This is a genomic window from Mesorhizobium sp. BR1-1-16 (assembly GCF_020165495.1).
Taxonomy (GTDB): domain Bacteria; phylum Pseudomonadota; class Alphaproteobacteria; order Rhizobiales; family Kaistiaceae; genus Kaistia.
Window position 1 is genome coordinate 396264 of record NZ_JAIUIE010000003.1, and the last position, 51188, is coordinate 447451.

A 51188-nucleotide genomic window follows, 5' to 3' on the forward strand; every position below is an offset into this window, starting at 1 on the left:
CTGCTGGATCAGATAGGGCTCGACGATCTCCTCGATCGCATCCCTCGGCTCGGCGAGTGCTGCGGCGATCGTCTCGATGCCAACAGGGCCGCCGCCGAACGACATCGCGATCGTCGTCAGATAGCGCCGGTCGAGTTGATCGAGCCCCATCGCGTCGACCTCGAGCCGCAGCAGCGCCTTGTCGGCGATCGCCCGGTCGATGACGCCCGACCCCTCGACGAGCGCAAAGTCACGCACCCGCCGGAGCAACCGGCTGGCGATGCGCGGCGTCCCGCGCGAGCGTCGCGCGATCTCGCTGGCGCCATCCTCGCTCATGGCGACACCCATCAGCCGCGCGCCGCGCGAGACGATGTGTTCAAGCTCGGGCACCGTATAGAACTGCAGGCGCACGGGGATGCCGAAGCGATCCCGCAGCGGCGTCGTCAGGAGGCCCAGCCGCGTCGTCGCGCCGACCAGCGTGAATTTTGCGAGTTCGATGCGCACCGAGCGAGCCGCGGGGCCCTCGCCGATGATCAGATCGAGCTGATAATCCTCCATCGCCGGATAGAGGATCTCCTCGACGGCCGGCGACAGCCGGTGGATCTCGTCGATGAAGAGGACGTCGCGCTCCTCGAGATTGGTCAGAAGTGCCGCGAGATCGCCGGCCTTGGCGATGACGGGACCCGAAGTCGCGCGAAAATTGACGCCGAGCTCGCGCGCGACGATCTGCGCCAGCGTCGTCTTGCCAAGACCGGGCGGGCCGACGAACAGCACATGATCGAGCGCATCCTTGCGTCCGCGCGCCGCCTCGATGAACACCGAAAGATTGGCGCGTGCCTGCGCCTGGCCGACGAAATCGGCCAGCACCTTCGGCCGCAGCGTGCGGTCGTCATCTTCCTGCTGCTCGGCGCCGCCAAGCAATCGGCTGTCGCTCATCGTCCCTCCGGCGGCGGCAAGGCCGCGCTCATCGGCAACGTCCCTAGCAGAGAGATGCTGCAGCAGCCATTGCTCATCGCGTCCATCCCGCGGCAGCGGGCGCCAGCGACGCGACACGCCAGCAGATGAGCGTCGCGATGAGACTGCCGAGCACGACCCAACCGGCGAAGAGCGCGATCCGCGTCGCGCCGAGGAACGGGTGGCCATAGCCGACAACGGCGATATCGGCGATGAGCCCGACGGCGATCCCTGTCGCGGCAGCGAATCGCCAACCGACCGTACCGAACAGAATCTGGCGAACCGCGATCGCAGCGCCGGCCATCGCGGAGGGCAACAACAGCGCGCCATAGATCATCAGCCAGCCGACACGCAGCAGCACCAGCATCAGTCCGGTCGCGACCACCATCGACGTCGTTGGATCGAAGCGGCGGCCGATGGTCAGCGCATCGATCGCATCACCGGCAAAGGTCGTCAGGATGACGCCGAGGAACAGCACCGCGCCCAAGACCAATGGCGCGACCAGCACGAACAACGCCACGCCAACCGTGATCTGGAACAGTTCGCGCCCGCCTGATGGACGCGGCGCGATCTCGGGCTGATGGCCGCTCACCGCGCAAGCTCCTTGAGGCCGAGGCGGATCAATTGCTCTGTCGTCGCACCTTCGCCGGCATTGCGGGCGGCAGCCGCAACGGCTGTTCCGGCCTGGACCTGCGGATAGCCGAGATTGACGAGCGCCGAGACCGCATCGGCGATCGGCTGTGGCGCCCGCTTCTCGGAAAGCTCGGTCTGCAAGGCAATCGCGGCGGGATCGGCCGTCGAATAGGCCGGTGCCTTGTCCTTCAGTTCGGCCACGACGCGCGCCGCCACCTTCGGCCCGACGCCCGGCGCCCGCGCGATCTGCGCCTTGTCGGCCATGGCGATGGCGGTCGCGAGATCGCCCGGCTTCAGCACACCGAGGATCGCCAGCGCCACCTTGGCGCCGATACCCTGCACGGTCATCAGGAGGCGAAACCACTCACGCTCGACATCGGCGGCAAAGCCATAGAGGCGGATCATGTCCTCGCGAACATAGGTCTCGATCGCGAGTTGCGCCGCCTCGCCCGGCGCCGGCAGCCCCTGCAGCGTGCGCGAGGAACAATGCACCTGATAGCCGACGCCGCCGACATCGAGGATGACCCAGTCTTCCCCGAAGGAATCGACGATGCCCTTGAGCTTGCCGATCATATGCTGATGTCCCCGATGGCACTGTAGCGAATCGTAGGTGTCGTGACGGCCTGCGACCGGCGCCGATCCGGCAGCCGCGTCCCGGATGCGCCACGAATGAAAACAGGCGGAATCATCTCACAAGCCTGCCTCAACCCACCAGCGCCTTCATCCGCGCCAGCGAGACGCGGTGATGGGCGTGGCAGATGGCAACCGCCAGCGCGTCGGCCGCGTCGTCCGAATCGAAATCGGCCTTCGGCAGCAGCACGCCGACCATCATGCGGATCTGCGCCTTCTCGGCATGACCGGCGCCGACAACGGTTTTCTTGACCGAGTTGGGCGAGTACTCGGCAACGGAAATACCCGCCAGCGCCGGCACCAGCAACGCGATGCCGCGCGCCTGGCCGAGCTTCAGCGTGCCGGCGGGATCCTTGTTGACGAAAGTCTGCTCGACGGCCGCCTCGTCGGGCTGAAAAGCCGCGACGATCTTGGTCAGCCCCTCATGCAGCGCCACGAGCCGATGCGCCATTTCGCCGTCGAGCGTCGCGCGGACGGTTCCGGCCGCGACATAGGATAGCGTATTGCCGCGGCACTCGATGAGGCCCCAGCCTGTCCGTCGCAAACCTGGGTCGATGCCCAATATCCGAATCACTGCCACCATCCTCCAGCACTAGACGAAGATGGCGCGGCAAAGAAGAACGTTCGGTGAACGCCCGCCTAAAGCGGCGGGACGCCGTCCTTCTCCGCCTGGATCGCGCGCGCCGTCAGCGCGCCATCGCCCTGCGGATTGACCATCACGGCGACGAGCGCGCCCGGCTTCACCAGCGCCATGTCGCCGGGGATGATAGCGACGATGCGCGTATCAGGATCCACCTCGATCGACTGCGCGCCACCGGGGTAGGTCAGCTGCAACGTCGAGCCGGCCGGATCCGCGGTCACGGTGGCGACCGTCGCATTGGTCATGGTCTGGTTGGGTCCGGCCATCGGATGGTGGCCCTCGCCAACGCCGCGCATGGCCGCCGAGAAGATGTGCACCTCCTGCGCATGCAGCTTGCCGTCCGCTCCGGCGACGGCAGCGGAGCCGACATAATCGCCGGCCTTGATGTCGGAGAGCTTGCTGTTCGCGAGCGCCGTGACCGAAAGATGCGGCGGCAGATGGATGGTCTTCTCGGTCCCATCCGCCTGCTTGACGGTCAAAAGGTCGCCGGTCAGCGTCTCGACCGTGCCGCGGACGCGGGTTGGCGGAGAGGCGGCAAAGGCAGAGGTCGCAGCAACGAGTGCGACGCCGACAAACAGGCGATTGAAGAGAGTATGCGCGCGCATGATCCGGTTCCGATGGAGGCCCCGGTGGACAGTCTAGCCCAAACGGACGCCCCAAAGGACAGCACGCGAAAATGTGTTGGCGACGTGAGCGGGCGTCCCGATCAGGCGGCCGTCAGCTTCTGCAACACCTCGTCCGAAACTTCGAAATTGGTGTAGACGGCCTGGACGTCGTCATCGTCGTCGAGCTGGTCGATCAGCTTCAGCAGCGAAGCTGCCTTCTCTTCGTCGACGGGGACGAGATTCTGCGGCTTCCAGACGGGCTTCACCGACTCGGCCTCGCCAATCTTTTCTTCGAGCGCCTTGGCGACGTCGCCCATCGCCTCGAAAGCGGCGATCACGACATGGCCTTCCTCGGTGCTCTCGACATCATCGGCGCCGGCTTCGATCGCCGCCTCCATGATGGCGTCGGGCGTGCCCGCCTCGGGCTTGTAGGTGATCTGCCCGACATGATCGAACATGAACGAGACGGCGCCGGTCTCGCCGAGCGCGCCACCGGCGCGGGTGAAATAAGAGCGGACCGCGCTCGCCGTACGGTTGCGATTGTCGGTCAGCGCCTCGACCACGACGGCGACGCCGCCGGGCCCGTAACCCTCGTAGCGGATCTCGTCATAGTTCTCGCCGTCATTGCCGAGCGCCTTCTTGATGGCGCGATCGACATTGTCCTTCGGCATGTTTTCGGCGCGCGCATTCTGGATCGCGAGACGCAGCCGCGCATTCATCTTCGGATCAGGCAGGCCGAGCTTGGCGGCCACGGTGATCTCGCGGGCCAGCTTGGCGAACAGCTTGGAGCGCTTGGCGTCGGCTGCGCCCTTGCGGTGCATGATGTTCTTGAATTGTGAATGGCCGGCCATCGTCCGTCGTCCTGTCAGCTGCGGCGCGGCAGACCCGCGCTCGTCGTTCGATGGCCGCTTATAGGGGCTGGGCCGCCCGAAATAAAGCCGGCGAGGCTCAACCCGGCGGCGGTTTCGCCACCTCGACCGGCGGTTTGAGCCCTGGCGGGGGCAGTTCATCGGCCGGAGCCGGGCCAGTCATGACAGGCTTTGGCGCCTGGCCATCATGCTTCAGCGATTGCGCAGCGACCGGCGAAGCCACGCTGCCCGGCGGCCAGTGCGCCGCCTCATCGGTCGCCTTCTTGCGATCGGCATCCGAAAGACGGCCGATGAAATCCTGGAGCCAGTCGTCCTTGGCACCCGCCTTCGCGGCGATCAGATGCCACTTCGCCGCCTCGACCCGGTCCTGCGGCACGCCGGCGCCGATCGCCAGCATCCGCGCATAGCGATTCTGGCCGATCGGGTTGCCGGCCTCTGCCGCGCGCTTGAACCATGTCGCAGCAGCAGCTTCGTCCTTGGCGATTCCCACGCCATTGAACAGGCGAATGCCGTATTCGACTTCGGCGTCCGCATGGCCAGCCGCTGCAGCCTTGCCGAGCCACATCGTGGCGATCGTATCGTCGAGAATGACGCCGTCGCCCGCCGCATAAAGTTCGCCCAGCGCGTATTGCGCGTCGGCGCTGCCCTGCGCCGCGGCCCTGCCGAACAGATCGGCAGCCTTCAGCGGATCGCGCGGCCGCACCTCGCCTTCGAGATAAAGAAGGCCGAGATTGTAGAGCGCGGCGCGGTCGTTCCAGGCCGCCGCCTGCTCGAAGGCGTCGGCCGCCTTGGCCTTGTCCTTCTTGACGCCGCGTCCGTCCAGATAAAGCAGCCCAAGCGCCAGCTGGGCCGCCGGGTCGCCGCCGAGCGCTGCCTGCTGATACCAGGCCGCGGCGGCGCGGTCGCTCTGCTTGACGCCGAGACCATCCTGATAGATCCGCCCGACAAGCGTCTGCGCCGCAGGGTCGCCGACCTTCGCCCGCTCGAGCGCCAGCTTGAAGGCGGTGAGGTAAAGGCCGCGCTGGAATGCGCCAAAGGCGGGATCGCCGACATCGACATCGAGACCGCGCCCAGAGCGCAGATATTGATCGGCAGAGGGCAGAACGCCGGCATCCGGCGGCGGCACGCCGAGCATGGGATCGGGGGGCGGCTGGAACAATTCGGCCTTGCCATCGGGCTCGCCCGCCGGCCCTGCTGCGGGCGCCGGGGTCGTCGTGGCGGCATTTCCCGCCGGCTTCGGCTCGGGCTTCGGCGGCGCGGCACCGGCTGCCACCGGAACGACGATGCCGAGTGCCAGGACAGAGGCCAGGACGACAAGCCTCATGTCGCCGCCTCGGGCTGCGCCGCTAGGACAAGGCTGGCTGCGGCTTCGACAGCTGCGGCCGGGCCATCCGGATGCTCCCAGATCGCAGCACGAAGTGCGACGAATTCGATGCGCGCGGCCACCGCCTCGGCAATGCAGTCGAGGCTCGTACCACCCATGACGATGGCCGGAATCTCGAACAGTGCCGACCACCAGGCAGCGAGATCGAGTGTCTTGTCGTGGATCGCGGCGCCGTCATCGCCGTCGAAGCGACCGAAGAACAGATAATCGCATTCAGTTTCGGCAAGCAGCATCGCCTCGTGGCGGCTGTGGATGTCGCCGGCACCGACGATGCGGTCGGGCCGCCACTGGTCAACGCCGCGGCGCAGATCCGCGATGCCGCCGGCAACATGCAGCCCGTCGGCGCCCGCCCGCACCAAGAGGTCACTGTCGGTGAGGATCGCGGCGGCGCCATTCGCCTGCGCGATCGGCACCAGCTTCTCGGCAGCGGCAAGGCGAAGGTCCGGCGCCAGCCCCTCCGTTGCGATGATCAGCGAAGCCACCGCGCCTGATGCGAGCGCCGCGTCGAGAAGCGGCGCGAAGGTTGCCGCATCGAACACGGGCGGCGTGATCAGGCAGAGCCGCGCGAAGGGCGGATCGAGCGCCGCACCCTTCTTCTTCTTCGACGATTGCTGCGGATTGCTGCCGGTCTTTGTGGATTTGGCCATGCTTCGGCTTCTTGAAAAACCGCCGGACTCCGGCACAGCCTTGTGGCGAAAACGGGACGCGGCGCCAAGGCGCCTACAGTGCCGCCGTCAGGACCGTGCGAGCGTCGCCAGCAGCTTGCGGTGAATGGTTTCGTTGCCGGCGCAGACATCGCCGCTCTGCATCATCGTGTCGCCGCCATTGAGATCGCTGGCGAAGCCGCCGGCCTCGCGGATCATCAGCAAGCCAGCAGCGATATCCCAAGGCTTCAGGCCATCTTCCCAGAAGCCGTCAAACCGGCCGGAGGCGACCCAGGCGAGATCGAGCGCCGCCGCGCCATTGCGGCGCACGCCCGAGGTCTCCATCATCACGCGACCGAGCGTCTGGAGATAAGGCGCGTGGCCGGGCTTGCCGAGATGCGGGATGCCGGTCGCGATCACGCAATCCGGGAGCGCCGTGCGCTTGGCGACCCGCATGCGGCGGTCGTTGACGAAAGCCCCGCCGCCGCGCTCGGCGACATAGAGCTCGTCCATCACTGGATTGAAGATGACGCCGGCGACGATCTGGCCCTCGCGCTCCAGCGCGATCGAAATGGCGAAGATCGGGATGCCGTGCAGGAAATTGGTGGTGCCATCGAGCGGATCGATGATCCAGCGATGGGCACGGTCGGTGCCCTCGATCTCGGCGGATTCCTCGGCGAGAAAGCCATAGCCGGGCCGCGCCTTCGAAAGCTCTTCGACGAGGGTCCGCTCAGCCTTCTTGTCGGCGGCCGACACGAAGTCTCCCGGTCCCTTCAGCGAAACCTGCAGGTTTTCGACCTCGCCGAAATCGCGCGCGAGGGTCCGGCCGGCCTTCATCGCGGCGGCGACCATGACATTCAAGAGGGCCGAACGGGCCATGACGGAACTCCTGTTGCGCCGTGCCGAGGGAGCGGTCGCTCCCGTCGAGGCCGGGCGAAGACGAATGACGGGTGGGCGCTTCTCCGATCACGGAATGACGCTGCCCGTCAACCCCAGAACCAATTCAGGCCCAGAACGGTGGCAGCCGCTGTTCGAGCACGCCGCCGATGGCGAGCGGCGCCACGGCCTTGGCAAGACCGGTCGCCTCGTCGATCTCGACGGCGATACCGCAGAGCGTCCCCTCCCCGCTGGCTGGCGAAAACCGGCCTGACGGGATCTTGGTCAGGAAGCGGCGCACCGGCTCCTCCTTCTCCATCCCGAGCACGGAATCATAGTCGCCGCACATGCCGGCATCCGACTGATAGGCAGTGCCGCCCGGCAGGATGCGATGGTCGGCTGTCGGCACATGGGTATGCGTACCGACGACGAGGCTGACGCGACCGTCGAGATGATGCGCCGCCGCCTGCTTCTCGCTTGTCGCTTCGGCGTGGAAATCGATGACGATCGCGTCGGCCTGCTCGCCGAGCGGACAGGCGGCGACCTCGCGGTCGAGCGCCGCGAACGGATCGTCGAGCGCGTCCATGAACACGCGGCCCATGACATTAACGACGAGCACACGGGCGCCATTGCGGGCAACGAAGAGATTGGCGCCCCGACCGGGCGTGCCGGCGGGGAAGTTCACCGGGCGCAGGAAGCGCGGCTGCCTCTCGGCAAAGACCAGCGCCTCGCGCTGGTCGAAGGCGTGGTTACCGGTGGTGATGACATCGGCCCCGGCATCGAGCACGTCCTGCACGATCTCTTCGGTAATACCGAAACCACCGGCGGCGTTTTCACCATTGATGATGACGAAATCGAGCCGGTGACGGTCGACGAGGCCGGGAAGCAGATTGGCGACGACAGCCCGTCCGGGCCGCCCGACGATGTCACCGAGGAAAAGCAGACGCACGGTCGATCCCCAAAAAGGTCGGCGCCATCAGGCGCCCGCCGCCGCGATCAGCTCTTCCTCCGTGACGATGAAATCGAGGGGAATATCATGCGGCTCGAAAGGAACCTTTTCGACTTCCTGAACCGCGAAGGCAAGGCCGATCAGCAGCGGCCGGTGTCCAAGAGCCCGCAGCCCATCGATCGCGCGGTCATAATGGCCCTTGCCATAGCCGATCCGGTGCAGCCGCCGGTCGAAGGCGGCGAGCGGCACCACGAGGATGTCCGGGACCACGGCCGGCGCGGCCGGCGATGGGCCCGACGTGCCAAACCCGGCGGGAACCAGCGGCTCGCCATGGTGCCACCGGCGAAACACGAGGCCGGACGGCGTGGTGATCGGCAGGGCGAGCTCGGCACCCCGCGCCGCCGCCACCGTCATCAGCGGCCCTGGATCGGCCTCACTGCGGATCGGGAAATAGGCGGAGAGGATGCGGCCGCGCAGCTCAACCAATACCGGCTTGGCGCGCTCGGCAGCTGCGGCCGCATGGGCCACCCGCGCCTCCGGCGAAATCGCATCGCGCCGGGCGAGCGCAACGGCTCGAAGCTCGGATTTCTCGGACAAGACGAAACCGGCTCTCGGATGATCAGAGCGGAAAGGAAGGTGGCGACCCACGATGGGCCGATGGATTGATCGATCCCGGGAACCTACAGCGTAGGTGGGCTCCGTGTATCCAAGCCCAGGGGCCAGGACAGGGACAGCTCCCTTTTGGATCGATAAGGCCCCGGGGAATTAGACATCCTGTCGGGCCGCGCAGCATCGCCATCGCCAATATAGGCGACCACTGCCCCGCCTCCTAGGAAAAATCCACCGTGCCGTGCTCGCCGTCCCCATCCGGCTTCTCATCCGTCCACATGGCCTTGGCATAGCCATAGAGGCTGACCATGGCCGAAGACGGCGCGTCCCAATATTCGGCCTCCTCGATATCGACGCGGATCAGCGCGAGATAGGGATCATCGGGACCGCCCGGAAACCACGGCCGCGCCGCTTCCGACCACAGCGCGCGCACCTTGCCGGGCTCGCGCGAAATCGAGGCCATACCGGAAATGGAAACATAGCGGCCCGCCGCTTCGTCGGAATAAGCGAGCAGGACCGTCGGCTCCTGCTCCAGCTCCTCGATCTTGCCGGAGCGGGCATCGGTCAGGAACCACAGGGCGCCATCGAGCGGCTCTTTGCCGGTCGCCATCGGCCGCGCATGCCAGCGGCCATGTTCGCCGAGATTGGCCATCATCGCGATATGCGCGTCCGCCACCAGCGCGAACACTTTCGCGCGGGCCTCAGGACCCGTTTTCACGGAAAGACCGGTTTCGGCCATCGGTGCCTCCTCGAAATGGCAATTCGAGAGGAAACGGCCTTATGGCGCCCGGAGTTCCCGGGCCTCAGCCGTGGCGGCGCTGCGCGACCAGGCGGTCAGCAAAGCCCTCGATGCGGAGAGCCACCTGGTCGATGGCCCGCGCAAAGCCCGCTTCAGCCTCTTCATACCGCGCGATGACGGCGGACTTGTTCTCGTTGATGCCGGCGAGCTCTGCTTCGAGGCGGCGGATGCGCCGGTGCGCCTCGGTGAGTTCGTCGCCCATGGTGAGCGCCGCCATCACCGTGAGCCGCTGGTCGCCGATCTCGCCAAAGCTCCCGCGCAGCCGATCGATGACGACGTTGAGGCGATCCGCAAGGCCCTCGAGATGGGCCTCCTGGCCGTCATCGCAGGCCATGCGGTAGATCTTGCCGTTGATGGTGACGTTGACCTGCGGCATGGGCTTACGCTCCGTTGCGATCGAGGACGGACCTGATCGTCTCCATCGCTGCGACGAGGCGTCGCGACACGTCCTGATTCGCGTCTTCCACCCGGTCGGAGCGCGCCTCAGCGACGTCGAGCGATTGTGCCAGACGCGACCGGTCGAGACTGATGCGCTGCAATTCGGCCTCGAGTTCCTCCAGCCGGTGACCGGAATCCAGCCGCCCGTCGACGGCGCCTTCCAGCGCATCGAGCGCAGCTGTCAGCCGCCTTAGCGCATTCTCGATCGGAGACGCCCCTTGCATATCTGCCTCGCCCCCCTGCCCCGGTGTCGAAGCATGTTTGCCCCGGCATCGAAACCCAGTCGCTTGATTCTAGGCAGGGCCGGAAGCGAGCGTCAATGGCGCGTCGCCGGCAAAGGAAAACGCCATGAAGACAGCCGATTCGAAGCCGCCACCCGGTCGCCGCCCGCGATTGACTCGACTCCCTGACCTGTTATTTGTCGCAACGACCTTTCCGGACGGTCGCTGCGGCCGGGTATCGATCCGAACGACAACGAGGCCGGGCGCGGCATTGCGATCAGCTCCGCCCCCATTCGAAGCGAAGAGCAAATCATGATTGATCCCCAACTCGAAACGCGCATGGCCAACGCCATCCGCGCGCTCGCCATGGATTCCGTCGAGAAAGCCAAGTCGGGCCATCCCGGCATGCCGATGGGCATGGCGGATGTCGCGACCGTGCTGTTCACCCGCTTCCTGAAATTTGACGTCGCTCAGCCGCATTGGCCGGATCGCGACCGTTTCATCCTGTCGGCTGGCCACGGCTCGATGCTGCTCTATTCGATCCTCGAGCTGCTCGGCTCCAGCGTCGTGACGATGGACGAGTTGAAGCAATTCCGTCAGCTTCATTCGAAGACGCCCGGCCATCCCGAGAACTTCCACACGACCGGCATCGAGACGACGACCGGCCCGCTCGGCCAGGGTCTCGCCATGTCCGTCGGCTTCGCGCTGGCAGAGCGCATGCTCGCCGCCGAATTCGGCGAGGATATCGTCGACCACCACACTTACGTCATCGCCGGTGACGGCTGCCTGATGGAAGGCGTCAGCCACGAGGCGATCGATCTTGCCGGCCATCTGAAGCTCAACAAGCTGATCGTCCTCTGGGACGACAACCGCATCACCATCGACGGCCACACCGACCTCGCCACCTCGATCGACCAGGTCGCCCGCTTCAAGGCGTCGGGCTGGAATGCCGAGCATGTTGACGGTTTCGACCGCGAAGCTGTCGCCGCCGCCATCGAGCGCGCCAAGGCCTCCGACAAGCCGTCGATGATCGCCTGCAAGACCATCATCGGCTACGGCGCCCCGACCAAGGCCGACAGCCACGCCTCGCACGGCTCGGCCCTCGGCGCGACCGAGATCGCCGGCGCCCGCGAGGCGCTGCACTGGCCCTACCCCGCTTTCGAGATCCCGGACGACGTCTCCACCGCCTGGCACGAGACTGCCAAGCGCTGGGTCGCCGATCGCGAGGCCTGGGAAGCGCGCTTCGCCGCCCGCGAGCACGACGTGAAGTCGGAATTCAAGCGCCGCTTCGCCAATGTGCTGCCCGGCAATTTCGAGGCGGCAATCGAAGCCTACAAGCGCAGCCTTTCCGACACGAAGCCGAAGGTCGCCACTCGCAAATCCTCGGAAATGGCGCTCGACATGCTGACCGCCATCGTCCCGGAGATGGTCGGTGGCTCGGCTGACTTGACCGGCTCGAACCTGACGCGCGGCAAGCCGCAGCGTCCGCTGACGCCCGACGATTATTCGGGCCGCTACATTCATTACGGCATCCGCGAATTTGGCATGTCGGCGGCGATGAACGGCATCGCGCAGCATGGCGGCTTCGCGCCCTATGGCGGCACGTTCCTCGTCTTCTCCGATTACGCCCGCCCGGCGATCCGCCTTTCGGCGCTCACCGGCGCGCCGGTCATCTATGTGATGACGCATGACTCGATCGGCCTCGGCGAGGACGGCCCGACCCACCAGCCGGTCGAGCATCTCGCCGCCTTACGCGCCATCCCGCAGCTCAACGTCTTCCGTCCCGCCGACGCCGTCGAAGTGGCCGAAGTCTGGCAGATCGCGCTCGAAAGCCGGCACAATCCGTCGCTGCTCGCTCTCTCGCGCCAGAACCTGCCAGTGCTGCGCGTCCAGCATTCGTCCGAGAACAAGTCGGCCCGCGGCGCCTATCTCATCGACGGTCCCGAGACCGCCGACGTGACGCTGTTCGCCACCGGCTCGGAAGTTGAGATCGCTGTCAACGCCAAGGCGAAGATCGAGGCCGCCGGCCGCACGGCCCGCGTCGTCTCCGTCCCCTGCTTCGAGCTGTTCTTCAAGCAGGACGAGGCCTACCGCGCCGCCACGATTGGCAATTCGAAGGTCAAGGTCGCCGTCGAAGCCGCCATTCGCCAGGGCTGGGACGCCTTCATCGGCAATGACGGCATCTTCATCGGCATGAGCACCTTTGGCGCCAGCGCGCCGATCGAAGCGCTCTACCCCTATTTCGGGATCACCGCCGAGGCCGCTGCGGATGCAGCGCTGAAGCGGCTCGACTCGAACACGTAATTGACGGAGCGGCCGGGCGTGTGTCCCGGCCGACCATGACAACGACGGCGCAGGGCGCCTCTTCAGGAGACCAGATATGGCGGTGCGGGTTGCTATCAACGGGTTTGGCCGGATCGGACGCAACATCCTGCGCGCGATCGTTGAATCGGGCCGCACGGACATCGAGGTCGTATCGGTCAATGATCTCGGCCCGGTCGAGACCAATGCGCACCTTCTCCGCTTCGATTCGGTCCATGGCCGCTTTCCGAAGGAAGTTAAGGTCGAAGGCGACAGCATCGTCGTCGACGGCAAGCCGATCCGCGTCACCGCGATCAAGGATCCGGCGACGCTGCCGCATGGCGAGATGAACATCGACATCGCCCTCGAATGCACCGGCATCTTCACGTCCCGCGACAAGGCCGCGGCGCATCTCACCGCCGGCGCCAAGCGCGTCATCGTCTCGGCCCCGGCCGACCATGCCGACTTCACGGCCGTTTATGGCGTCAACCACCATGGCCTGACGAAGGATCACCTCGTCATCTCCAACGGCTCCTGCACGACCAACTGCCTCGCTCCGGTCGCCAAGGTGCTTCAGGAAGCGGTCGGGATCGAGCACGGCTTCATGACGACGATCCATTCCTACACCGGCGACCAGCCGACGCTCGACACGATGCACAAGGACCTCTACCGCGGCCGTGCGGCAGCGCTGTCCTCGATCCCGACCTCGACCGGCGCAGCCAAGGCGATCGGCCTGGTGATCCCGGAACTCAAGGGCAAGCTCGACGGCAGCTCGATCCGCGTGCCGACGCCGAATGTCTCGCTCATCGACTTCAAGCTCGTCACCAAGCGCGCTACGACGATCGACGAGATCAACGAGGCGATGAAGGCAGCCGCCGCCGGCCCGCTGAAGGGCGTCCTCGCCATCACCGACCAGCCGAACGTTTCGCACGACTTCAACCACGACCCGCATTCGGCCACCTTCCATCTCGACCAGACTAAGGTGATCGACGGCAATTTCGTCCGCGTCCTCGCCTGGTACGACAATGAATGGGGCTTCTCGAACCGCATGGCCGACATGTCGGTCGCCTTCGCCAAGCTGATCTGATCATCACGACGATCTGATCCTCGGGACGAACAGAAGCTAAAGATGACAATCGGGTTCGGGCGCCGTCCGGACCCGCAGCAATCCTTGGGGACACGCAGCATGACCGCCTTTCGAACCCTTGATTCCGCCGAAGTGAAGGGCAAGCGGGTCCTCATCCGCGTCGATCTGAATGTGCCGATGAACGACCGTGTCGTCACGGACGACACCCGCATCCGCGCCATCCTGCCGACGGTCAACGAAGTGACCAAGAAAGGCGGCAAGGCGATCCTGCTCGCCCATTTCGGCCGGCCGAAGGGTGAGCGCGTCTCCGACATGTCGCTCGCGCCGGTGGTTCCCGTGCTGCAGACGCTGCTCGGCAAGCCCGTCGCCTTCGCCAATGACTGCATCGGCAACGACGCCGCCTCGGCGATCGCCAGGATGTCGGACGGCGACGTGCTGCTGCTGGAGAATACGCGCTTCCACAAGGGCGAGGAAAAGAACGACCCGATCTTCGTTGCCGCGCTGGCCGAACTCGGCGATATCTATGTCGACGACGCCTTCTCCGCCGCGCATCGCGCCCATGCTTCGACCGAAGGCATCGCGCGCCAGCTCCCGGCCTTTGCCGGGCGCTCGATGCAGTCGGAACTCGAAGCGCTCGAAAAGGCGCTGACCGCGCCGCGGCGCCCGGTGATTGCCGTCGTCGGTGGTGCCAAGGTCTCGTCCAAGATCGAACTCTTGAACAATCTGGTCACCAAGGTCGACGCGCTGGTCATTGGCGGCGGCATGGCCAATACGTTCCTGAACGCGCAGGGCTACAATGTCGGCAAGTCGCTCTGCGAGCATGAGCTGGCCGATACCGCCCGCCGCATACTCGCGACGGCCGCCGACAGCGGCTGCGCCATCATCCTGCCGGTCGACGCCGTCGTCGCCTGGCGCTTCGAGGCGCGCGCGCCGAGCCAGGCCTATGCGGTTGATTCAATTCCCGCCGATGCGATGATCCTCGACATCGGCCCGCACTCGATCGAGCGCGTCAAGTCGGCGATCGACGACGCCGCGACGCTGGTCTGGAACGGACCGCTCGGCGCCTTCGAAATGGAGCCGTTCGATCGTGGCACGCTGGCGGCAGCGCAGCACGCAGCGGCGCGGACCCGCGACGGTCACCTCCTCTCGGTCGCCGGCGGCGGCGACACCGTGGCCGCGCTGAATGCAGCCGGCGCGGCCGATGATTTCAGCTATATCTCGACGGCTGGCGGCGCCTTCCTCGAATGGCTCGAGGGCAAGCAACTGCCGGGCGTCGAGGTGCTCCGTCGCGGATGATGTGTGGTCGCTGATCTCTCGCGGGCGGCGTGATCGCCCGGATTGACGACCTCTTCATCCTGGCGGAACGTTCTCTACTGCCGGTTTTATTTTGCGATGCAAAATCAAAACTCGCACGTTATGCAGGGCTAGCGGATCGGATCGGCCGGTTCCCGCCTCGACGAGAGACCGATACGCATGAGCGAGAGCTTGCAGGACATTGCCCGCCGTCTGGTTGTGCCGCAAAAGGGGCTCCTTGCCGCCGACGAGAGCTCCGGCACGATCAAGAAGCGGTTCGACACCATCAACCTGACCTCGACCGTCGAAAGCCGGCGAGACTATCGCGAGATGCTGTTCAGCGCCCGCGAGGCGATGCACGACCATATCTCCGGCGTCATCCTTTTCGACGAGACGATCCGCCAGTCGGCCAAGGACGGCACGCCGCTCGTCAAGCTGATCGAGGATGCCGGCTCGATCCCGGGTATCAAGGTCGATGCCGGCGCGATCCCGATGGTCGGCTTCCCGGGTGAAACGATCACCGAGGGTCTTGATGGCCTCGGCAAGCGGCTAGCCGAATATCGCGGCCTTGGCGCCCGCTTCGCCAAATGGCGCGCCGCGATTGCCATCTCCAAGGTTCTGCCGACCTCCGGCGCGACCTATGCGAACGCCCATGCCCTCGCCCGCTACGCCGCGCTCTGCCAGTCCGAAGGCATCGTGCCCATCGTCGAGCCGGAAGTGCTGATGGACGGCGCAGAGGCAACGCATGACATCGAGCGCTGCCAGGCGGTCACGCAGGAAGTGCTGCGCGTCGTGTTCGAGGAACTGGCGCGCCTCCGCGTCGATCTCACCGGCATGATCCTGAAGCCGAACATGATCGTCCCGGGCAAGGACAGCGGCCAGGTCGTCAGCCCGGAAGAGATCGCCGAGCGGACGATCGCGGTGTTCCATGCGAGCGTCCCGACCACTGTCCCGGGGATCGCCTTCCTCTCCGGCGGCCAGTCCGACGAGGAAGCAACGGCTAATCTCTCGGCCATCAACAAGATCAAGGACTTGCCCTGGCCGATCACCTTCTCCTATGGCCGCGCGCTTCAATCCGCCGCGATCAAGGCTTGGGATGGCAAGGCCGAGAACGTCGGGGCCGGCCAGCGCGCTTTCCTGCATCGCTGCGAGATGAACGGCCTCGCCACTGTCGGCGAATGGACCGAGGCCAAGGAAAAGCAGGCGGCCTGACCGGCCACGCTGCGATCAAGAGACGTGGCCGGGCGACCTGATCGCCCGGCTGTCCAAAAGTCTTCCTAATTCCGGCCAAATCACGCTACAGGAGTAGGGACACCTCCCCTTTGTGAGACGGCCGGCGCGACCGATGGCACGAGACTTCGATCCCTACAGGCTGGCGAGCCCCCAGGTTTATCTCTGGCGGATGATCATCTTCCTGATCATCGCCGGCTTTGTCGCGCTGATCCTCTATCGCCAGGCCTATGCCTCCTTCCTCGCCAATCCGGCGCTGAACGGCGTCATTCTCGCGGTGCTCGCGATCGGCATCATGCTGGCGTTCCGCCAGGTGATCCGCATCTTCCCCGAAATCCGCTGGGTCAATTCCTTCCGCACGTCGGACCGCTCGGCAGAGATGGAGCGCATGCCCGTCCTGCTGGCGCCAATGGCCGCGATCCTCGGCGACCGCATCGGCCGCATGTCGATCTCGACCCAGACCATGCGGTCGGTGCTCGATTCGATCCTGATGCGCCTCGATGAGGACCGCGACACCTCGCGCTATCTGACCGGCCTGCTGATCTTTCTCGGCCTGCTCGGCACCTTCTGGGGCCTGCTGCAGACGGTGAGCGCTGTTGCGGACGCCATCGGCTCGCTGAATGTCGGCACAGGCGACAGCGCCGTCATCTTTGAGGATCTGAAAGCCGGCCTCCAGGGCCCGCTGACCGGCATGGGCACCGCCTTCTCGTCCTCGCTGTTCGGCCTGTCGGGCTCCCTGATCCTCGGTTTCCTTGATCTGCAGGCCGGCCAGGCACAGAACAAGTTCTATACCGAGCTCGAGGACTGGCTCGCGACGGTCACCGACCTCGATCCGACGATGCTTGACGTGAACGACCGCGCCGCCTCCGGCGATGATCTTCGCCTCGCCGTTGAGCGGCTGACGCTGGCCCTCCAGGAAGGCGGCGGCGCCGGTGCGCCCGCGTCCTCGCAGCGCGCAACGGCGGCCATGGCCAATCTCGCCGAAGGCATCCAGGGCCTTGTCCAGCACATGCGCAGCGAGCAGCAGGTGGTGCGCGGCTGGGTCGAGCAGCAAGCCGACCAGCAGCGCGACATCCAGCAATTGCTCGAAGTCATCGCCCGCGCGCTGAAACAGCCAACGGCGGGAGAATAGACTTGGCCGTGCGCGCCCGCCGCCGCGAGGCGAGAAGCGATGTCTGGCCTGCCTTCGTCGACGTCCTCTCCAATCTCCTGCTCGTCTTCATTTTCCTGCTCTCGATCTTCGCGCTGCTGCAATTCCTGCAGACGCGGGAGATCACCGGCAAGGACACGGTGCTGAACCGTCTCAATTCGCAGATCGCGGAGCTGACGGAACTGCTTGCGATGGAGCGCTCCAACAAGCAGGAGCTGAACGACGAACTCACCAATATGCGGGCCTCTTTGGGCGCCGCCGAAAGCGAACGCGACCGCCTCAAGGGCGCAGCCGACACGTCCTCCCAGGCCGCCAATTCGGCCGACGGCCAGATCGCCATCATCACCAAGGCGCTCGACAATGAGAAGGTGGTGAGCCAGAAGGCGCTGTCGCAGGTCGAGATCCTGAACCAGCAGATCGCGGCGCTGCGCCGTCAGATCGCGGCGCTCGAGGATGCGCTCGGCGCCTCCGAAAAGCGCGATCAGGAGAGCCAGACGCAGATCGCCGATCTCGGCAAGCGTCTCAACGTCGCCCTTGCCCAGCGTGTTCAGGAACTGTCGCGCTACCGCTCCGATTTCTTCGGCCGCCTCCGCGAGATCCTCGGCGACCGGCCCGATATCCGGGTCGTCGGCGATCGCTTCGTCTTCCAGTCTGAAGTGCTGTTCCCGTCCGGCTCAGACGAGTTCAACGACGCCGGCAAGACCGAACTCGACAAGCTGGCCGACGCGATCAAGCAACTCGAAGCCGAGATCCCGCCCGAGATCGCATGGGTCTTGCGCGTCGATGGCCACACCGATGCGCGCCCCCTCTCGGGTACAGGCCGCTTCCGCAACAATTGGGAGCTGTCGGCTGCTCGCGCGATCGCGGTCGTGCGCTATCTGATCGATCGCGGCGTCTCGCCCCAGCATCTCGTCGCCGCCGGCTTTGGCGAATATCAGCCCCTGGAGCCCGGCGACAGCGACGAGGCCAATGCGAAGAACCGCCGCATCGAGCTGAAGCTCACCGAACGCTAGTCGGAACGAGACATCCGGCGGGAGCGATGCGTCATGGATGGACCGAGCGACCCGATCGAGATCATCCACTGGCGCGACCCAGTCTTGCCGGTCGCGCTTGATCAGCTTCTTCGGGAAGCCATCGAGACGGAAAACGAATGGGCCGCCGATTTCCGGCCGGCATGGGAAGCGCGCCCGTTCATCGACGCTGGCGAAGCGCTGTTCCTGGCCCGCGATGGCCAGCAATTGCTGGCGATGGCCGCGATCAGCGCCGATCCTTTCATTGCGGACGGCGAGACCGGTCGGCTGCGCTTCATCTATGTCCAGACCTCCGCGCGCCGGCGGGGCCTTGCCGACAGACTTGTTGCCGCGTGCCTTGCTCGCGCCGCCGGCACCTGGCAGAGGCTCCGCCTCCACACCGACAATCCTGCCGCCGCCCGTCTCTATGAACGCTACGGCTTCCGTCCGGCACCCGGCGCGTGGCGCGCCACGCACATTGCCGAGATCGCGCCGCCGGCAGGGTGATGGGTCTCGGCTGAGCGGCAAGAGCGAACACAGCGTCAACCGGAATCGGCATTTTCTATCCTGGCGAAAGGATCATGCTGCAGACTGCCTCAGCCCGGAGTTTCCAGATGGCCGCCATGTCTGCCCCGTCGCGCGTGATGACGATCGTCATCTGGGTACTATGTGTCCTGCTTGCGGCGCTGTTCCTGATGGCAGCGTTCATGAAGCTCTCGGGCCAGCCGACGATGGTTGAGGAGTTCGGCGTCATCGGCCTTGGTCAGTGGTTCCGCTATCTGACCGGCCTTCTCGAATTGATCGGCAGCATCGCGCTCCTGGTACCGGCAGTGTCGGTTCTCGGCGCTGTCCTGCTGCTCTGCATCGACATCGGCGCGTTCATCACGCAGGCGTTCGTGCTGCATGGCGACGTCGTCCACACGATCGTTATCGCGGCGCTGCTGCTGGTGGTGATCTATCTGCAGCGTGAGCGTCTCAAGGCATTCCTGCCCTGATATCAGGCTGCGTCGGCGCGGAACTGCAGCCGCGCCAGCCGCGCATAGAGGCCGCCGGCGCCGACGAGCTGCTCATGGCGGCCCTCCTCGACAATCCTTCCGCCGTCCATGACCAGGATGCGGTCGGCCTTCAGGATCGTCGCCAGGCGATGAGCGATGACGATCGTCGTGCGCCCCGCCATCAGGCGGTCGAGCGCTTCCTGCACCGCCGCCTCGCTTTCGGCGTCGAGCGCGCTGGTCGCCTCATCCAGCAGCAACAGCGGCGCATCGCGCAGCACGGCCCGGGCGATGGCTATGCGCTGGCGCTGGCCACCCGACAGCGTGACGCCACGCTCGCCGAGTTCCGTCGCATAGGCCCCTGGCAGGGCCGCGATGAACCCGTCGGCATGGGCAGCCCGCGCAGCGGCGCGAATCGCCTCCGGCGTGGCAGTGGCATCGCCAAAGGCGATGTTTTCGCCGGCAGTCGCGGCGAAGATGGTGGGATCCTGCGGCACGATGGCGATCTGGCGACGAAGCGCGAGCGGATCGAGCCGGGCAAGATCGATCCCGTCAAAGAGAACGCGGCCGCTGGTCGGGTCGTAGAAGCGCAGGATCAAGTTGAACAATGTCGATTTGCCGGCGCCAGACGGGCCCACAACGGCGATGCGCTCGCCCGGCCGGATCGCGAAGTCGATGCCGGCAATCGAAGCCTCGCGGCCACCCTCGGGATAGCGGAACGAGACATTCTCGAAGGTGACCGCGCCTCGGGCGGGCAGCGGCAGCGCGTAAGGCGCGACCGGCGCCGCGATGCTCGGCCGCTCGTCGAGGATCTCTGAAAGCCGCTCGGCGGCGCCGGCGGCATTAGCGATATCGCCCCAGACCTGGCTGAGTTCGCCGAGCGCTCCCGCGCCGATGACAGCGTAGAAGAGGAACTGGCCGAGGGTTCCGGGGCTCATCCGGCCGGCCAGCACGTCCTGCGCGCCCCACCAGAGGATCGCGACCATGCTGGCGAACACCATGAAGATTCCGAAGGCGGTCAGCGCGGCACGCGCCGCCGTCGATTGGCGTGCAGCGATGAAGGCCGCTTCGACCGCCGCGGTGAAACGCCCCGTCACCGCGCCCTCCGCCGTCGAAGCCTGCACCGTACGAATCGCGCCGATCGCTTCGCTGGCATAGGCCGACGCATCGGCCAGCATGTCTTGTGCCTTGCGCGAGCGAACGCGGACGCGGCGGCCGAAGCCGACCAGAGGGAGCACCACGACCGGAAGCGCCACCAGCACCAGCGCCGAAAGGCCGGGGCTCGTGACGACCATCAGCCCGATCGCGCCGATGAACATCACGATGTTCCGGAGTGCGATCGACACGTTGGCACCGGCGACAGCCTTGATCTGCGTCGTATCAGCCGTCAGGCGCGATGTGATCTCGCCGGAACGGCTGCGATCGAAGAAGTCGATACCGAGCGAGGCGAGATGGCGGAAGACGTCCGCCCGGAGATCCGCGACCACGCGCTCGCCAAGCCAGGTGACGAAATAGAAGCGGAGGCTTGAGGCCGCCGCCAGCACGGCGACCACCCCGATCAGCGCCAGGAAATAGGTGTTGATCGCTGCGGCATCGTCGGCATTGAAGCCGTGATCGATCATCCGCCGGACGGCCATGGGAACAGTCAGGGTCGCCCCGGCCGCCGCAATGAGCGCGAGTGCAGCGCCGGTCAGTTGCGCTTTGTAGCGCAGCACATAGGGCACCAGCATGCGCAGCGGCTTCAGGGCGCTGCGGCGGCGCTCCGTCACGTCCCGCTGCCGGTCGTCGCGGTCAGTCATGTCGCTTCCGATCCTTCGCGCGGCCGGCGCCGCTCCTCCGGCTTAGTTGCATGAGGGATTCGGCCGTTTCAAGCACGGCTCCGCTCTTGTGCGCGCCGGAGGGGTGGGCTATATCGTCGCCCCGATAGAGCGGTCGCCGATGCGCGGCCGGTTTTCCCATTCATGTGGCTGTGCGGGCAAGATGCCCGACCGGCAGAGCGGTCCTGATGAGACCGGTTTCGAAGGACCGAGCGATGAAGAAGAGCATTCATCCTGACTATCACGCCATCACGGTCGTGATGACGAACGGCACCGAGTACCAGACCCGGTCGACCTATGGCGAGGAGGGCGCGAAGCTCCAGCTCGACATTGATCCCTCGACCCATCCGGCCTGGACCGGCGGCAACCAGACGCTGCTGGACCGCGGCGGCCGCGTTTCGCGGTTCAATAACAAGTTCAAGGGCTTCATCGGCGGCTGATTTCCAGCGCCGGCAAGCTGATACGAAAACCCCGGCGCCTGCGCCGGGGTTTTTCATTTTGAAGCATCCACCCTGCCGATGAGGCCCGCTATTCGGCGCCGCCGAAGGCGCGCGCGAGGCGGCTGATCTGGTGACCGACCGGGTTGTCGGCAGGGACGTCCTGCAAGGCGCCAGAAAGCGCATCATCGAGCCGGATGACCCGCTCCTGCAACCGTATGGATCGCTCGATCAGCGAACGGAGCCTTGCCGGCAATTCATCCCAGGCGGGACCCGTGACGGAGGAGCTGTAGCCCCGGAGGCGAACCTTCGCCTGTTCCTCGCCCGCCTGTTCGGGCGTCATTTCCCCGTCATTCACCGCGCGCTGCAGCAACAGCCATGAAGCGATCTGCATCAGGCGTGTCGTCAGGCGCATCGATTCGGTCGCATAGCCGAGCGAAGCGGTGCGCATCAGTTCGCGCGATTCCGAGCGGCCGTCGCCATCGAGATAGGCCGCGGTTTCCTCGACCAGCGCCATGCCCTCGCGAAACAGCGTCTTGAATGTCTCGGAATGCGCGAAACGCCGTCCGAAGACGATCGGCGCCACATCATCTCGTGTCGTCGAATTATCGTTGCTCATCGCGCCTGCCAACCTCTCGGACCGCTCGCAAGCGGCCAATCCCTTCGGTGCACCATGGCAGCGAACCGCTAAAGGATTCCTGCCAACGGCGCATACAGCCGGGCAAACAAAAAAAGAGCCGCTTCTGGCACGGCTCTTATAGGTCAACAGGGAGGGAGAGAGACAGAGCGGACAGGCCCCGCTCCGATCCGGAGATCCGGACACCCCATATAATCGACCGTAAAGGTTAATGCTTCACTAACGGATGGTCAGCTCTTAAAGAAGCTCGAGGCCGCATGCCGCGACGCAGTCTTGCCCTCGATGGCAGCACGCAGACGGACAATTTCCTCTTCGAGAAGGCTGACCCGTTCATTCAGCTCGTCGATGGAGAGGGCCGCAAGATCCTCACCCAGCCGATGCGGTTGTGGCTTCTGCTTTGGTGGTTCATCGAACAACGACATCCTGGCGCCTCCTTGCCTCAAAGCCTTCTGCGACAGAGACTAGCAACAATGGTCGCCCCTTGCAGCGACGCTGATAAGGACAATTCCCATGCCCGATCTTCCTGCCAGCATGGCCGCCATCGCGATGGACGGCGCCGGCGGCCCTGAGGTCCTCCGCGTTGTCGAGCGGCCCCTGCCGAGTCCCGGACCGGGCGAAGTCCTGATCCGCGTTGCGGCGTCAGGCGTGAACCGGCCCGATATCTTCCAGCGCCAGGGTCACTATCCGCCGCCAAAGGGCGCATCCGACCTGCCCGGGCTCGAGGTCGCGGGCCATGTCGCCGCTGTCGGCCCGGGCGCAGGCGGACATGCGATCGGCGACGCGGTGACGGCCCTGCTCTCCGGCGGCGGCTATGCCGAATATGCCGTCGCATCTGCAGGCTGCGCCCTTCCCGTCCCGGCCGGCCTTTCGCTGGTCGAGGCCGCGGCGCTGCCGGAGACGGTGTTCACGGTCTGGCACAATGTGTTCGAGCGCGGCGGCCTCCTCGAAGGGGAGACGCTGCTGGTGCATGGCGGAACGTCCGGCATCGGTACGACCGCCATCCAGATCGCGGCGGCGCGGGGCGCACGCGTGATCGCAACGGCGGGCTCGGCTGACAAATGCGAGGCCTGTATCCGTCTCGGTGCGTCCGTCGCGATCAATTATCGGGACGAAGACTTCGTGGAGGCGACCAAGGCGGCAACGGATGGACGCGGCGCCGACGTCATCCTCGACATGGTCGGCGGTGATTATGTCGCTCGCAACATCGCGGCCGCGGCTGAGGATGGCCGGATCGTGCAGATCGCTTTTCTCGGCGGATCGGACATCCACCTCGACGCGCAACGCCTGATGACGCGGCGTCTGACCTGGACCGGGTCGACGCTGAGAGCCCGGCCCGTTGCCTTCAAGGAGCGCCTCGCCGCATCTGTCCATCGCGAGGTGTGGCCACTGATCGAGGTGGGCCAGGTTCGCCCGCTGATCGATTCGACACTGCCACTTCGCGACGCCTCGAAGGCGCATCAACGCATGGAGAGCTCGGACCACATCGGAAAGATCGTGCTCGTCACAGGAAGCGTGTGAAACCAAGCCGTACCTCGCGCGTTGAGCCGAGTTGGAAGGAGGGAGGTCCATGATCCATTCGAACACGATCCTCAGCAGGATGCAGGTGCTTGATTCCCGCGGCAATCGGGTCGGCTTCGTCGATCGCGTCTTACCTGACAACGAGATCAAGCTGACGCGCCACGATTCACCCGATGGGTTGCATCATTATATTCCCCTCGACTGGGTGGCCGAGGTCGGCGTTGCGGTCCGTCTCAACAAATGTTGCGCCGAGATCTTCCGTGATCGCGCCTGACGTAGTGCACCCCTAGTCAACGCGTCCTGTCGCGACCGCCACGATAGAAGGATAGAGGCTGCATTGCCGCGTGAACGAACCACGCGAGGCCGACATCCTTCTGCTGCTCTTCGTAACGACGCGTGAATCAGCTATGGATACAGCGTCTGAGTTCCTGAAGAACAAGGAGGAACGGAATGCAACGCCAAAATACCTGGATCTGGGTGGTTGTCGTCGTCGTCGTGATCGTGATCGCGTGGTTCTGGTGGCAGTCGCGCGCGACGGTGGCGCCGCCTCCGCCTCCCGCCGCAACCGAGAGCGCTCCGGCCCCCGCCCCGGCATCGCCGGCTCCCGCGGCTGAGCCTGCGCCTGCGACGCCGGCACCCGCCACACCGGCTCCGGCAAACTAAAAACAACTTGATCCTGACGGGGGGGGGGTGGGCGCGGGTGGCCGGCGCCCGTTCTGTTTGAAGCATTGCCCCGTGCGGTCTTCTGCGCCTCGCCGCCGAATAGTTTGATTCAGCGGGTCGGGAGGGCTATATAGCCGGCATACCCCGTCATTCAGACGAAATCCTGCTCCTCCGGCGGACACCCGGGCGAGCGATCAGGAGAGACTTATGTCGAACATCCCGCTGATGCCGAAGGCGACCGCCGTCTGGCTCGTCGAGAACACCTCGCTCGGGTTCGACCAGATCGCCGAATTCTGCAAGCTGCACCCGCTCGAAGTGAAGGCCATCGCCGATGGCGAGGCTGCGCAGACGATCAAGGGCCTCGATCCGGTGCTGACGGGTCAGCTCACCCGCGAAGAGATCGACCGCGCCCAGCGCGATCCGAAATATCGGCTGAAGATGGCCGAGACCAAGGTTCGCGTCCCCGTGCAGAAGCGCAAGGGCCCGCGATACACGCCGGTCTCGCGCCGCCAGGATCGGCCGAACGCCATTCTCTGGCTGCTCCGCAGCCATCCCGAACTCAAGGACGCGGCCATCATGCGTCTTGTCGGCACCACCAAGCCGACGATCGATTCGATCCGCGGCCGCAGCCACTGGAACTCTACCAACCTGACGCCGATGGATCCGGTGACGCTTGGCCTCTGCTCGCAGATCGACCTCGATTTCGAAGTCGAAAAGGCCGCGAAGAGCGCCCCGCCGCGCGAAGTTGGCCCCGATGGCGAGACGCTGCTGCGTCCCGAGGAGACGACGGCGGCCGACGCGCTCGCTTCCGCGGCGCTTCGTTCCTATCGCCCGGAAGAGCCGAAGGAAGACGAACTCGATGCCGACGCCGTCTTCGCCAAGCTGAAATCGCTGAAGGGCCCCGTCGAGGACGACGAGGACGTCTGAAAGCGAGCGAGCGTCGCCGTCAGTCCTTGACGGCGACGGTATAGTTGAGCGCGAGACGGCCGCCATCAGCGTAGATCGTCTCGCCAGTGATATAGCTGGCATCATCTGAAGCCAGGAAGGCGGCGATCGCGGCGATTTCTGACGGCTCGCCGATCCGGCCGAGCGGCGTGCGCGACAGCAGCCGGCGCTTCGCCTCGGGATCGCTGTTGACGCTGGCGAGGATGTCGGTCGCGATCGAGCCGGGGCCGATCGCATTGACGCGGATGCCGCGGGGGGCCAGCGAGACCGCCATGGCGCGGGTCAACTGCATGAGACCGCCCTTGGAGACCGTATAGGGCACCTGGTTTGGCAGCCCGAACACCGCATTGACCGAGGTCATGTTGACGATCGCGCCGGCAGTGCCGCCGGCGTCGACCCGGGCCGCCATGTGGCGCGCAACCACCTGGCCGCAGAGGAACGCGCCTTTCACATTGACGCGCAGCACGCGGTCGAAATCCTCTTCAGTGACGTCGAGAAAATCGGCGCCGGCGACAATGCCGGCATTGTTGACGAGAATATCGATCTCGCCGCCGAAGTTGGTCGCCGCCGCCACGAGATTGGCCACGTCGTCGCGATCACCAACGTCGCAGCGCACGAAGCGGCAGGCGCCATTCGCACCGAGACGCTCGATCGCGGATGATCCCGCGTCCTCGTCGATATCGGCGATGACGACCCGCGCGCCCTCCTGGAGAAAGCGTTCGGCGATGGCAAAGCCGATCCCTTTGGCGCCGCCGGTGACGATGGCCAGTTTGTTCTCGAGCTTCACGTCGTCATTCCCCTTATCGAGATCTGCGTCAGGAACGACACATAGCGGCTGAGGCGGCTCAAAAACACCGAAAATCCGCGCTTTTCGGCCGTGAGATGCTTTGACGCCCCTTATGGCTTCTGCTATGAGAGCGCCGAATTCGGGAAAGAAGCCGCAGACTTGTTAGCCAAGCGCGCCTGAAGCTCCCGCAAACCCGATCGATCGGATCAAAACAGGACGCAACCGCGTGCAGATACTCGTTCGCGACAACAACGTCGACCAGGCGCTCAAGGTTCTCAAGAAGAAGATGCAGCGTGAAGGCATCTTCCGCGAGATGAAGCTCCGTGACTTCTACGAGAAGCCGTCGGTGAAGCGCGCCCGCGAGAAGGCCGAGGCCGTCCGCCGCGCCCGCAAGCTGGCGCGCAAGAAGGCGCAGCGCGAGCTCGGCATCGTCGCCGCGCCGAAGGCGAACAAGCACTGAGATTGGTCGCCGACTTCGGTCGGTGCCATCCTTTCGCCCTTCCTTTGACATCATAAGGGTAACGAGCCCGCAGGCGCGGTGTTCGTTGCCCTTGCACGTCTTTGTCCTGGCGCCTGAACCCACCTATTGAGGAGCCGCCCCATGAACGTCTCGATGCTGCTGCTGCGCCCACAAGCCGGATCGAAGACTGCGGGTTATTTTCTCGCCGGTTCGCTCGTCGCCATTGCGCTGGCGGGCTGTCAGTCCGGCCTGCCCGGCCCAGAAGCCGGCATCGACCCGGCGATCGCGTCCCCAGCGAACATCGCCTCGCTGAGCGCGGTGGTGAGCCAGAGCCCGAACGACGCATCGAGCTATAATGTGCGCGGCACGGCCTATGGACGCGCCGGCCGCTACGACGATGCACTCGCCGACTTCAACCAGGCGATCCGGCTCAACCCGAATTTCTACCAGGCCTATTCGAATCGCGCCCTCGTTGAGCGGCGCCTGAAGCAGGACCAGAAGGCGCTGGCCGACTACAACACGGCCATCCAGCTCAATCCGAACTACAGCGACGCCTATGTCGGCCGCGCCAATCTGTACCGCTCGCAGGGACAGGTCGATCTCGCCCTCGCCGATCTGACGCGGGCCATTCAGCTCGAGCCGAACGACCCCAAGGGCTATTACAACCGCGCGCTGATCTACCAGAGCCAGAACCGCCACGACGACGCGATCCAGGATCTGACGGCGGCAACGACCTACGCGCCCAACTCGGTCGACCCGTATCTGAGCCGCGGCCTCTCCTATCTCGCCACCGGCGACTACAAGGCGGCGCTCGACGATTTCAACCTCGCGGTCCGCAAGGACAAGCAGTCCTATCTCGGCTGGACCTATGAGGGCCTGGCGCTCGAGAAGCTCGGCGAGCCCCAAAAGGCCCATGACGCCTTCGCCCGCGCCCAGATCATCAACCCGAACTACGCACCTGCCCGCGACGGCATGCGCCGCACGGCCCCGAACGGCGCCTGAGTCGCGTTTCCGACCGAGCGTCCCGTCATGTCGGCGCTTTCAAGCCGGCATGACGGTCTCACGACTTGGCTAGCGGCCAGATCGCTACCGGCGGAAATCGAGGCGAAGCAATTTCTCGTCGATGAGCTCGCCCTCGACCATGAGGGCGGCCACGTGATGGCCATAGGCCTCGAAGCCAAGTGCGCGGTAGAGCGATCCGGCATGTTCATTGCCGACGGAGACCGCCGCTTCGAGGATCAGCACGTGGCGGCTTGCGTGGTCGATCACCGCCTCGACGAGGCGCCGCGCAATGCCCCCTCCCCTCGATGCCGGATCGACATAGACGCCCCAAAGCACGCCGCGATGACGGTGCTTCTCGCCCTCGTGGCGGAAAAAGCCGGCGACACCGACGAGCCGGCCTTCGACAAATGCACCGAAGACGGCATTGGGTGAAGCGTCGAGCCGGGCGCGCAACGTATCGATCGGAACCGCCGCCTCCTGCGCGGGGCTGGCGCCGAAGGCCGTCGGTGCATTAGCAAGCCCGGCCAAGCGGAGTTCTCGAAAGGCTTCGGCATCCGCCGCCGCGAGTTGCCTCAATTGAAAGGACGCCATTGTCGGATCACCCATCCATCGAGCCTGTCATAGGCGCTCAGTCTGCGGCTTTCGCAAGCATGCCGAAACAAAACGGCCACCCGAAGGTGGCCGTTTGAAACGCTTGGGCGCCCACGCCTAATCGAGCGACTTGACGATGCTCTCCACCATCTTCTTTGCGTCGGCGAAGAGCATCATGGTGTTGTCCTTGAAGAACAGCTCATTCTCGACGCCGGCATACCCCGAACCCATGCCGCGCTTGATGAAGAGGACGGTGCCCGCCTTCTCCACGTCGAGGATCGGCATGCCGTAGATTGGCGAGGTCTTGTCGGTCTTCGCCGCCGGATTGGTGACGTCATTGGCGCCGATGACGAAGGCGACGTCGGCCTGCGCGAATTCCGAGTTGATGTCTTCGAGCTCGAACACCTCGTCATAGGGCACGTTCGCCTCGGCGAGCAGGACGTTCATATGGCCCGGCATGCGGCCAGCCACCGGATGGATGGCGTATTTTACCTCGACGCCGGCATGCTTCAGCTTGTCCGCCATCTCGCGCAGCGCATGCTGCGCCTGCGCCACCGCCATGCCATAGCCCGGCACGATGATGACCTTCGAGGCGTTCTTCATGATGAACGCCGCATCCTCGGCCGAGCCCTGCTTGACGGGCCGCTGCTCGACCGCGCCGCCGGCAGCCGCCGCCTGCTCACCGCCGAATCCGCCGAGGATCACGGAGATGAACGAGCGGTTCATCGCCTTGCACATGATGTATGAAAGGATCGCGCCGGACGAGCCGACCAGCGCGCCGGTCACGATCAGGGCCGTATTGCCGAGCGTGAAGCCGATGCCCGCCGCCGCCCAGCCCGAATAGGAATTCAGCATCGAGACGACGACAGGCATGTCGGCGCCGCCAATCGGCACGATGATCAGGCCGCCGAGCACGAGGCTGACGAGGACGATCAGCCAGAACAATGTCGGATTGCCGCTCGTCACCAGCGCGATGATCAGCACGACGAGCAGGACTGCGAGCGCGAGGTTGATCAGGTGCCGCATCGGCAGGATGATCGGCTTGCCCGACATGTTGCCGTTGAGTTTCAGGAAGGCAATCACAGAGCCGGTGAATGTCAGTGCGCCGATCGCGACGCCAAGGCTCATCTCGAACAGCGCCTGGCGATGGATGTCCCCCACCTCGCCGATGCCGAAGGCGGCCGGCGCATAAAGTGCCGCGGCGGCGACCATGACGGCGGAGAGGCCGACCAGCGAGTGGAATGCGGCGACCAGCTGCGGCATCGCGGTCATGGCGATGCGGCGCGCGATCACCGCGCCGATGCCGCCACCGATGCCGAGGCCGAGTATGATCAGAGCCCAGGCGGTCGGACTCGACGGCGCCGCGAGCACCAGCGTGGTCAGGATGGCGATCGCCATGCCGACCATGCCGTAGAGATTGCCCTGGCGCGACGACGCGGGGCTCGAAAGCCCCCGGAGCGCCATGATGAACAGGACGCCCGAGACCAGATAGAGGACGGCCGTGATATTGGCGGTGGTCATCGCGCGATCCTCACTTCGTCTTTTTCTTGTACATCGCCAGCATGCGGCTGGTGACGAGGAAGGCGCCGAAGATATTGACGCTGGCGAGGATCAGCCCGACGAAGCCGAAGCCCTGCGCAAGGCCATGGCCAGCCGTATTGCCAACGGCGTCGACGCCGACCGCGAGCAGCGCGCCGACGACGATGACCGAGGAGATCGCATTGGTGACCGACATCAGCGGCGTATGCAGCGCCGGCGTCACCTGCCAGACGACGTAATAGCCAACAAAGATCGCCAGCACGAAGATCGAGAGGCGGAAGACGAAGGGATCGATGACCCCGCCGGTCGCCGCATGCAGCGCAAGGCTGGTTGCATCAGCGAGGCCACCATCGCCAGGCACGCCAGCCTGGGCTGCATATTGATGGGCGGCACGAGCGGCCTGCTGCGCGGCCTCGGCCGCAGCCGTCGCGGCATCGGCGGCCTGCTGGGCGACCGCAGCCGCCTGTTCCGGCGTCAGATTGGCCATCAGAGGCTCCCTTCGTCCGCAGTGACGGTCTTCGGCTTGAAGGCGGGATGCACCACCGCGCCGTCGCGGGTCAGCACTGTCGCCCTGACGAGTTCATCATCCCAGTTGACGGCGAGCGCCTTGCTGGCTTTGTCGACCAGCGTTTCCAGGAAGGCCGCGAGGTTCTTCGCGTAGAGCTGGGATGCGGTGGCCGGGATGCGGCCAGCAACATTCAGGTAGCCGACGATGCGGCGTCCATCGAGATCGACGATCTCGCCCGGCTTGCTGCCCTCGATATTGCCGCCTCGCTCGACCGCAAGATCGACCAGCACGGCGCCTGGCCGCATCGAGGCCACCATCGCCGCCGTGACGAGGCGGGGCGCAGCACGTCCCGGGATCAGGGCCGTCGTGATCACGATGTCCTGCTTCTTGATGTGCTCGGCGACGAGCGCCGCCTGCTTGGCCTGGTACTCGGCCGACATCGGCTTCGCGTAGCCGGCAGCCGTTTCGGCCTGCTTGAATTCCTCGTCCTCGACCGCGACGAACTTCGCCCCGAGGCTTTCGACCTGCTCCTTGGCGGCCGGGCGCACATCGGTCGCCGTGACCACAGCGCCGAGGCGCCGGGCGGTTGCGATCGCCTGCAGGCCGGCGACACCGGCGCCCATCACGAAGACACGAGCCGCCGGCACGGTCCCGGCTGCGGTCATCATCATCGGCATCGCACGGTCATAAGCCGAGGCGGCGTCGATCACGGCCTGATAGCCGGCGAGATTGGCCTGGCTCGACAGCACATCCATGACCTGCGCGCGGGTGATGCGCGGCATGAATTCCATGGCGATGGCGGTGATGCCGGCAGCGCCCATGGCGTTCACCGCATCCTCATGGCCGTAGGGGTCCATGGTGGCGATGACAAGCGCGCCCTGCCGGTAGAAGGGAAGTTCGCTCTCGACCGGACGGCGAACCTTCAGCACCACATCGGCATCGGCGACGGCAGCGGCCGCGTCCGGCGCGATCGTCGCGCCCGCCGCTTCATAGTCGGCATCGGTGATGCGAGAGGCGAGGCCCGCGCCGCGCTCCACGACGACCGTGGCGCCGAACGCGATGAACTTCTTGATCGTCTCGGGGGTCGCTGCGACGCGCGACTCCCCGCCGTCGATCTCGGCCGGTACACCGATTTTCATGAGTGGTCCTCGATGATGGATGAGGACGGCAACCGTCCCCTCCGGATGCCGGCCGGCCAACACCGCGCCGGCGCGGCAGCGCGCTCTCTCAGAGCAGGAACAGCGCCATCAGGATCAGGATGACCACCACGGCGATCGTGCCGTATTTCGTCAGCCCGACGAAGAAGTGATAGGTGCGGTCATGTTCCACATAGTCCATGGGGGTTTCGGCCATCGGATCGGGCTCCTCGACTGAACTCAGGCTGCTCGGGGCTATATCGCAGAAGATACCGCCTCGCAATCCGCCAAGCTGACGCGCTTAGCTGGGCCGCGATCCCCTGAACGCAGCAGTCCGGGCGATCGGCGAGAAGACGATCACGCCAGCCCGACGCCGCCGAGCGCCGCCTGCTGGCGATGGCCGAGAAGGCGCTCGTCGAACCCTTCCAGCGTCGCCATGAACAGGCGATGGAAATTCAATTCGGCGCGCAGATGCAGGAACACTGCGCCAAGCCCGATCGCCGCGCGATCCATGAACACGAATTCGCGCGGCACGGTTACGGGACCCTTCTCCTTCAGCACCTGATGCACGCGGAATGCTTCGCGGCGGCCATATTCGGCCGGGGCGACGCCATCCGCGATGGTCCGTACACGATCATCGAGCAGCGGCGCATAGATGAACCGCGCCCAGATGTTGAGCGCATCGATCAGCTCATTCGAAAGGCCGACGAAACCCCAGCTTTCATAGGCCGCGACGACGCGCGCCCGATCCTCTTCGAGGAGACCATGGAAGAGATTGACGACCCCGTCGACAAAGGCCGGCGGGAAGATGCGGATGCAGCCATAATCGAGCAGATTGATGCCGCCCGCGACGCCGTCCTCCTCGAACACGGTGTAGTTGCCGAGATGCGGATCGCCATGAATCACGCCGTAATGGGAGAAGGGCGACCACCAAGCCTCGAACATCGCCGTCGCGATGCAGTTGCGCTCATCGAGCGAACGGTCGCGGAAATCGAGCAGCCGCCCCCCCTCCAGCCAGGTTAGCGATAGCAGGCGCTGCGTCGAAAGCCGCGGCTCAACCTCCGGCACGCGCACCAGCGGCTGGCCGTCAAGCATGATCTTGTAGAGCAGCGCGTGGCGCGCCTCGCGGCCGTAGTCGAGTTCCTCGCGGATGCGGGCGCTGATCTCTTCCAGAATCTGGCTCGTATCGATCGAAGCATCGATGCGGCGATAGACCGAGAACAGCATCCGAAGCTGGGTCAGGTCGGCTTCGACCGCCGACTGCATGTCCGGATATTGCAGCTTCACCGCCAGGGCGCGTCCGTCCTTGCCGACCGCGCGGTGAACCTGCCCGAGCGAAGCTGCCGCCGCTGGCTGGCGATCGAAGGAGGCGAAGCGCTTCTCCCAGTCGGGCCCAAGCTCCGCCTGCATGCGCCGCCGAACGAACGGCCAGCCCATCGGCGGAGCGTTGGACTGAAGCTGCGACAACTCAGCGGCATATTCCGGCGGCACCAGATCCGGCACGGTCGACAGAATCTGGCCGACCTTCATCAGCGGGCCCTTGAGCCCGCCGAGCGCCGCCGCCAGTTCGCCGGCATTCTTGCCCTTGTCGAGGCTGGTGCCGAACAGCCGCGCGCCGGCGACCTTGGCCGCGACCCCGCCGACATTGACCCCAACCCGGGCATAGCGGCTGAGGCGACCGGAGAGGCGATTGCGTTCGGAATCGGACATGAAAATACGGACCCGCTCGAGGACGAGCCCTTAAGATGCAGCCGCCCGCCCCCACCGCAAGGGGCGGCCGTCTCGAAGCTGCCGCGTCAGACGGCCGCTACCGGCATGCGGTCGCGGATCCAGCGGGCGAGGTTTTCTTCGGAGATTTCACCGGCAGCGAGGCCGAGAATGGCGAGGGTCGCCTCAGGCGGCGACGGAGCAAAGCGGACATCGTTCATGCGCAGGAAAAGCACGAGGGCCACGAACGCTGCCCGCTTGTTCCCATCAATGAAGGGATGATTGCGGGCCAGGCCATAGGCATATGCCGCGGCCAAGACCGCGAGATCCGTTTCACCATAGGTCCATTTATTGCGAGCACGATCGAGGGCCGATTCCAGCAATCCAAGATCTCGTAAGCCTGCCGGACCGCCAAACTGCCGGAGTTGACGCTCGTGTGCCACCAGCACCTGTTCGAGTGTCAGCCATTCCGGCTCGCTCACTTCGCGAGTTCTCGCAGCGTATCGCGATATTCGATCATGATGTCGTCAACGATCCCCATCGCCTTGTCGAAGGCGGGGTCGTAAGGCGACACACGGATCGAGCCATCTGCGTTTTCGGTCACATTCACCCACTGCCCCTGCTTCAAGGCAAGCCGCGCCAGCAGTTCCTTCGGCAAGATCAATCCGGTCGAATTGCCGATCTTCTTGATTTCGAGCTTCATGGTCAGGCCCTCGTTATACGGAATGTATAACGCGTGGTGATGCGCCTCGCAATCGAACGACCTCGCGCCGGTCCCTCGCCTCCCGGTCCCCCTCACAGCCCGAGCTATTGGCGGATGGTGGTGGCATTGGGATTGTCGGTGAGGCCAGCAACGAGCCGAAGCCGAGCGGCGCGTAACCGGTAGCCTCGCTTTCGATGAAATGCGCACTGAATAGAAGAAGACGGCAACCCGTCCAGGAACTCCTTACCTGCTTGCGGTTGTTGCGTCTTCGCGTAGCCCGTCGGTGGACAAGGTGACAGCCTGCCAAGCCTCCAATTCCTCCCTAAGGCGCTCGATTCTCGCCGATACGTGCCTGAGCGCGTCGCTGCCAAGCAGAAGCTGGGGCGGAGGATTTTCGGATTGAACCAGTTCGAGGACAGCCGCTGCCAGTTTTTCCGGATCACCAAGCTGATTGCCGCTGGCAGCCTTTCGGCCCGCGCGTATCGGATCAAAAAGCGTGTCGTAATCGGCGATCGACCTTTCCGTGCGCACCATCGATCGCCCGGCCCAGTCTGTCCGGAACGAGCCGGGGCAGAGGGCCGTCACATGAACGCCAAACGGGGCCATTTCAGAGCGCATGACTTCCGATATGCCCTGAAGCGCGAACTTGCTACCGCAGTAGTAAGCGATGCCGGGCATGGTGATCATGCCGCCCATCGACGTGATGTTGACGATGAACCCGCTGCGGCGCGCGCGGAACTTGGGAAGAAACGCCTTGGCGACCGCGACCGCCCCGAAAACGTTGACATCGAACTGGCGACGCAGCTCTTCGAGAGACGACTCCTCAAGTACGCCCTCATGGCCGTAGCCGGCGTTGTTGATCAGGATATCGACGGGTCCATGCTCCTCCTCCACCTGACGAACCACGCCCGGAATGCGATCGAACTCCGTCACATCGCAGAGGACTGAATGAACGTCGGGAAGCGCGTCAGCCAGCGCCGCGCGCGATTGCTCCGAGCGGACGGTGCCAATCACTTTATGGCCCATCTGAACGGCGGCGGAGGCAATCGCCAGGCCAAAGCCCGAATTGGCGCCGGTGATGAAGAAGGTCTTGGCTGACATGATCTGCTAACTTCCTTGAAGGTGGACGTATTGACAGATAATATTCAGCGAACGGCCATTCGATTGCGGATCATATGAGATCCTTGCTAAATCCTATCAATGACGAGAATGGACCGTCCAGTCGCGGCGTGTTGGTGGCGTTGGCGGGAATGCTCGCGCCTCGTCATGGATACAATCCGACAGCGCTCCCGGCCGTACGCATTCTCCGTACAGAAGCCGTGCTCCAGAACATTCCGGTCCTCTACAAGCCCGGCGCGGTTTTCGTGCTGCAGGGGAGCAAGCAGGGCATCCTCGAAGGGGAAATCCTTCGATACGACGAAGATCACTATCTGGCCGTTTCGGTACCCGTACCGTTCCGGATGGATTCGGTCGCCAGCCCGGAGCGGCCGTTGATCGCGGTCTATATCGACTTCGACATGCAGATGGCCGGCGAGATCGCCATGCAATTGGAGGGGCATGGCGAACTGGTGAACGACAGACCGCGGGGCCTCGTTTCGAGCAGAATGGCTGCCGATATGGAAGATGTGCTGCTACGCCTCTTGAAGGCTCTTCACAGCGCCGCCGAAGCGGATGTTCTCGGTGCGAGCCTCTTGCGCGAGCTGCACTACCGGGTCTTGGTCGGACCGCAAGGCGGCGCGATGCTCGCCGCGCTTCGACATGGCGGTGCGGCCGGAAACATCATTCGGAGCCTGACCTGGTTGCGGGAAAATTATGGGTCCGAAATCCTGGTAGCCGATCTGGCCAGAGCGGTCGGCATGAGCATTCCCTCCTACCATACCCATTTCAAGGACCTGACGGGCAGCAGTCCGATGCAGTACGTCAAGGCGATACGGCTTCACGAGGCAAGATTGAGGATCGCTCGCCAGAGCCACACAATCGCGGATGTCTCTGCATCTGTCGGTTATGCGAGCCCTGCCCAGTTCAGCCGGGATTTCAAACGGCATTTCGGGCGTACCGCATCCGAAGAATCGAAATGGGTTCGACATCACCTGGGCGAGACCGTCTGACAGAGATCAGGGCTGTCCGGCGCTTCCGAGCATCGCGCAGCGTCCGACACGACAGCCCGCCGGACACGCACCTCTGCGCCCCACGCCGGATCAAACGAAACAGACCGCGCTGCTGGCGCGGCCTGTTCGACAGTGGCGGATGGCGAGGTTCGAGCCTCGCGCCTACCCCTCCATCTCTTCCAGCTCGGCGATGAAACCTTCGAGCACCGAGAGGCCCTTTTGCCAGAATTCCGGATCGCGGGCGTCGAGGCCGAAGGGGGCGAGCAGTTCGGAATGGTGCTTGGTGCCGCCGGCCTTCAGAAGGTCGAAATAGCGCGCCTGGAAGCCGCTCTCCGCTTCGCGATAGACGGCATAAAGCGAATTCACGAGGCAATCGCCGAAGGCATAGGCATAAACATAGAATGGCGAGTGGATGAAGTGCGGGATATAGGTCCAGAAGACCTCATAGCCCGGCCCGAGGCGGATGGCGTCGCCGAGGCTCTCGCGCTGCACCTCCATCCAGATGCCGTTGATGCGGTCGGCGGTCAGTTCGCCTTCACGCCGCTCCGTATGGACCTTGCGCTCGAAGGAATAGAACGCGATCTGGCGCACGACCGTGTTGATCATATCCTCGACCTTGGACGCCAGCATCGCCTTGCGCTGGACGCTGTCGGTGGTCGCCTCAAGCAATGCGCGGAAGGTCAGCATTTCGCCGAACACGCTTGCGGTCTCCGCCAGCGTCAGCGGCGTCGGCGCCATCAGCGCGCCCTGCGGCGCCGCCAGTACCTGATGGACGCCATGGCCGAGCTCATGCGCAAGCGTCATCACGTCACGCGTCTTGCCCTGGTAGTTGAGCAGCACATAGGGATGCGCCGAGGGCACGGTCGGATGGGCAAAGGCGCCGGGCGACTTGCCCGGACGAACCGGCGCATCGATCCAGCCCTTGTCGAAGAACTGTTCGGCGATCGACGCCATCTCCGGCGAGAACAACCGATAGGCTGAAAGCACCGTATCGCGCGCCTCGGTCCAGGGAATGGTGCGGCTCGCAACCCTCGGCAGCGGCGCGTTGCGGTCCCAATGGTCGAGTCGCTCCTTGCCGAACCATTTCGCTTTCAGCGCGTAATAGCGGTGCGACAGCCGCGGATAGGCGGCACGGACGGCAGCGACCAGCGCGTCGACCACTTCAGGCTCGACACGGTTGGCGAGATGACGGGATTCGGCGACATCGCCGAAGCCGCGCCAGCGATCGGAGATTTCCTTGTCCTTGGCGAGGGTGTTCGTCACCAGCGTGAACAGCCGGATATTCTCGGAGAAGGTCGCGGCCAGCGCCTCGGCGGCCGCCTTGCGCTTCGCCTCGTCCGCGTCCTGCATCAGGTTGAGCGTCGGCTCGAGCGTCAGGATCTCGCCGCTCACATCGAAGCGCAGCGAGGCCATCGTCTCGTCGAAGACCCGGTTCCAGGCACCGCGGCCGGTCACCGACTTCTCATGGAAGAGCTGCTCGACCCGGTCCTCGAGCTGATACGGCTTCTCCTTGCGGACGTCCTCGATCCACGGGCGGTAATGCGCCAGCGCCGGATCGGCCGCCATCGCCGCCTCCATCACGCCGTCGTCGATGCGGTTCAGCTCGAGGGTGAAGAACAGCACATGCGTGCCGGCATCGGTCACCTTCTGCTGCACATCGCCATAGAATTTCGCGCCGGCCGGATCGGTGGTGTCGCCGGAATAGACGAGGCCGGCATAGGAAACGAGCCGCCCGAGCAATTCATCCAGCGCCTCATAGGCGCGGATCGCCTCGACGAGGCCGCCCTCGCGCGCCAGGACATCCAGCGTTCCCTTCCACTTCGCTTCGAACTCAGCCGAATCGCGGCCAGCGCGGGCGAGATCGGCCTCGATCGCAGGCGACTGCGTGCCGGGATAGAGATCGGTGAGATTCCATTCCGGCAGATGCCCGATCTCGCTGGTCGTCGCAGATGCGGCGCCGGCGGGGGCGAAGGCTGGCTTGGCAGTCGGGCGCATGGGGTGATGTCCAGATGTCGAGGATGGTGATTGCGTAGATAGGGTCACGGGCCGCATTCGATCAACACTTCACTCCATGACACATTCGTAATGACGTGATCGTAAGGCGGACGTAAGGCCCACGTTAAGGAAGCGCCGCGATCATGCGTGCTTGGCACGGGGCGCGGCGGTGCATGCCGCCTCCCCGGATGCCGGGAGCGATGCCGACCTCATGTCCGCGAGAATCCTGATCGTCGACGACGATCCCGTGCAACGCCGGCTGCTCGAAGCAGCTGCGAGCCGGCTCGGCCATGACGTCGTCACCGCCGACAACGGCCGTGCGGCGCTCGACCAGCTCGGCGGCCCGGACGGCGACCGCTTCCAGCTGATGATTCTCGATCTCGTCATGCCAGAGCTGGACGGCATGGGCGTGCTGGAGCGCCTGCCGGCGCTTGGACGCAACCTGCCGGTGATCGTACAGACGGCGCATGGCGGCATCGACACGGTGGTCAGTGCCATGCGCGCCGGCGCGACGGATTTCGTCGTCAAGCCGATGTCGCCTGAGCGGATCGAAGTCTCGATCGCCAATGCGCTGCGACTCGGCACGCTCGAAAGCGAACTCGCCCGCGTCAGGCGCCAGGCATCCGGCACGCTCGGCTTCCGCGATATCGTGACGGCGAGCCCCGCTATGGACCGCGTCATCGCGCTCGCGCGCCGCGCGGCCGGCTCATCGATCCCGATCCTCATCGAGGGCGAGAGCGGTGTCGGCAAGGAGTTGATTGCGCGGGCCATCCAGGGCTCGGGCGAGCGCCGCGCCAAGCCTTTCGTGACCGTCAATTGCGGCGCCCTCCCCGCCAATCTGGTCGAATCGATCCTGTTCGGCCATGAGCGCGGCGCCTTTACCGGCGCGACCGAAAAACACGCCGGAAAATTCCAGGAAGCCCATGGCGGCACGCTATTCCTCGATGAGGTCGGCGAACTGCCGCTCGATGCGCAGGTCAAGCTTTTGCGCGCGCTGCAGGAGGGCGAGGTCGATCCCGTCGGCGGCAAGCGCTCGGTGCGCGTCGATTTCCGCCTGATCTCGGCCACCAATCGCGACCTCATCGCCCTCGTGAAGGAAGGTCGCTTCCGCGAGGATCTCTATTATCGCCTGAATGTCTTCCCAATCCGCGTTCCGCCGCTGCGCGAGCGGCGCGAGGATATTCCGGAACTTGCACGGCATTTCCTCGCCCGCTTCGCAGCGGAGGAGAAGAAGCCGCGCCTTCAGGCGATCGCGCCCGACGCCCTCGACTTGCTGGCGCGCGGATCATGGCCCGGCAACATTCGCCAACTCGAGAACGCGATGTTCCGCGCGGTGGTGCTCGCCGATGGGCCGACGCTCACGGCCGGCGAATTTCCGCAGATCGAACCCCAGCGAAGCCCGCTTTCGGCAGCGCCGGGCGATCCGGAACGCGTGGCCGAGACGGCGCCAGCGAGCGGCTTCGCCACCGAGACGCCTGTCGCGATCTTTGGCGCGGACGGCGATGTCCGCACGATCGAGGCCATCGAGGCGGACACGATCCGCCTCGCCATCGACCATTACCGTGGCCGCATGGCAACGGTCGCCCGGAAACTCGGAATCGGACGCTCGACCCTCTATCGCAAGCTCAAGGAACTCGGCATTGCCGAGGGTGAAGAGGAACTTGCGGCAGAGTGACGAACATCGCAGCACCTTCGCCCGAACGGGTGTTGAAGGATATGCCAGACCGGAAACGGAAGCTGGGCGGGAACGACAGGCCCGCTTGCGCGTCGTCTGTCAGGAGTTCGGCAAGGAAACGGCCATGATCGAGAAGCGATTGACGGCATTGATGGCGGGCACGGTGCTCCTCGCTCTGACAGCGGGGACGGCCAGCGCCTATTTGCCGGAGGGCAAGACGTTTCGCGAGCGCGCCGGCAGCGTCGCCAGCCTGACGGTCGCCGATGTCGCAAGCGATCCGGCTGCCATCGCCTTGAAGGCCGCGATCGCCATCGCGCCGGCGAAGGAAACGTTTCTCGAGAAGCGCGACCGCGCCGCGATGACCGAATTCTATTCGGAACGCGACTACAAGCCGGTCTGGGTGAACGACGGGCGCCTGACCCCAGCCGCACAGGCGGTTATGGCGCGGATCGCGCTCGCCGCCGAGGACGGTCTCGATCCCGCCGCCTACAGCCTGCCGGCAAAGACGCTCGGCAGCACCGCGCCGCTCGGGCCCGATCTGGCCGCTGCCGTCGAGATCACGCTCGACCGGGCACTCTTGACCTATGCACGCCAGGCTTATGCCGGCCGGCTCGATCCCGCCGCCGTCGGCAAGCTGATCACCATCAAGCCGCTATTGCCCGATCCGGTCGCGATCCTTGCCAGCGTCTCGTCCGCGCCCGATGCGGCGGCGGCGGTCGACGGCTACAATCCTCCCCACGCGGGCTACCGCGCGTTGAAGGCGGCCCTCGCCGAGGCCCGGCAACAGACCCCTGCCGATGCCCCGGCGCCAATTGCCGAAGGCAAGCTGCTGAAGCTCGGCGTCAGCGATGCGCGCGTGCCGCTGCTGCGCGCCCGGCTTGGCCTCGCGCCTGTCACCGACAATCCCGATCTCTACGACAATGCACTGGCCGAGGCCGTCGCGCGCTTTCAGGCGTCGAGCGGTCTCAAGGCGGATGGCGCTGCCGGCGGCAATACGATCGCGTTCCTGAATGGCGTCGGCAAGAACAACACCGCCGAGATCATCGCCAATATGGAGCGCTGGCGCTGGATGCCGCGCGATCTCGGCGCCTTCCATGTCGCGGTCAATGTTCCGGAGTTCGAAGTCCGGGTCGTCGACGACGGCAAGGTCGTGCACCAGACGCGCGTCGTCACCGGCAAGATAACCAATCAGACGCCGATCTTTTCGGATGAGATGGAATCGATCGTCGTCAATCCAAGCTGGAATGTCCCGGCCTCCATCACCATGAAGGAGATGCTGCCGAACGTCCGCCGCGATCCGTCCTATCTGTCACGCAACGGCTACCAGGTCCTGGCGCGCGTCGGCGGCAAGGTCGTCCCGGTCAGCCCCTCTTCGATCGACTGGAGCACGGCGAGCGCCCGCAATATTCAGATCCGCCAGGTTCCGGGCGACGACAATGCCCTCGGCTCGATCAAGTTCCTCTTCCCGAACGAGCATGCGGTTTATCTGCACGACACGCCCTCGAAGAGCCTGTTCCAGCGTGATTCGCGCGCTTTCAGCCATGGCTGCGTGCGCGTCCAGAACCCGCTCGATTTCGCCGATGTGCTGCTGACCTATGAAGGCGGCTGGACCAAGCAGCGCCTGCGCAAAATGATCGGCGGACGCGAGAGCTGGGTCAAGCTTCCGAAGAAAATCCCCATTCACATCACCTATTTCACGGCGTTCGTCGATGATGCGGGCAAGCTGCAGACGCGGCCCGATATCTATGGCTATGACGCCCGCGTGGAGCGTGCGCTCGGCCTTTAGCGCCGACTGGATGGTCGACATTCCCGTCCGAACATGCGAAACCGCGTATGGAGCTTCCATACGCGGCCTTTGTGTTGCCCCGTTGTCGCCACACTTGGCCCGGATGGTGCGCCAGTATTATTCGCTCATCCTGTGTGCGGATACTGAGGGCCAGAGAATGACGATCACGGTAAATGCTGGTTAACTCTATTCAAGCATTCTGCCCTCGACGGGGGCGCCCGAACGGGCCGTGGACGCAGAAGCAGGTTGACTAGGCACATGAATCAGTCTCAGCGCAACGGCGGATGGCGGAAGCGAGTGGCTTCCACTGTTCGTGTAGCGACGGCTTCGGCGCTCGTCGCCGGCACCATGCTGGTAACCGCCCGTATCGGAGAAGCCGACGCGGCCGCAGGCGACAGGGCCCTGACCCTCGTCAATGTTCATACCAATGAAGGCGGCACGATCGTCTTCAAGCGCAACGGCCGCTACGACCCGGAAGGCCTCAAGCGCCTCAACTGGGTGCTGCGCGACTGGCGCAAGAACCAGCCCACCAATATGGACCCGCATCTGTTCGACCTCATCTGGCAGGTCTACCAGCAGAGCGGATCGCGCGTGCCGATCAAGGTCGTCTGCGGCTACCGGTCGCCGGAGACCAACGGCATGCTCCGCTCCCGCTCGCGCGGCGTCGCCAAGCACAGCCAGCATATGCTCGGCAAGGCGATGGACTTCTACATTCCCGACGTTGCGCTGCCCAAGCTCCGCGCGATCGGCCTCAAGATGCAGATCGGCGGCGTCGGCTTCTATCCGACGTCTGGCTCGCCTTTCGTGCATATGGACACAGGCAGCGTTCGTCACTGGCCGAAGATGACGCGCGAGCAGCTCGTCCGCATCTTCCCGGATGGCAAGACGCTCCACATCCCCTCTGACGGCAAGCCCCTGCCCGGTTATGCCGAGGCGCTGGCGGCCTATAACGCCCGCAAGGCGAATGGCGGCGACGCGATCGTCATGGCCAGCGCGTCTGGCGGCGGCGGCAAGTCGTTCCTGCAGCGTATCTTCGGCGGCGGCGCCGACGAGGAAGAAGACAACGCCGATAGCACGGTCAACGTGAAGGCGTCCGGCAAGGCCGCTCCGGCCGCTGGCGACGACGACAGCGATGCTCCGGTCACGACGGCCAAGGATGCTCCGAAGACTGCGCCGGATGCAGCGCCCGAAAACGACGCAGCGCCGACGCTCGTCGCAATGGCGCCGGTTCCGCGTCCCTCGCCGATCCCGCAGGCTGCTGCTGCCCCCGAGCCGACGGTCGTTGCGGAGGCTGATGCCGCCGCGACGGTAACCGAGGTCGCGATGGCTCCGGTTCCGCGTCCCTCGCCGGTCGAGCATCAGGCTCCGGCCGAGGAGGCCGTCGCAGTGGCCGATGCCTCCGATGTCCTGCCGGTGCCGCGTACCTCGCCGATTGCTCGTCCGGCTGTAACGCTCGCCAGCGCAGCGTCCACCGGCGCCGTGTCCGGCCATGCCGTCGCAGCGCAGCTTGCTGCCCTCAACGCACCGGCAGCCCCCGAACAGGTCGCGATGGCCATGGCGCCGGCCGTCCATCAGCCTGCGACCGCTGCCGAGGCCATTGCCGAGGCCGTCGGCAAGGGCAACGCGATGGGCGCAGCGCCTGTGCTCGCTTATGCCTCTGCTGCCGACGAAGGCGCGCCGCGCATTGACGCCCGCACCGGCGCGCTCGTCGCCGGCCGTGCTGCAGCGCCTGACGTGACGGCCGCCAATGTCGAAAGCAATGACGACTGGCAGGATCCGCTCGCTCGCTTCACCGCTGTCGGCTACGACGCCGGTACGATCGAGCTGGTTACCCGTCCTGGCTCGACCCGCCAGAAGGCCTATGCCGAGATGGAGATGCCGCATCCGTTCGGGCAGCCCGCCCTGTTCACGGCTCCGCAGCGCTCGATCCAGCTTGGTTTCGGACGTATCGCCTATGAAGGCCTCCGCACCGATCGCTTCTCGGGACCGATGGTCCGCCCGGTCGGCACGCTGGTTTTCGCTTCGAACGATTACAGGCAGACCGTTTCGCTCAAGCGCTGACGGCGCCTGCAACGATCAAGGAAAAGGACGCCGTGGCGACACGGCGTCCTTTTCGTTCGTAGTCAGTGTCCAAACGCGATGATGCCGGCGCCTGAAAAGCTAAGGCCCGGGACATGCCCGGGCCTTAGCATTCTGACGGCGCGGATGCCCCCCCGCGCAGTGCGGGCCTAGCGGCCCGGCACCCGCGCTCAGACCATGCCGAGAGCCTGCTTGTAGAGATCGAGGATGGCGTCCTGCTCCTCGCGCTCGCTCGCATCCTGCTTGCGCAGGCGGATGATCGTGCGCAGCACCTTCGTGTCGTAGCCGTTGCCCTTGGCCTCGCCATAGACGTCCTTGATGTCGTCCGCGATCGCCTTCTTCTCTTCCTCGAGCCGCTCGATCCGCTCGACGATGGAGCGGAGCTGTGCAGCGGCGACGCCCTGGACGTCTTCGTTCGACATGACGGAACTCCTCGTATGCTTTCTCAAGCGGGGTGAGTGCCCGCTTCCAGCGGGCGGGTCAAGCGCCAGCAGCGCCGCAGCGCCGCAGCTCTCCACTGCTTTTGCTCAATCCTTGGGGCGCTTTTCGGCAAAGGCCGCGAGCGCTTCAGCGCTGGCGCCGCCCTGGTGGCGCGCGCGCCACTCCTCGTAAGGCATGCCGTAAACCACCTCGCGCGCGTCCTCCTTCGAGAGCGCGAGGCCCTTGGCCTCGGCCGCATCGCGATACCAGTTGGCAAGGCAGTTGCGGCAGAATCCAGCGAGATTCATCAGATCGATATTCTGCACATCGGGCCGGCTCGAAAGATGCGCCAGCAGCCGTCGGAAAGTCGCCGCCTCAAGCTCGGTGCGCGTCGCGTCGTCGATATCGGTCATCACGTCCTCATAGTCACAACGGCTCAACTGGCCCGGTCAGCGACCCGTGCATGACGGCACCATGCGGTGCCGCGCCCAGATCCATCGCCTCCAGCACAGCCCCGATCCGCTCGACCCATTCAGCGACGCCGGCCGCATCCGCGATGAGATCCTGGCGGACCTCGATCAGCGCATGAGCAAGGCCGCGCCGCGTTGCGTGGCGATAGAGCGTGTCGCCCTTCAAGGCTCCGAGATAGGGTTCGTTGTCGCCGATCACCAGCGCGGCATCGGCGGCCAGACCATCGATCAATGGCTGCGCGAAACGCGGATCGGCGTCCCAGAGCACGCCCGCATGCCATGGCCGCGGCTGGCCGCGCCAGATCGGCGTGAAGCTGTGCACCGACAGGATGACCGGCACACGGCCACTCGCCATCGCTGCGTCGATCGCGCCGCCCATCGCCCGGTCATAGGGCAGATAGAAGCGTTCGATCCGCCGCGCCCGTTCTTCGGCGTCGACCCTGGCATTGCCCGGGATCACGGCGCCATCCGACAGCCGCATGATCAGTGTCGGATCATCGAGCCCGCGATTGGGATCGATCACGAGCCGGGAGAAACGCGACAGGACGGCCGGAACCCCGAATCGCGCCGCAAGGCCCCGCGTCACCGCCGCCGCGCCGATGTCATAGGCGATGTGACGCTCGAACTCGGAAGGCGGCAGACCGAGAACGCCATAACCGGACGGAACGGCATTTGACGCATGATCGCAAAAGAGCAACAGCCCAGCCGACGCGTCTCCCGCGACAACCTCGAACGCCTCCTCCGACTGGGCCGGAAGGAAGGTGTGCGGCGCAGCGGCCATATGGGTGCCGGCGGCAAGGGGGGGCCGCGTTGCTGCCGGATCGAATGTGGGTTTGTCGTGCATGCGGCGGATGATACTGACGGGGCCGGACGCCTGCCATAGCAATTCCGCGCATCGGCAATTCGGATCCCGACTTGAGCCAGACACCCGCCTTTCCCGCCGCGAGCATAGCGCTGCCGGCCCTGTTGCTCGGCGCCCTCGCCATGGGGATCTCACCCGTTTTCGTGCGCCATGCCGAAGTCGGGCCGTTCGCAAGCGCCTTCTGGCGCGTCGGCGGCGCGCTGCCGCTTTTGTTCGCTTGGTGCTATTTCGAGTCCCGCCGCCGCGGCGAGCCGCTCCGCGCGTTGTTCCGCTTCGACAGGCCGATCCTGCTCGCCGGCGTGCTGTTTTCCGGCGACCTGATCTTCTGGCATCTCGCCATCCTGCACACCACCGTCGCCAACGCGACCTTCCTTGCCACGATGGCGCCGGTCTGGGTGGCGCTTGGCTCCGGCTTCTTCATCGGCGAGCGCGTCCCGCCCACCATCATCGGCGGCCTCGCTCTTTGCCTCGCCGGCGCGGCGTTCCTGATCGGCATGAGCTGGCATGCATCGCCGCAACACCTCATGGGCGATCTCGCGGGCCTCGCGACATCGGTGTTCTTCGGCGCCTATTTCCTCCCCGTGCGGGTAGCACGCCGCACGTCCTCCGCGGCGCGGATCACCTTTCTGTCAACGCTGATCACGAGCGTCATTCTTTTCGCCATCGCATTGGCCATCGAGCCGCGCATCCTGCCGACTTCGTCCGAAGGCGTCGGCGCAATCGTCGGCCTCTCGTTCGTCAGCCATGCCGGCGGTCAGGGCCTCCTCGCCTTCGCGCTCGGCCATTTGCCGGCAGCTTTTTCGGCTTTGGTGATCTTCCTGGAGGCGATTGCGGCAGCCGTGTTCGGTTGGCTATTTCTCGGCGAAGCCGTCTCGCTGCCGCAGGCGATCGGCGGCCTGCTGATCCTTGCAGGCATTTATGTCGCGCGGCCGCGGCGTGCATCTTGAGCCCGCGGGGAGCGCAATGCCGCGAAGTCATCATGCCGCCGCCTTTGTTGCGAACATCTCCCGGGCGTCAGCGCTGGATTCGTCCTGCCCGGATGCGATGAACGACCGACGAGACCCATGACCGACCACTTCGCTTCCAGTCCCCATTCGGCTCCCCCTGCAAGCCCGCGTCCGCTTCTGGCGTTGACAGCTGAAAAAAATCGGGACCATAAAGCTCGCAACTGGTTCAACCGTTCGGCGTCCATATCGATGCCCATTGCAAAGCTTCGATCTGGACTGCTGGCCGCAGGGCCCATCGCCGCGCTGCTCCTGATGGTTCCAGGCTTTGGCATAGCTCCTGCATTGGCTGATTTGAGGCTCTGCAACAAGACGACCAATCGCGTCGGCGTCTCGATCGGCTACAAGGACAAGAAGACCTGGACCACGGAAGGCTGGTGGAACATTCCCGTCAATAGCTGCGAGACTCTCGTCAGCGGCACGCTCGTGTCACGCTTCTATTACGTCTATGCGGTCGACTACGACCATGGTGGCGAGTGGAGCGGAAAATACGTGATGTGCACCAAGGACAAGATGTTCACGATCGAAGGAACGGAAGACTGCGTGGCGCGCGGTTTTAATCGTTCCGGCTTCTTCGAGGTGGACACTGGTGAACAGACGAACTGGACCATTCAATTGAACGAACCCGCCCAAGCAGGAGCAAAAACACAATGAGACGGTCGCGCAAGGTCAAAATTCTCGCGACCCTCGGGCCCGCGTCTTCCGACAAGCCGACGATCCTCGCCCTCTTCAGGGCCGGGGCCGATGTCTTTCGTATCAATATGAGCCACACCACGCACGAGAAGCTGCGCGAGCTCGTATCGATCATCCGCACGATCGACGCCGAGGAAGGCCGCCCGATCGGCATCCTCGCCGATCTGCAGGGTCCGAAGCTCCGCCTCGGCACCTTCGCCAACAAGTCGGTCGAGATCTCCGTCGGGCAAGCCTTCACGCTCGATTCGGACCCGACGCCTGGCTCGACCGGTCGCGTCTACTTGCCGCATCCCGAGATTCTCGAGGCGCTCGAACCTGGTCACCGTCTGCTGATCGACGACGGCAAGGTTCGCCTTCGCGTCGTCTCCACCAATGGCAAGTCGGCTCTTACCACGGTCGAGGTCGGCACCAAGCTCTCGGATCGCAAGGGTGTCTCCGTTCCCGATTCGACGATCCGCACCGGCGCGCTGACCGAAAAGGATCGCGCCGATCTCGACGCCGCACTCGAGGCGAAGGTCGACTGGATCGCCCTCTCCTTCGTGCAGCGTCCCGAGGACGTTGCGGAAGTCCGCAAGATCGCCGCGGGCCGCGCTGGCATCATGTCGAAGATTGAAAAGCCGCAGGCCGTTCAGCGCCTCGCCGAGATCATCGAAATTTCGGATGCGCTGATGGTGGCGCGCGGTGACCTCGGCGTCGAGATGCCGCTCGAAGAGGTTCCCGGCATCCAGAAGCAGATCACGCGTGCCTGCCGCCGGGCTGGTAAGCCGGTGATCGTCGCGACGCAGATGCTCGAATCGATGATCACCGCTCCGGTGCCGACCCGCGCCGAGGTGTCAGACGTCGCGACAGCCGTCTATGAGGGTGCCGACGCCGTCATGCTCTCCGCCGAGTCGGCGGCGGGCGACTTCCCGATCGACGCCGTCGCCACGATGGACAAGATTGCGACCGCAGTCGAACGCGACAGCAATCACAAGAACATCATGCACGCGCAGCGCACCGAGCCGGAAGCGACCGGCGCCGATGCCATCTCGGCCGCCGCCCGGCAGATTGCCGAGACGCTGAACCTTGCCGCCATCTGCTGCTACACGGCATCGGGCTCGACGGGCCTGCGCGCAGCGCGCGAACGCCCGCGCACGCCGATCATCGCGTTGTCGCCGATCGAGGCCACCGCACGACGGCTGTCGGTCGTCTGGGGGCTTCACTGCGTCGTTTCGGAAGATGCCTACAATCTGGACGACATGGTGAGCCGCGCCTGCGATATCGCGGCGCATGAAGGATTCGCCCAGCCGAACGATCGGATCATCATCACGGCCGGGGTACCGCTCCGCACGCCCGGCGCGACCAACATGATCCGGATCGCCTTTGTCGGCGCGAACACCAGCCATTGAGAACTGGCGGGAGGCCCTCGGCCTCCCGCTCGCTACGCGTTGGCCGGAACGATGACGGCTCGAGCCTAGGCCCGAAGTCGTTCCATGAAGCGGATGCGGTTGTTGAATGGATCGACGACCGCCAGTTCCAGCCGGTCATCGGTGCGATCCAATCCCGGCTTCATATATCGGTAGTTCTTCGCCGTAAGCTCGGCATGCAGGGCCCGGATTCCGCGCATATAGACCACCATATTGCCACCCGGCGTCGCATCACCGGCATGCTCGGACAGATGCAGGCGCAGCCCGCCGCGCGAAACCTGCGTATAGAGCGGGAAATTCTCGCCGTAGCGATGTTCCCAGTCGACCACGAAGCCGAGAAAACCAAGATAGAACTCGTGTGCCTTCGCGACGTCGAAGATACGAACGATCGGAACGGCCTGCTCGAAGGCGATCGCATCGCCTGGCCTATCGTCGGCGTCGATCGCCGCTGACAGAATGTTCCAGTTCGCCAGGCCAAACTGCCCAGCGACTATTTCCAGCGCCTCGCTATGAGTGATGGTCACGGCGCGGGCAGCCAGCGCCTCCCGCAAGGCTTTCGCCATCGACTTTGCGTCACGATGATCGCGCATCTGCATTTCCTCGTCATGGCGAAGCCATCGTCAGTGCCCGCATTGCCGACGCCTTCGCCCGAGGATTAATGAGCGCAAGGAAAATGAGAAGGTGTTCGCCATGCCTCAAGGGCGCGAGCTGCCGGCCACCTCCAGCCGTGTGATCACGATAGTGCAGATCCGACCCGCTTGTCAGCAGGGTGATGATGCCGCCATCACACGACGCGCATCATTGCAGCCGAGACGTGATCAGATTTCCTTGCCGTGCACGTCCGGCTCGAGCGACTTGATCGCGTTCTTGATCTCCGGATCGAGATAGGGATCGAGCGCCAGCGCCCTCTCGAAAGCGGCCAGCGCATCGGCCTTGCGATCGATATCCTGGAAGATCATGCCGATCCCGGCGAGCGCCCCGAAATGCCGCGGTTCCAGCGTCAGCACCTTTTCCAGATCGCTGAGGGCTTTTCCGTAATCGTCCCGGAGGTAATAGATCGTCGCCCGTCGATTCCAGCCTTCGGCGAAATCCGGCTTCAGCATGACGACCTGATCGAGAAAATCGAGCGAACGACCATAGTCCTTCGCCGCGAGCGACTGCTGCGCCCAGCCCATCAGGAGATCGATCGTCGCACTGCCGGAACGCATCCAGCGGCGCTGGATTTCCTGCTCCGCCGACTTTGCGCGCGTCTCGTCCGCCGGGTCTGCGAGAGTTGCGAACAGCTGGTCCATCGTCTCCTCGGCAAGAGGCTTGCGCAGGGGGACGGACGGCTTGGACGCGGCGGACGGCGGTGATTGCGGCTGTGAAGGCGGCGCGACCTCGCCAAGCGGCGGTGGCATGCTCTGCTCAGCCGCATGCGCATGGACCGCTGAAAGCGGAAGGGCGACAGCGAGAACCACAACGGAAAATGCCTGCATGCCGGCCAAGCTAGGGCGGCATGCAGGCATCGTCAAATGAAGCGCGCGTCAGCAGCCCGTGAACAGGCCATGCACCGCTGGAAGATCAGCCCTGGCGCGCCTTGTAGCGCGGGTTGACCTTGTTGATGATGAAGACGCGACCCTTGCGGCGCACGAGCCGGTTGGCGCGATGGCGCCCGAGCAGCGCCTTCAGCGAGTTCTTGATTTTCATGGCGCAAATATCCGCAATCGGTGATCTGGGAACGAAACGAGCGCCCAAGGCGCCCGCTCGAAAATTCGGCCGGACCATAGGCAGCCGCTTGGAGCTTGTCAACCAGATGACACCCGCGCGCAAGGCATCGGCTACCTTTTGAGCCGCTTGTCCCCGCCCCGTTCGCGATCCGCATGATCGCCTCGACTGGCGCGACATGCTATGGCGAAAACGATGATATGCGCGGATGCCCCTGCCCTGCGGTTTGGCATCGAAGCGCCGGCCGCCGGCCGATCCAATGGGAGGAACAAAGTGAATCACCGTGCCGCATGGCTCTCGCCATGCCATTCGTCATGCCGATCGAGGATGTTCGCGATGCTTGAGGAAATTTGCTGATGCCCTCGATTCCCTTTGTCGACACCCATGTCCATCTCTGGGACCCCGCGCGGCTGCGCTACGCCTGGCTGGACGGCAACGAGACGCTCGACCGGCGCCATGAGCTGCCGGAATTCCGCGCCGCCACAGAGGGGTTGCCGCTGGACGGCATGGTGTTCCTGCAATGCGATGCCGACCCGTCGCAATATCTCGACGAGGCTAGATGGGTGGCTTCGCTGGCGAAGGAGGAGCCTCGCCTCAAAGGCATGGTCGCCTTTGCCCCGGTCGAGCGCGGCGCCGCGGTACGAGAGGCGCTCGAGCAACTCTCCGAACTGGATTTGCTGCGGGGTGTTCGTCGCCTGATCCAGTCGGAACCGGACCCCGAATTCTGCCTGAAGCCCGACTTCATCGAGGGCGTGAGGCTGCTCGAAGAATTCAACCTCTCCTTCGACATCTGCATCATGCATCACCAGTTGAAGAGCGCCATCGCCTTCGCCCGGCAGGTGCCGAATGTGCCGCTGATTCTCGACCATATCGGCAAGCCTGGCATCCGCGCCGGCCTGATGTCGCCCTGGGCGGAAGAGATGCACGAATTGGCGAGGCTGCCCAACGTCATGTGCAAGATCTCGGGCGTCGTGACCGAGGCCGACCATCAGGCATGGACCGAAGATGAGTTGAAGCGCTATGTCGCGGCCGCCATCGAGGCGTTTGGCTTTGACCGGATCATGTTCGGGGGCGATTGGCCGGTCTCGACGCTGGCGCTCACCTATCGCCGCTGGGTCGATATCGTCGATGCGGCCCTCGAGGGCACGAGCGCCGAGGAGCAGCGCAAATTCTGGCACGACAACGCGGTCACGTTCTATCGCCTTTAGCAAAACGCCGCGGGCCGTGAAACCCGCCCCGG

57 protein-coding genes and 1 other RNA gene (1 of these 58 only partly in view) are annotated in these 51188 nt (G+C 65.0%); 23 read left to right on the top strand and 35 right to left on the bottom strand.

Annotation, left to right across the window (positions count from 1 at the left end; genetic code table 11):
- From ruvB to LB518_RS10450, 15 genes are all read right to left on the bottom strand, one after another.
- Nucleotides 1-915: the 5' portion of a Holliday junction branch migration DNA helicase RuvB gene (gene ruvB / locus LB518_RS10380; RefSeq protein WP_224576885.1), read on the bottom strand. It extends 120 nt beyond the left edge of the window; only the first 915 of its 1035 coding nucleotides appear in the window; it begins with the start codon at nt 913-915; its stop codon lies beyond the left edge, outside the window.
- 73 nt (nt 916-988) lie between these two features.
- Complete coding sequence (locus LB518_RS10385; protein ID WP_224576887.1) at nt 989-1525, bottom strand: hypothetical protein; 537 nt, start codon at nt 1523-1525, stop codon at nt 989-991.
- The gene (gene ruvA, locus LB518_RS10390) at nt 1522-2139 is read right to left on the bottom strand and encodes a Holliday junction branch migration protein RuvA (protein WP_224576889.1); all 618 of its coding nucleotides are present in this window, start codon (nt 2137-2139) and stop codon (nt 1522-1524) included. Before ruvA ends, LB518_RS10385 begins: the two co-directional genes overlap by 4 nt.
- Before the next feature lie 130 nt (nt 2140-2269).
- Entirely contained in the window at nt 2270-2779 is a 510-nt protein-coding gene (gene ruvC / locus LB518_RS10395) for a crossover junction endodeoxyribonuclease RuvC (RefSeq protein WP_224576891.1), read from the bottom strand.
- A gap of 56 nt (nt 2780-2835) precedes the next feature.
- A complete protein-coding gene (locus tag LB518_RS10400) occupies nt 2836-3441 on the bottom strand; it encodes a hypothetical protein (RefSeq protein WP_224576893.1) in 606 nt (201 codons plus the stop codon).
- Between the two features lie 101 nt (nt 3442-3542).
- Complete coding sequence (locus LB518_RS10405) at nt 3543-4292, bottom strand: YebC/PmpR family DNA-binding transcriptional regulator (RefSeq protein WP_224576895.1); 750 nt, start codon at nt 4290-4292, stop codon at nt 3543-3545.
- Nucleotides 4293-4389: 97 nt separating this feature from the next.
- Nucleotides 4390-5634, bottom strand: a complete 1245-nt coding sequence (locus tag LB518_RS10410) for a tetratricopeptide repeat protein (protein WP_224576897.1) — start codon at nt 5632-5634, stop codon at nt 4390-4392.
- Nucleotides 5631-6341: a thiamine phosphate synthase gene (locus LB518_RS10415; RefSeq protein ID WP_224576910.1), complete on the bottom strand. Its 711-nt coding sequence runs from the start codon at nt 6339-6341 to the stop codon at nt 5631-5633. Before LB518_RS10415 ends, LB518_RS10410 begins: the two co-directional genes overlap by 4 nt.
- 87 nt (nt 6342-6428) lie before the next feature.
- A complete protein-coding gene (locus LB518_RS10420; RefSeq protein ID WP_224576912.1) occupies nt 6429-7217 on the bottom strand; it encodes an inositol monophosphatase family protein in 789 nt (262 codons plus the stop codon).
- Nucleotides 7218-7341: 124 nt separating this feature from the next.
- The gene (locus LB518_RS10425) at nt 7342-8163 is read right to left on the bottom strand and encodes a TIGR00282 family metallophosphoesterase (protein ID WP_224576914.1); all 822 of its coding nucleotides are present in this window, start codon (nt 8161-8163) and stop codon (nt 7342-7344) included.
- Nucleotides 8164-8190: 27 nt separating this feature from the next.
- Nucleotides 8191-8760, bottom strand: a complete 570-nt coding sequence (locus LB518_RS10430) for a 5-formyltetrahydrofolate cyclo-ligase (RefSeq protein WP_224576916.1) — start codon at nt 8758-8760, stop codon at nt 8191-8193.
- A gap of 41 nt (nt 8761-8801) precedes the next feature.
- Nucleotides 8802-8959: non-coding RNA, 6S RNA (gene ssrS / locus LB518_RS10435), on the bottom strand.
- Between the two features lie 33 nt (nt 8960-8992).
- Nucleotides 8993-9511, bottom strand: a complete 519-nt coding sequence (locus tag LB518_RS10440; protein ID WP_224576918.1) for a pyridoxamine 5'-phosphate oxidase family protein — start codon at nt 9509-9511, stop codon at nt 8993-8995.
- Between the two features lie 64 nt (nt 9512-9575).
- Entirely contained in the window at nt 9576-9947 is a 372-nt protein-coding gene (locus tag LB518_RS10445; RefSeq protein ID WP_224576920.1) for a cell division protein ZapA, read from the bottom strand.
- Nucleotides 9948-9951: 4 nt separating this feature from the next.
- A complete protein-coding gene (locus LB518_RS10450; protein WP_224576922.1) occupies nt 9952-10233 on the bottom strand; it encodes a DUF4164 domain-containing protein in 282 nt (93 codons plus the stop codon).
- 309 nt (nt 10234-10542) lie between these two features.
- On the opposite strand from LB518_RS10450, the gene tkt reads away from it, so the two are divergent.
- The 8 genes from tkt (at nt 10543) to LB518_RS10490 (ending at nt 19296) form a co-directional block, all read left to right on the top strand.
- Nucleotides 10543-12534 carry a transketolase gene (tkt, locus tag LB518_RS10455; RefSeq protein ID WP_224576923.1) on the top strand — a complete coding sequence of 664 codons (1992 nt, stop codon included), beginning with the start codon at nt 10543-10545 and terminating at the stop codon, nt 12532-12534.
- A 76-nt stretch (nt 12535-12610) separates the two neighbouring features.
- On the top strand, nt 12611-13618 hold the full coding sequence (gene gap, locus LB518_RS10460; RefSeq protein ID WP_224576934.1) for a type I glyceraldehyde-3-phosphate dehydrogenase: 1008 nt from the start codon (nt 12611-12613) through the stop codon (nt 13616-13618).
- 99 nt (nt 13619-13717) lie between these two features.
- Nucleotides 13718-14914, top strand: coding sequence for a phosphoglycerate kinase (locus LB518_RS10465; protein WP_224576972.1), 1197 nt, complete (start codon nt 13718-13720; stop codon nt 14912-14914).
- A gap of 177 nt (nt 14915-15091) precedes the next feature.
- Nucleotides 15092-16123, top strand: a complete 1032-nt coding sequence (locus tag LB518_RS10470; RefSeq protein WP_224576973.1) for a class I fructose-bisphosphate aldolase — start codon at nt 15092-15094, stop codon at nt 16121-16123.
- 133 nt (nt 16124-16256) lie between these two features.
- Complete coding sequence (locus LB518_RS10475) at nt 16257-17273, top strand: flagellar motor protein MotA (RefSeq protein WP_224576975.1); 1017 nt, start codon at nt 16257-16259, stop codon at nt 17271-17273.
- A gap of 2 nt (nt 17274-17275) precedes the next feature.
- Nucleotides 17276-18304: a peptidoglycan -binding protein gene (locus LB518_RS10480; protein WP_224576977.1), complete on the top strand. Its 1029-nt coding sequence runs from the start codon at nt 17276-17278 to the stop codon at nt 18302-18304.
- 33 nt (nt 18305-18337) lie between these two features.
- On the top strand, nt 18338-18808 hold the full coding sequence (locus LB518_RS10485) for a GNAT family N-acetyltransferase (RefSeq protein ID WP_224576979.1): 471 nt from the start codon (nt 18338-18340) through the stop codon (nt 18806-18808).
- A gap of 107 nt (nt 18809-18915) precedes the next feature.
- Nucleotides 18916-19296 (top strand): DoxX family protein, encoded by a 381-nt coding sequence (locus tag LB518_RS10490; protein ID WP_224576981.1) that lies wholly within the window; start codon nt 18916-18918, stop codon nt 19294-19296.
- A 2-nt stretch (nt 19297-19298) separates the two neighbouring features.
- On the opposite strand, the gene LB518_RS10495 is transcribed toward LB518_RS10490, so the two are convergent.
- Entirely contained in the window at nt 19299-21092 is a 1794-nt protein-coding gene (locus tag LB518_RS10495; RefSeq protein WP_224576994.1) for an ABC transporter transmembrane domain-containing protein, read from the bottom strand.
- A 233-nt stretch (nt 21093-21325) separates the two neighbouring features.
- Between LB518_RS10495 and rpmE the strand changes: the two genes are divergently transcribed.
- A complete protein-coding gene (rpmE, locus tag LB518_RS10500) occupies nt 21326-21550 on the top strand; it encodes a 50S ribosomal protein L31 (protein ID WP_224576996.1) in 225 nt (74 codons plus the stop codon).
- 88 nt (nt 21551-21638) lie between these two features.
- On the opposite strand, the gene rcdA is transcribed toward rpmE, so the two are convergent.
- Nucleotides 21639-22166, bottom strand: coding sequence for a protease adaptor protein RcdA (rcdA, locus tag LB518_RS10505; protein ID WP_224576998.1), 528 nt, complete (start codon nt 22164-22166; stop codon nt 21639-21641).
- Between the two features lie 248 nt (nt 22167-22414).
- On the bottom strand, nt 22415-22606 hold the full coding sequence (locus LB518_RS10510; RefSeq protein WP_224577000.1) for a DUF1192 domain-containing protein: 192 nt from the start codon (nt 22604-22606) through the stop codon (nt 22415-22417).
- Nucleotides 22607-22694: 88 nt separating this feature from the next.
- Here LB518_RS10510 and LB518_RS10515 point away from each other — a divergent pair, with 88 nt between their 5' ends.
- The 4 genes from LB518_RS10515 to LB518_RS10530 all read left to right on the top strand — a co-directional run bounded on the left by LB518_RS10515 (nt 22695) and on the right by LB518_RS10530 (nt 25292).
- Nucleotides 22695-23702: an NAD(P)H-quinone oxidoreductase gene (locus LB518_RS10515; RefSeq protein WP_224577002.1), complete on the top strand. Its 1008-nt coding sequence runs from the start codon at nt 22695-22697 to the stop codon at nt 23700-23702.
- Nucleotides 23703-23751: 49 nt separating this feature from the next.
- Complete coding sequence (locus tag LB518_RS10520) at nt 23752-23976, top strand: DUF2171 domain-containing protein (protein WP_224577004.1); 225 nt, start codon at nt 23752-23754, stop codon at nt 23974-23976.
- Between the two features lie 176 nt (nt 23977-24152).
- Complete coding sequence (locus tag LB518_RS10525) at nt 24153-24365, top strand: hypothetical protein (RefSeq protein ID WP_224577006.1); 213 nt, start codon at nt 24153-24155, stop codon at nt 24363-24365.
- Nucleotides 24366-24572: 207 nt separating this feature from the next.
- The gene (locus LB518_RS10530) at nt 24573-25292 is read left to right on the top strand and encodes a DUF1013 domain-containing protein (protein WP_224577008.1); all 720 of its coding nucleotides are present in this window, start codon (nt 24573-24575) and stop codon (nt 25290-25292) included.
- 19 nt (nt 25293-25311) lie between these two features.
- Here the strand turns inward: LB518_RS10530 and LB518_RS10535 are convergent, their stop codons facing one another.
- Complete coding sequence (locus tag LB518_RS10535; RefSeq protein WP_224577010.1) at nt 25312-26097, bottom strand: SDR family NAD(P)-dependent oxidoreductase; 786 nt, start codon at nt 26095-26097, stop codon at nt 25312-25314.
- A gap of 226 nt (nt 26098-26323) precedes the next feature.
- On the opposite strand from LB518_RS10535, the gene rpsU reads away from it, so the two are divergent.
- Nucleotides 26324-26557, top strand: coding sequence for a 30S ribosomal protein S21 (rpsU, locus tag LB518_RS10540; protein ID WP_224577012.1), 234 nt, complete (start codon nt 26324-26326; stop codon nt 26555-26557).
- A 141-nt stretch (nt 26558-26698) separates the two neighbouring features.
- Nucleotides 26699-27559, top strand: coding sequence for a tetratricopeptide repeat protein (locus LB518_RS10545; RefSeq protein ID WP_224577014.1), 861 nt, complete (start codon nt 26699-26701; stop codon nt 27557-27559).
- An 84-nt stretch (nt 27560-27643) separates the two neighbouring features.
- Here LB518_RS10545 and LB518_RS10550 read toward each other — a convergent pair whose 3' ends face one another.
- The 9 genes from LB518_RS10550 to LB518_RS10590 form a co-directional block, all read right to left on the bottom strand.
- Nucleotides 27644-28165 (bottom strand): GNAT family N-acetyltransferase, encoded by a 522-nt coding sequence (locus tag LB518_RS10550; protein WP_353619946.1) that lies wholly within the window; start codon nt 28163-28165, stop codon nt 27644-27646.
- 102 nt (nt 28166-28267) lie between these two features.
- Nucleotides 28268-29671, bottom strand: a complete 1404-nt coding sequence (locus LB518_RS10555; protein ID WP_224577015.1) for an NAD(P)(+) transhydrogenase (Re/Si-specific) subunit beta — start codon at nt 29669-29671, stop codon at nt 28268-28270.
- Nucleotides 29672-29681: 10 nt separating this feature from the next.
- Nucleotides 29682-30176, bottom strand: a complete 495-nt coding sequence (locus LB518_RS10560; protein ID WP_224577017.1) for a proton-translocating transhydrogenase family protein — start codon at nt 30174-30176, stop codon at nt 29682-29684.
- On the bottom strand, nt 30176-31336 hold the full coding sequence (locus LB518_RS10565; protein WP_224577027.1) for a Re/Si-specific NAD(P)(+) transhydrogenase subunit alpha: 1161 nt from the start codon (nt 31334-31336) through the stop codon (nt 30176-30178). The genes LB518_RS10560 and LB518_RS10565 overlap by 1 nt, the downstream gene beginning before the upstream one ends.
- Nucleotides 31337-31424: 88 nt before the next feature.
- Nucleotides 31425-31550, bottom strand: a complete 126-nt coding sequence (locus LB518_RS10570; protein ID WP_224577029.1) for an aa3-type cytochrome c oxidase subunit IV — start codon at nt 31548-31550, stop codon at nt 31425-31427.
- A 140-nt stretch (nt 31551-31690) separates the two neighbouring features.
- The gene (locus LB518_RS10575) at nt 31691-33043 is read right to left on the bottom strand and encodes an ABC1 kinase family protein (RefSeq protein WP_224577031.1); all 1353 of its coding nucleotides are present in this window, start codon (nt 33041-33043) and stop codon (nt 31691-31693) included.
- A gap of 86 nt (nt 33044-33129) precedes the next feature.
- Entirely contained in the window at nt 33130-33522 is a 393-nt protein-coding gene (locus tag LB518_RS10580) for a type II toxin-antitoxin system death-on-curing family toxin (protein WP_224577033.1), read from the bottom strand.
- Nucleotides 33519-33743, bottom strand: a complete 225-nt coding sequence (locus LB518_RS10585) for an AbrB/MazE/SpoVT family DNA-binding domain-containing protein (RefSeq protein ID WP_224577035.1) — start codon at nt 33741-33743, stop codon at nt 33519-33521. The genes LB518_RS10580 and LB518_RS10585 overlap by 4 nt, the downstream gene beginning before the upstream one ends.
- A gap of 243 nt (nt 33744-33986) precedes the next feature.
- Nucleotides 33987-34844, bottom strand: a complete 858-nt coding sequence (locus tag LB518_RS10590) for an oxidoreductase (protein ID WP_224577037.1) — start codon at nt 34842-34844, stop codon at nt 33987-33989.
- 74 nt (nt 34845-34918) lie between these two features.
- Between LB518_RS10590 and LB518_RS10595 the strand changes: the two genes are divergently transcribed.
- On the top strand, nt 34919-35851 hold the full coding sequence (locus LB518_RS10595; protein WP_224577039.1) for an AraC family transcriptional regulator: 933 nt from the start codon (nt 34919-34921) through the stop codon (nt 35849-35851).
- A gap of 162 nt (nt 35852-36013) precedes the next feature.
- On the opposite strand, the gene LB518_RS10600 is transcribed toward LB518_RS10595, so the two are convergent.
- Nucleotides 36014-37846, bottom strand: coding sequence for a M3 family oligoendopeptidase (locus LB518_RS10600; RefSeq protein WP_224577041.1), 1833 nt, complete (start codon nt 37844-37846; stop codon nt 36014-36016).
- 211 nt (nt 37847-38057) lie between these two features.
- Here LB518_RS10600 and LB518_RS10605 point away from each other — a divergent pair, with 211 nt between their 5' ends.
- From LB518_RS10605 to LB518_RS10615, 3 genes are all read left to right on the top strand, one after another.
- The gene (locus tag LB518_RS10605; protein ID WP_224577043.1) at nt 38058-39521 is read left to right on the top strand and encodes a sigma-54-dependent transcriptional regulator; all 1464 of its coding nucleotides are present in this window, start codon (nt 38058-38060) and stop codon (nt 39519-39521) included.
- A gap of 124 nt (nt 39522-39645) precedes the next feature.
- The gene (locus LB518_RS10610) at nt 39646-41307 is read left to right on the top strand and encodes a L,D-transpeptidase family protein (protein WP_224577045.1); all 1662 of its coding nucleotides are present in this window, start codon (nt 39646-39648) and stop codon (nt 41305-41307) included.
- Between the two features lie 297 nt (nt 41308-41604).
- Nucleotides 41605-43368, top strand: coding sequence for a peptidoglycan L,D-endopeptidase MepK (locus LB518_RS10615; protein ID WP_224577048.1), 1764 nt, complete (start codon nt 41605-41607; stop codon nt 43366-43368).
- Nucleotides 43369-43556: 188 nt separating this feature from the next.
- Here LB518_RS10615 and LB518_RS10620 read toward each other — a convergent pair whose 3' ends face one another.
- The 3 genes from LB518_RS10620 to LB518_RS10630 form a co-directional block, all read right to left on the bottom strand.
- Nucleotides 43557-43808, bottom strand: coding sequence for a DUF2312 domain-containing protein (locus LB518_RS10620; RefSeq protein WP_073057951.1), 252 nt, complete (start codon nt 43806-43808; stop codon nt 43557-43559).
- 105 nt (nt 43809-43913) lie between these two features.
- Complete coding sequence (locus LB518_RS10625; RefSeq protein WP_224577050.1) at nt 43914-44219, bottom strand: DUF1244 domain-containing protein; 306 nt, start codon at nt 44217-44219, stop codon at nt 43914-43916.
- A 13-nt stretch (nt 44220-44232) separates the two neighbouring features.
- On the bottom strand, nt 44233-45057 hold the full coding sequence (locus LB518_RS10630; RefSeq protein ID WP_224577155.1) for an N-formylglutamate amidohydrolase: 825 nt from the start codon (nt 45055-45057) through the stop codon (nt 44233-44235).
- Nucleotides 45058-45191: 134 nt separating this feature from the next.
- Between LB518_RS10630 and LB518_RS10635 the strand changes: the two genes are divergently transcribed.
- From LB518_RS10635 to pyk, 3 genes are all read left to right on the top strand, one after another.
- On the top strand, nt 45192-46085 hold the full coding sequence (locus tag LB518_RS10635; protein WP_224577052.1) for a DMT family transporter: 894 nt from the start codon (nt 45192-45194) through the stop codon (nt 46083-46085).
- 117 nt (nt 46086-46202) lie between these two features.
- On the top strand, nt 46203-46796 hold the full coding sequence (locus LB518_RS10640) for a DUF1036 domain-containing protein (protein WP_224577054.1): 594 nt from the start codon (nt 46203-46205) through the stop codon (nt 46794-46796).
- A complete protein-coding gene (gene pyk, locus LB518_RS10645) occupies nt 46793-48223 on the top strand; it encodes a pyruvate kinase (RefSeq protein WP_224577074.1) in 1431 nt (476 codons plus the stop codon). The genes LB518_RS10640 and pyk overlap by 4 nt, the downstream gene beginning before the upstream one ends.
- Nucleotides 48224-48288: 65 nt before the next feature.
- Here pyk and LB518_RS10650 read toward each other — a convergent pair whose 3' ends face one another.
- The 3 genes from LB518_RS10650 to ykgO all read right to left on the bottom strand — a co-directional run bounded on the left by LB518_RS10650 (nt 48289) and on the right by ykgO (nt 49930).
- Nucleotides 48289-48831: a glyoxalase superfamily protein gene (locus LB518_RS10650; RefSeq protein WP_224577076.1), complete on the bottom strand. Its 543-nt coding sequence runs from the start codon at nt 48829-48831 to the stop codon at nt 48289-48291.
- 228 nt (nt 48832-49059) lie between these two features.
- Entirely contained in the window at nt 49060-49533 is a 474-nt protein-coding gene (locus LB518_RS10655; RefSeq protein ID WP_224577089.1) for a tetratricopeptide repeat protein, read from the bottom strand.
- 271 nt (nt 49534-49804) lie between these two features.
- A complete protein-coding gene (gene ykgO, locus LB518_RS10660) occupies nt 49805-49930 on the bottom strand; it encodes a type B 50S ribosomal protein L36 (RefSeq protein ID WP_073057941.1) in 126 nt (41 codons plus the stop codon).
- 374 nt (nt 49931-50304) lie between these two features.
- Between ykgO and LB518_RS10665 the strand changes: the two genes are divergently transcribed.
- Nucleotides 50305-51156 (top strand): amidohydrolase family protein, encoded by an 852-nt coding sequence (locus LB518_RS10665; protein WP_224577091.1) that lies wholly within the window; start codon nt 50305-50307, stop codon nt 51154-51156.
- Nucleotides 51157-51188 lie beyond the last annotated feature (32 nt).

Coding starts and splice junctions, on each gene's coding strand:
- ruvA (WP_224576889.1), bottom strand. CDS start 2,139: ATGATCGGCAAGCTCAAGGGCATCGTCGATTCCTTCGGGGAAGACTGG.
- ruvC (WP_224576891.1), bottom strand. CDS start 2,779: ATGGTGGCAGTGATTCGGATATTGGGCATCGACCCAGGTTTGCGACGG.
- LB518_RS10400 (WP_224576893.1), bottom strand. CDS start 3,441: ATGCGCGCGCATACTCTCTTCAATCGCCTGTTTGTCGGCGTCGCACTC.
- LB518_RS10405 (WP_224576895.1), bottom strand. CDS start 4,292: ATGGCCGGCCATTCACAATTCAAGAACATCATGCACCGCAAGGGCGCA.
- LB518_RS10410 (WP_224576897.1), bottom strand. CDS start 5,634: ATGAGGCTTGTCGTCCTGGCCTCTGTCCTGGCACTCGGCATCGTCGTT.
- LB518_RS10415 (WP_224576910.1), bottom strand. CDS start 6,341: ATGGCCAAATCCACAAAGACCGGCAGCAATCCGCAGCAATCGTCGAAG.
- LB518_RS10420 (WP_224576912.1), bottom strand. CDS start 7,217: ATGGCCCGTTCGGCCCTCTTGAATGTCATGGTCGCCGCCGCGATGAAG.
- LB518_RS10440 (WP_224576918.1), bottom strand. CDS start 9,511: ATGGCCGAAACCGGTCTTTCCGTGAAAACGGGTCCTGAGGCCCGCGCG.
- LB518_RS10445 (WP_224576920.1), bottom strand. CDS start 9,947: ATGCCGCAGGTCAACGTCACCATCAACGGCAAGATCTACCGCATGGCC.
- LB518_RS10450 (WP_224576922.1), bottom strand. CDS start 10,233: ATGCAAGGGGCGTCTCCGATCGAGAATGCGCTAAGGCGGCTGACAGCT.
- tkt (WP_224576923.1), top strand. CDS start 10,543: ATGATTGATCCCCAACTCGAAACGCGCATGGCCAACGCCATCCGCGCG.
- gap (WP_224576934.1), top strand. CDS start 12,611: ATGGCGGTGCGGGTTGCTATCAACGGGTTTGGCCGGATCGGACGCAAC.
- LB518_RS10465 (WP_224576972.1), top strand. CDS start 13,718: ATGACCGCCTTTCGAACCCTTGATTCCGCCGAAGTGAAGGGCAAGCGG.
- LB518_RS10470 (WP_224576973.1), top strand. CDS start 15,092: ATGAGCGAGAGCTTGCAGGACATTGCCCGCCGTCTGGTTGTGCCGCAA.
- LB518_RS10475 (WP_224576975.1), top strand. CDS start 16,257: ATGGCACGAGACTTCGATCCCTACAGGCTGGCGAGCCCCCAGGTTTAT.
- LB518_RS10485 (WP_224576979.1), top strand. CDS start 18,338: ATGGATGGACCGAGCGACCCGATCGAGATCATCCACTGGCGCGACCCA.
- LB518_RS10490 (WP_224576981.1), top strand. CDS start 18,916: ATGGCCGCCATGTCTGCCCCGTCGCGCGTGATGACGATCGTCATCTGG.
- LB518_RS10495 (WP_224576994.1), bottom strand. CDS start 21,092: ATGACTGACCGCGACGACCGGCAGCGGGACGTGACGGAGCGCCGCCGC.
- rpmE (WP_224576996.1), top strand. CDS start 21,326: ATGAAGAAGAGCATTCATCCTGACTATCACGCCATCACGGTCGTGATG.
- rcdA (WP_224576998.1), bottom strand. CDS start 22,166: ATGAGCAACGATAATTCGACGACACGAGATGATGTGGCGCCGATCGTC.
- LB518_RS10510 (WP_224577000.1), bottom strand. CDS start 22,606: ATGTCGTTGTTCGATGAACCACCAAAGCAGAAGCCACAACCGCATCGG.
- LB518_RS10515 (WP_224577002.1), top strand. CDS start 22,695: ATGCCCGATCTTCCTGCCAGCATGGCCGCCATCGCGATGGACGGCGCC.
- LB518_RS10520 (WP_224577004.1), top strand. CDS start 23,752: ATGATCCATTCGAACACGATCCTCAGCAGGATGCAGGTGCTTGATTCC.
- LB518_RS10525 (WP_224577006.1), top strand. CDS start 24,153: ATGCAACGCCAAAATACCTGGATCTGGGTGGTTGTCGTCGTCGTCGTG.
- LB518_RS10530 (WP_224577008.1), top strand. CDS start 24,573: ATGTCGAACATCCCGCTGATGCCGAAGGCGACCGCCGTCTGGCTCGTC.
- LB518_RS10545 (WP_224577014.1), top strand. CDS start 26,699: ATGAACGTCTCGATGCTGCTGCTGCGCCCACAAGCCGGATCGAAGACT.
- LB518_RS10550 (WP_353619946.1), bottom strand. CDS start 28,165: ATGGGTGATCCGACAATGGCGTCCTTTCAATTGAGGCAACTCGCGGCG.
- LB518_RS10555 (WP_224577015.1), bottom strand. CDS start 29,671: ATGACCACCGCCAATATCACGGCCGTCCTCTATCTGGTCTCGGGCGTC.
- LB518_RS10560 (WP_224577017.1), bottom strand. CDS start 30,176: ATGGCCAATCTGACGCCGGAACAGGCGGCTGCGGTCGCCCAGCAGGCC.
- LB518_RS10565 (WP_224577027.1), bottom strand. CDS start 31,336: ATGAAAATCGGTGTACCGGCCGAGATCGACGGCGGGGAGTCGCGCGTC.
- LB518_RS10570 (WP_224577029.1), bottom strand. CDS start 31,550: ATGGCCGAAACCCCCATGGACTATGTGGAACATGACCGCACCTATCAC.
- LB518_RS10575 (WP_224577031.1), bottom strand. CDS start 33,043: ATGTCCGATTCCGAACGCAATCGCCTCTCCGGTCGCCTCAGCCGCTAT.
- LB518_RS10585 (WP_224577035.1), bottom strand. CDS start 33,743: ATGAAGCTCGAAATCAAGAAGATCGGCAATTCGACCGGATTGATCTTG.
- LB518_RS10590 (WP_224577037.1), bottom strand. CDS start 34,844: ATGTCAGCCAAGACCTTCTTCATCACCGGCGCCAATTCGGGCTTTGGC.
- LB518_RS10595 (WP_224577039.1), top strand. CDS start 34,919: ATGAGATCCTTGCTAAATCCTATCAATGACGAGAATGGACCGTCCAGT.
- LB518_RS10600 (WP_224577041.1), bottom strand. CDS start 37,846: ATGCGCCCGACTGCCAAGCCAGCCTTCGCCCCCGCCGGCGCCGCATCT.
- LB518_RS10605 (WP_224577043.1), top strand. CDS start 38,058: ATGTCCGCGAGAATCCTGATCGTCGACGACGATCCCGTGCAACGCCGG.
- LB518_RS10610 (WP_224577045.1), top strand. CDS start 39,646: ATGATCGAGAAGCGATTGACGGCATTGATGGCGGGCACGGTGCTCCTC.
- LB518_RS10620 (WP_073057951.1), bottom strand. CDS start 43,808: ATGTCGAACGAAGACGTCCAGGGCGTCGCCGCTGCACAGCTCCGCTCC.
- LB518_RS10625 (WP_224577050.1), bottom strand. CDS start 44,219: ATGACCGATATCGACGACGCGACGCGCACCGAGCTTGAGGCGGCGACT.
- LB518_RS10630 (WP_224577155.1), bottom strand. CDS start 45,057: ATGGCCGCTGCGCCGCACACCTTCCTTCCGGCCCAGTCGGAGGAGGCG.
- LB518_RS10640 (WP_224577054.1), top strand. CDS start 46,203: ATGACCGACCACTTCGCTTCCAGTCCCCATTCGGCTCCCCCTGCAAGC.
- pyk (WP_224577074.1), top strand. CDS start 46,793: ATGAGACGGTCGCGCAAGGTCAAAATTCTCGCGACCCTCGGGCCCGCG.
- LB518_RS10650 (WP_224577076.1), bottom strand. CDS start 48,831: ATGCGCGATCATCGTGACGCAAAGTCGATGGCGAAAGCCTTGCGGGAG.
- LB518_RS10655 (WP_224577089.1), bottom strand. CDS start 49,533: ATGGACCAGCTGTTCGCAACTCTCGCAGACCCGGCGGACGAGACGCGC.
- ykgO (WP_073057941.1), bottom strand. CDS start 49,930: ATGAAAATCAAGAACTCGCTGAAGGCGCTGCTCGGGCGCCATCGCGCC.
- LB518_RS10665 (WP_224577091.1), top strand. CDS start 50,305: ATGCCCTCGATTCCCTTTGTCGACACCCATGTCCATCTCTGGGACCCC.